The organism is Streptomyces sp. (assembly GCF_036524955.1).
GTDB lineage: Bacteria > Actinomycetota > Actinomycetes > Streptomycetales > Streptomycetaceae > Actinacidiphila.
Genome location: NZ_DATDBG010000178.1, coordinates 1 through 57,671, shown reverse-complemented (window position 1 = coordinate 57,671; position 57,671 = coordinate 1). Strand labels below are relative to the sequence as shown.

The window sequence follows — 57,671 nt, the reverse complement described above, 5'->3', positions numbered from 1 at the left end:
TTGGCGATGACGGCGTTGCCCGCGAGCGCCTGGACGAGCATGGCGTGCACCAGGACGCTCATCGGGTAGTTCCAGCTCGCGATGTTGGAGACCGGGCCGTCCAGCGGCGACCGACCCTCCAGCATCGGCCCGACGCCGTCCACGTACCAGCGCACACCGTCGATCGCGCGGTCCACGTCGGCACAGGCCAGCCGCCACGGTTTGCCGATCTCCCAGACCAGCAGCAGGGCCAGCAGGTCGCGGTGCTCGGTCAGGGCGTCCAGGGTCGCGGACACCCTGGCTCTGCGGTCGGGAAGCGAGACGTGCCGCCAGCGACGGTGCTGGTCGAGCGCGGCACGCACCGCGTTCTGGGCGGTGGTCGAGTCCACGCGCGGTGGCCCGGCGATGGGGCTGCCGTCCACCGGCGAGGTGGCCGGCAGCGCCCGGCCGTCGGCCTGCCAGCGGCCGTCCCAGAGGTTGAGGACTCGGTCGTCGCGGAAGGCCTCGGGCGCGGCGAGCATGGCACGCTGCCAGGCGTCGCTCCAGGCCGTTCCGGGCTTCAGGGTGAGGGGCATGTCTACTCCGCTCGTCGGGGGGCGGATCCGCGCGGCGCACCACCACGCGCAGAAATGAAGCCACGTGCCACACCGTTGTGGGGCGGCCGATGCCCGGTGGGCACCGGCCCGTGCACACGCGCCGCGAACCGGCGGCGGAACAGGTGTTCGCCGTACGGTCCCCGTGGAGGCGACGATAGCGACTCGCCTTCGGGGCGGCCCGCGCTTCCGATCAACTGGGACCAGCGGCACACCCACTTGGGTGAGGGCCCACCCGGTGGGACGCGCCCCCTGCCCCGGCCGACCCCCCGCGGCCCTCGGTCTCAGGCGTCCAGGGTGTTGGTCGCGAGCAGTCCCATCAGTACGACGCCGACCACGATCCGGTAGATGACGAAGGAGTTGAAGGAGTGCTTGGCGACGAACTTCAGCAGCCAGGCGATGGAGGCGTACGCGACGAGGAACGACACCAGTGTGCCGACCGCGAGCGCGGGCACGCCGACGCCGCCGCTGGTGGCGTCCTTGAGTTCGTACAGTCCGGCGCCGGTGAGCGCGGGCAGGCCGAGGAAGAAGGACAGGCGGGTGGCGGCCACCCGGTCCAGATCGCGGATGAGCCCGGTGGAGATCGTGGCCCCGGAGCGGGAGAAGCCGGGGAAGAGCAGGGCGAGGATCTGCGAGGCGCCGACCACCATGGCGTCACTCAGGGTGACCTCGTCCTCACCGCGCTTGAAGCGCGCCATCTGCTCGGCGGCCCACATCACGCCGCTGCCGCCGATCAGCGAGAGGGCGACGACCCACAGCGAACCGAGCGGCCCGTCGATGAGCGGCTTGGCGGCCAGGCCGACCAGCACGATGGGGATGGTCGCGTAGATCACCCACCAGGTGAACTTGTAGTCGCGGTTGCGGCGCTCCCGCGGGTTGGCCAGTCCGCGCAGCCAGGCGCCGACGAACCGCGCGATGTCCTTGAAGAAGTACACGAACACCGCGGCGATGGCGCCGACCTGGATGACCGCGGTGAAGCCCACCACGGCGTCGTCGTCGACGGGGATGTCCATGAGCCCCTCGACCAGTTTCAGATGACCCGTGGAGGAGACCGGCAGGAATTCGGTGACTCCTTCCACGACGCCGAGAATGACGGCCTGGCCGACGCCGATGACGCTCAAAGTGGTCCCGTCCCCTGATCTTCCGGATGGTGTGCACGGCCAGACGGCGCTGTACCGACCGGGCAGGCCCGATGGCAGGCCCGGCCCGCTGCGACTACATTCGTGTAGACGTCCGGTGCGATTTTAGAGGATCGGGGCGAGGCGTCGTGCGGCGGGTCGACGGGCGCCGGCGCCCTGCCCGTACCGGCGGCCGTGCGGGTACCCCGTGACTGTACCGTCCGTGCCGGTGGTGCTCCGACCAGGCCCGCCGCGCCCGCCCGCGGCGGCGGGGACCCGGGTTCCCCGGCGAGGGGGTCCGGCGGCGCGGGGCCCCGGGCCGGACGGTCAAGCGCGGGGCTGCGGACCGTTCGGCAGCGGTGCCGGCGGGCACGGGCTCAGGACACGATGTCCTTCGTCCGGAACCCGCGGAACGCGAGCGCGGTCAGCACCAGCGCGTACGACAGCGAGACCGAGGTGCCCTGGAGCATCCCGGTCCACTCCATGGTCGGCTGGAGCGCGTCGGCCCAGGAGAACTGCCAGTGCGCGGGCAGCACGTCCCGCCAGGAACCGAGCGCGGTCACCGCGTCCAGCACGTTGCCGACGATGGTCAGGCCCACCGCGCCGCCGACCGCGCCCAGCGGCGCGTCGGTGACGGTGGAGAGCCAGAACGCGAGCGCCGCGGTGACCAGCGAGTTGACGAAGATGTAGACCACGACGACGGCCAGCCGCGGCAGCGCGCTGCCGGACGCCAGCGTGCTGCCGGTGGGCAGTTCGAGGTCGCCCCAGCCGTACGCGACCGTGCCCGCGGCCAGCGCGACGGCCGGCAGCAGCACGATGGCGACCGCGCTGAAGCCGAGCGCCACGGTGAGCTTCACCGCGAGCAGCCGGGCCCTGGGCACCGGCGCCGCCAGCAGATAGCGCAGGCTCGACCAGCCCGCCTCCGAGGCGACGGTGTCGCCGCAGAACAGCGCGACCGGCACCACCAGGACGAAGCCGGCCGAGACGAACAGGCAGGTCGCGCAGAAGTTGGCGCCGGAGGCGGTGGCGGTGTCGATGAGGGTCGGGCCGTTGCGGCCCCCGCCGTCCGGGGTGCCGCCGATCGCGAACGCGGCGATCAGGATGAAGGGGAGTACGGCGAGCAGCGCGGCCACCACCATCGTGCGGCGCCGGCGCAACTGGCGGCGGGCCTCGACGCGCAGCCGCAGCGTACGGCCGGGGCGGTAGCCGGGCGCGGTGGCACGCGGGGGTGCGGACGCGCCGGGTGCGGCGGGGGTGCCGGGTGCGGCGGGGCCGGTGCTCATGCCGAGCCTCCGATCAGGGTCAGGAAGGCGTCCTCCAGGCGGCGGTGCGGCCCGACCTGGGCCACGGCCACGTCCAGGCGGACGAGTTCGGCCACGAGCTGCGGTGCGGTCATCCCGTCGAGCACGGCGAGCAGCCCGTCCTCCTCGCGTACCGCCGTCGCCACGCCCGGCAGCGCGGCGACCTTGTCCACCACGGTCTGCGGCACCTCCCCGTCCACGCCGACCAGCACGGTGTCGGCGGAGCCGATGATCTCGGCCACCGGGCCCGCGGTGACCAGCCGTCCGCGGTCCATCACCACCAGATGCGTGCAGGTCTGCTCGACCTCGGCCAGCAGGTGGCTGGAGACGATCACGGTCCGGCCGGTGGCGGCGTACCGGATCAGCACCTCGCGCATCTCGCGGATCTGCGGCGGGTCGAGGCCGTTGGTCGGCTCGTCCAGGATCAGCAGGTCGGGCAGGCCGAGCATGGCCTGCGCGATCGCCAGGCGCTGCCGCATGCCCTGGGAGTACGTGCGCACGGCGCGTTCCAGCGCGTCGCCGAGACCGGCGATCTCCAGCGCCTCGGCCAGGTGCGCGTCCTGCTCGGGGCGGCCGGTGGCCTGCCAGTACAGGTCGAGGTTGGCCCGTCCGCTCAGGTGCGGCAGGAAGCCGGCGCCCTCCACGAACGCGCCGACCCGGGACAGTACGGGGGCGCCGGGCCGTACCGCCTCGCCGAAGACCCGGATCTCCCCCGCGTCGGGGCGGATCAGGCCCATCAGCATGCGCAGGGTGGTGGTCTTGCCCGCGCCGTTGGGTCCGAGCAGGCCGAGCACCTGGCCCGGTTCGACCTGGAAGGACAGGTCGCGGACGGCGTAGCGGTCGGCGGACTTCGCGTACCGCTTGCTCAGGCCGGTGATCCGCAGCGGAACGGCGGCCAGCGTCGGGTCCGCCGGCCGCGGCCGTACCCGGCGCCGGCCGGTGAGCAGCAGCGCCACGGCGACCAGCAGGGCGAGCGGCGGCAGCGCCCAGGTCCACCAGGTCAGCGGCGGCGCGTCGGTGCTCAGGGCAAGGCCCGTGGGCAGCGTCAGGCGCGGGTCGGCGAGCGAGACGGTGAGGGCGGCGGGCGCGGCCGGTGAGGCGTATCCGAGGTCGGTGGTGGACAGCACCAGGCGCAGACGGTGTCCGGCTCCGAAGCCGTGGTCCACGGCGGGCAACCGGAGCCGCACGGTGGTGCCCTGCTTCGATCCGGCGATCCGTACCGGCGTGGCGAGCGCGGCGGGCAGGACCTCCTTGCCGCCGGGCGCGACGTCGTAGAGCTTGGCGAAGAGCACGGCGTCGGGCGCGTCGGTGGCGACCTTCACGCTGACGGAGGGGGCGCCGGTGAGGGTGACGCTGTGTGCCAGTTCCGCGGACTCGAAGCGGGCGAACTGGCCGGGGAAGTCGACGGCCAGGCTCGCGCCGAGCGAGGAGAGCCGGCTGAGGCCGCCGGCGCCGGGCACGGCGGAGATGGCGGGCGGGGCGCCGCCGGGCGGGTTGGTGATGTGCTGCTCGGGGCCGGCGAGGGGGATGCGGTCGTTCGTCGCGCCGTTCTCCGTGCCGTGCTGCGTCCCGTCGAGGCCCGGGTAGCGGTCGCCGCTCGCGCCGCGCAGGACGACGCTGCCGTCCGTCGAGTTCAGGCCACCGGTCCGGGTGATCCGGAAGGCGGGGCCGGTGCTCGTGCCGGTGCGGCCCTTGAGATGGTGGTCGAACCAGGCGGTCACCCGGCGGTCGATCCGGCCGTCCTCGGTGTCGCCGCCGTCGTGCCCGCCGGCGATCCAGTCGACGGCCACGGGGGCGCCGTTGGCCCGGAGCGCCGTGGCCATCGCGTCGGACTGGGCGAGGGTGAACAGGGAGTCGGTCTGTCCCTGCACGATGAGGGCGGGCACCTTGATACGGGCCGCGACGGCGGACGGGCTGAGCGCGTCCAGCCGGTCGCGGGCGGCTGCGTCCGGCTTCCCGTCCTCGGCGACGCGCTGGTACAGCGCGCAGACGGCCGGCTCGAAGCGACCGCACGCGGGGTCGGCCGGGCCGCTGGGCCCGGTGGCGCCGGTGGGTGCGTTCGCGGGCCCGGCCGCGCGCGGGGCGCCGGGGAGCGGCGCGGCACCGCTGGAGAAGAAGACGCCGGCCCAGAGCTTCTTGTACACGTCGCCCGGGAAGAGGGCGTCGCTGAGGTTCCAGTACGTCATCCGGGGCGCGACGGCGTCGACGCGGTGGTCGTGACCGGCCGCCAGCAACGAGACGGCGCCGCCGTACGACACACCCGAGATGCCGACGCGCGGGTCGCCGGGCCCGTCGAGGCGTACGCCGGGCCGCGCGGCGAGCCAGTCGATCAGCCTGCTGACGTCGGCGACCTCGCCGTCCTTCGCGTTGAGCCCGATCCGGCCGCCGGAGCGGCCGAAGCCGCGGGCCGACCAGGTCAGTACGGCATAACCGTGCCGGGCCAGCGATTCGGCCTGCGGGCGGACGTCGTCCTTGCTGCCGCCGAAGCCGTGGCCGAGCAGGACGGCGGGGCGCCGGCCGTCCCGGTCACTGCCGGTGGTGAAGTACGAGGTGTCCAGTCGTACGCCGCCCGCTCCGGTCAGCACCGCGTCACTGCGATGCACCGCCGCGTCCCCGCCGGCCGCCGTCGCGGTGCCCACGGCCCCTCCTGCCGCCAGTACCGCGAGCGCCCCCGTGGTGGTGAGCCACCGCTTCCGGTTCCGGCGCGGCCATCGAAGATCCATCCCCCGATCCTAGGCGGGCCCGTCCCTCGCCCCGGCAGCCGACGGACATTTCTCCGGCTTTTCACAGAGTCCTGACGTGCGACGGCTCGTGACGTCGAGGGGCGGCGGGGCGGGTGAACGGGTGAGCTCGGGGCATGAGTCGGGCGCGTGCGGTGCCGGGGTGGCTCGCGGGGCCGGTACGAGGTCTGCGCCGTCCGTCCGGTGCGCGTCGGCGATCGGGGGATCGGGTTTCCGGTGAGGCGAAGCACCCACGCACCCGGGGCGGCAGGCGGCACCGGAAGGGCGGATCACCCGAGTTCGTCGCACGATTCCGGCCATGTCGGTCGGTACGGATAGGGTCCCCGGCATGGGCAAGGGGCTCTCACCGGCACAGCGCAGAGCGCTGACCGAATCCGACCGGGCCACCGGGCGCCTGTCCGCCCGCCCCCAGGTCTGCGCCGCCCTCACCACCGCCGGCCTCGCCACCCCCTACGGTCGCAGCGGCCACCACTACCTCACCGCTGAGGGCTTGCGTGTCCGGGCCGCCCTGGCAGCGGAAGCACAGAGCGTGGCGCATCCGGGAGGGGGGTTCGGGGTGGACGGCGGTACGGGGGCGGCGCCGGGCGGAGGGTTCGTCGCGGACGACGGTACGAGGGAGGTGGCGCCGTCGGGGGGCGGGCCGGGCCGTTCTGCGGAGGTCGCGGCGGCGTGGGAAGGGCTGCTCCGGATCCGGGCCCTGCTGATGGACGGCGCGACGGACCTACCCGCGCCGTGGGAACGGGAGCGCTGTGTCCACGCGATCGCGTTGGCCCTGGAGGCGAACGGCTGCCCACCGGCCCACGGTGACTCCCCCGCCTCACCGGGCTACACGGTGACGCCGTCCCCCTACCCGGACACGGCCCGTATCACCTGGTCCCCCGAATCCGCCGCCGCCCGAGCACTGCCGCGCGTCGCCCGCCTCCTCGCCCCTTACGGCTGGCAATCCACCCACCACCGCACCCGCGCGTCCTTCCCCTACCTCCTCACCACCCCCCACCGCTGAACTCCCCGCACCGCACTCCTTCGCCCCACCAGCGAGGACGCCTCCGCGCGCGCACCCCCGCCCTGACGGGTCACGGCCACCGCCGCCGGAGGAGCCAGCTTCCCCTCCACCATTCGCGCGGGGCATCTCGATGTGGCCTCCGAGGCGAAGATGACGGCCATGTGTCCGAGATATTGCGGAAATCCGTCACAGATTTGCGCACACTCATGGACTTACTGCGGCCCGCCTCGTAGTCTCTCCACGCCTGGCCGGGTGCTCGCCTCCCCACACCCCCGACCCGCAAGGACGTGTGCCTGTGTCGCACTCACCGCGCAGTCATGAGCAAGTTCCCAGGTCTCTCCGCCGGATGAGGCGGCGCGGAACCGCCGCGATTCTCTCGTTCGCCGTCGCCGCGACGGCTGCGCTGGCCGCCGTGACGCTGGCGAGCGCCCCCACCGCCAGCGCCGCGGGGGTCCCCGCGCCCTCGCCGATCGGGATCTCCGGACGCGGCGCCACCGTGCCGTTCAAGGAACTGGAGGCGGAGTACGCCACCACCAACGGCCGCCTGATCGGCCCCGACCGCTACTACGGCCACCTCCCCTCGGAGGCGTCCGGGCGGCAGGCCGTCACCCTCGACGCGGTCGGCCAGTACGTGGAGTTCACGCTGCCCGCGCCCGCCAACGCGATGTCGCTGCGCTACAGCGTCCCCGACACCTCCGACGGCCGGGGGCGGGACGCCTCGCTCGACCTCCAGGTCAACGGCTCCTCGGTGAAGACGCTGCCGGTGACCTCCAAGTTCGGCTGGTTCTACGGCGGTTATCCGTTCAACAACAACCCCGGCGACACCAACCCGCACCACTTCTACGACGAGGTGCGGACCAAGTTCGCGACCACCTACCCCGCGGGCACCAGGATCCGCGTCCAGGTGACCTCGACCGCGCAGTCCCCCACGTTCACCATCGACCTCGCCGACTTCGAGCAGGTGGCCGCGCCGATCGGCAAACCGGCCGGAGCGATCGACGTGGTCGCCGACTTCGGCGCCGATCCGACCGGCGGAGCCGACTCCACCGCGAGGTTCCAGGCCGCGGTGGACGCGGGCCAGGCGCAGGGCAGGACCGTATACATCCCGCAGGGCACATACACGCTCTACGACCACGTGGTCGTGGACGGCGTCACGCTGGCCGGTGCCGGCCCCTGGTACAGCGTGCTGGGCGGCCGTGACCCGGTGAACCGCAACCGCGCGGCCGGCATCTACGGCAAGTACGTGAACGGGGGCGGCTACACAGGCGGGATCCGTCCGCACGAGGCCGGCGGCCCGAGCCGGAACGTGACACTCAAGGACTTCGCGATCATCGGCGCCATCCAGGAGCGGATGGACGACGACCAGGTCAACGGCATCGGCGGTGCCCTGTCGAACTCCACCGTGGACAACGTGTGGCTCCAGCACGTCAAGGTCGGCGCCTGGATGGACGGTCCGATGGACCACTTCACCCTCAAGAACAGCCGCATCCTCGACACGACGGCCGACGGCGTGAACTTCCACACCGGCGTCACCGACTCGACCGTCACCAACACCTTCGTGCGCAACACCGGTGACGACGGCCTGGCGTCCTGGCCGGACCGCAAGCCCAACGTCAGGGACAGCTTCGACCACAACACCGTCGTCCTGCCGATCCTCGCGAACAACATCGTCAGTTACGGCGGCAGGGACTTCAACCTGTCGGACAACGTCATGTCCGACACCGTCAGCAACGGCGGCGGCCTGCACATCGCCAACCGGTACGACAACGTCAACTCCGGCTTCGGCACTGCGGCAGCGGGTACCTTCACCGCCGCCCGCAACACCCTGATCAGAACCGGGAACAGCGACTACAACTGGAACTTCGGCGTCGGCGCCATCTGGTTCAGCGGGCACAACGAACCGATGACCGGTGCCACCATCAACATCAGCGACACCGACGTCCTGGACAGCTCCTACGAGGCCGTCCAGACCATCGAGGGCGCGGTCAGCGGCATCAACCTCACCAACGTCAACATCGACGGCGCCGGCACCTACGCCATCCAGGCGCAGTCCAACGCGCAGATGAAGTTCACCGGCGTCACGGCGAAGAACATCGCCCAGGCCGCCACGCCGATCCACAACTGCATCGGCACCGGCCTCCAGATCACCGACGGCGGCGGCAACTCCGGCTGGAACACGGGCCAGACCTGCTCCGGCACCTGGCCGACACCGGTCTGGACGAACGGCGGTGTCCCGACCGGCGGCGGCGGAACGACCACGCCGCCCACCACCCCGACCACCACGCCCCCGACGACGCCTCCGTCGACCACGCCCCCGGCAGGCGCCAACCTGGCCCAGGGCCGCCCGGTCGCCGACTCCGGCCACGCCGACATCTACGTGGCGGGCAACGCGGTGGACGGCAACGCCGGCACGTACTGGGAAAGCACCAACAACGCCTTCCCGCAGAGCCTCACCGTCGATCTCGGCGCCGACAGGTCCGTCGGCAAGGTGACGCTCAAACTGCCGCCGGCGACCGACTGGGCCACCCGTACCGAGACCCTGTCCGTACTCGGCTCCACCGACAACTCCGCGTGGTCGACACTGAAGCCCTCCGGTGGCGTCACCTTCGACCCGGCCTCGGGCAACACCGCGACCCTGACCTTCACCGCGGCCACCACCCGTTATGTCCGGCTGAACATCACCGGCAACACCGGGTGGCCGGCCGGCCAGATCTCCGAGTTCGAGGTCTACGCGGCCGACACCACCGCCCCGCCGACGACGCCCCCGACGACGCCCCCGCCGACGACCCCGCCGACCACGCCCCCGGCAGACGCGAACCTGGCCCAGGGCCACCCGGTGACCGACTCCGGCCACGCCGACGTCTACGTGGCGGGCAACGCGGTGGACGGCAACGCCGGCACGTACTGGGAAAGCACCAACAACGCCTTCCCGCAGTCACTCACCGTGGACCTCGGGGCGGCCAGGACCGTCGGCCGGATCGTCCTCAGGCTGCCGCCGGCCTGGGAGACCAGGACCCAGACCCTGTCCCTGCTCGGCTCCACGGACAACAGCGCCTACACCACGCTGAAGTCCTCTGCCGGACACACGTTCGACCCGTCCTCCGGTAACACCGTCACCGTCACCGTCGCCCCGGCCTCCACCCGGTACGTGCGGCTGACCTTCACCGCCAACACCGGCTGGCCGGCCGGTCAGCTCTCCGAACTGGAGGTCTACTCCTCGTAAGCGGCCTCCCGGGTCCCCTGCCGAGCGCCTCCTGACCGCGGCTCGCCGCGACCGGGGTGACGATCTAGAGTCGATCACCATGGAATACCGTCACCTCGGCCGCAGCGGCCTGATCGTCAGCGAGATCGCGTACGGCAACTGGCTCACCCACGGCTCCCAGGTCGAGGAGGACTCGGCGACCGCGTGCGTCCGCGCGGCGCTGGACGCGGGCGTCACCACCTTCGACACAGCCGATGTCTACGCGCAGACCCGCGCCGAGTCGGTGCTCGGCCGGGCGCTGAAGGGTGAGCGCCGCGAGGGTCTGGAGATCTTCACCAAGGTGTTCTGGCCGACAGGCCCCGGTCGCAACGACCGGGGCCTGTCGCGCAAGCACGTCATGGAGTCCATCGACAACTCGCTGCGCCGGCTCCAGACGGACCACGTCGACCTCTACCAGGCGCACCGCTACGACCGGTTCACGCCGCTGGAGGAGACGATGGAGGCGTTCGCCGACATCGTGCACGCGGGCAAGGCGCACTACATCGGCGTCTCGGAGTGGACGGCCGACCAGATCCGCCGCGGGCACGCGCTCGCCCGCGAACTGCGCGTCCCGCTCGTCTCGAACCAGCCGCAGTACTCGGCACTGTGGCGGATCATCGAGGGCGAGGTCGTGCCCGCCTGCGAGGAGCTGGGCATCGGACAGGTGGTGTTCTCGCCGATCGCGCAGGGCGTGCTCACCGGCAAGTACCAGCCCGGGCAGCAGCCGCCGGAGGGTTCGCGGGCCACCGACGACAAGGGCGGCGCGGACATGATCGGCCGCTACCTGCGCGACGAGCTGCTGGTACGGGTGCAGGCGCTCCAGCCACTGGCCGCCGAGGCGGGCCTGACCATGGCGCAGCTCGCCGTCGCCTGGGTGCTGCAGAACCCGAACGTGTCGGCGGCCATCGTCGGCGCCTCCCGCCCGGCGCAGGTCGCCGAGAACGTCAAGGCGGCGGGCGTACGGCTGGACGCGGACCTGATGTCCCGGATCGAGGAGACGCTCGCCCCGGTCGCCGTCACCGACCCCAAGCGCGTCCACGACAGCGTACCGGCGCAGCGGCCGTAACCCACCCGGTGCGGCACGGCCCCGCGGCCCCGGCGTACTCTGTCTACAGTTTTGTAGACGTCTCGCTGTCGGCCGGGCGGGCCTCGCGCGCGCTCACCGGGAAAGGCGCATCTCACCCCATGACCGACCGCCGCTCTGCGAGCCGCCGTCCCAGCCCGCCGACCGGCCCGGCCTGGTTCCGGCTGCTGCTCCCGGTTGTGTCCGCCGCGGCCTTCGCGCTGCTGGCCTGGTTCGTCCTGGCCGGGCACGGCGTTCCGCACTCCCTCGACACCGGTCCGCACCGCTGGTCGGTCGCGCACCGGCCGCACGCTATGGCCACCACCGCCCGGATCGTCACCGACTCGGGCACCGGCCCCTTTCCGCCGTTGGCGGCGGCGCTCGGCGGCTGGCTGGCCGGAAGCACGGTCAGGCACCGGGTGGCGGGGGCGCTGCTCGCGGCGGCCGTGCTGCTCGCGGGACAGGCCGTCCGCATGGTGCTGATGCTGACCCTGCACCGGTCCCGGCCGCCCGCCGCGGACTGGGCGGCCTTCGCCTCGGGCCACGCCTTCCCGTCCGGGCACACCTCGTCCAGCGCGCTGGCCGCCGGCCTCCTCGCGTGGGGGCTGCTGCGCGCGCTGGGACCCGCCGCCGGGCGGGTCGCGGCGGCGTCGTGCGTGCTGATCGCGGTCGCCGTCGGCTGCACGCGCGTGTACCTGGGCGTGCACTGGCCCACCGACGTGCTCGGTGGCTGGCTCTTCGCCGCCTGCTGGCTGAGCGCCACGCTGCCGCTGCTGACGGCGTACGCGAACGCCGGGCCCCCCGCGCCCGGCCGGCCGACGTGCGTGGCCCCTTGAGCCGCTGCCTCAGACCGACACGCCGCGCGCCCGCAGGAACCGCAGCGGGTCGATGTCGTCCCCGTACTCGGACCCGGTCCGCATCTCGAAGTGCAGGTGCGGCCCGGTGGTGTTGCCGGTGGCGCCGGAACGGCCGATGCGCTGGCCCCCGTTGACCCGCTGGCCGGCCTTCACGGAGATCTGCGAGAGGTGCCCGTACTGGCTGTAGTGGCCGTCGGAGTGCCGGACGACGATCTGGTAGCCGTACGAACCGCCCCAGCCGGTCGTGACCACCGTGCCGTCCGCCACCGAGTGGACCGCGGTGCCGGTGGGGACCAGGAAGTCCACCCCCGTGTGGTATCCGCTGGCCCAACTGCTCCCCGACCGGTGGTACGGGGTGCCGATCGGTCCGTGGGCGACCGGGAGACCGTATCCGGACCCGGCGTGGGTGTGCGTGTGCGCGGGGGCGGCGGGCCTGGTGTGCCGGTCCAGCGTGTGGGTGCCGGCGGGCTGGGCGGCGGGCTTCTGCTTCGGCGCGCTGGTCTTGGGGGCGGTCCGGTGCACGGGGCGGGGGACGGCCTGGGGCGCGGGCTTCTGCTCGGGCCGCGTGGCGGGCTTCGCCGCCGGTTCGGCGGTGGGGGCGGCCTTCGGCGTGCTCAGCGCGAGCCGCTGCCCGGGGAAGATCAGATCGGGGTCGTCGCCGACGAGCGCGCGGTTGTCTGCGTACAGCTCCGGCCAGCCGCCCCGCACGTGCTGGTCGGCGGCGATAGCGGACAGGGTGTCGCCGGGGGCCACCGTGTACCGGTCGTGCGCGGGCGCGGGATGGCTGGGCGCGGAACGGGTCGGCGCGGGGTGGGCCGGTGCCGGCTGCGTGGGCTTCGCGGGCGCCTTCGGCGCGTGGTACGAGGCCGCGGGCCGTGTCTTGCCGGCGGGCACCGGCACGGTGTGCGAGGCGGACGCGGCCTCCCGGGTGAGCCCGGCCTTGGCCGAGCAGACCGGCCACGCGCCGGGGCCCTGGCTGCGCAGCACCTTCTCGGCCACCGCGATCTGCTGGTTCTTGCTCGCGAGGTCGGCCCGCGGGGCGAACACCGCACCGCCGAAGGACTTCCACGTGCTGGCCGCGAACTGCAGACCGCCGTAGTAGCCGTTGCCGGTGTTGATGTTCCACTTGCCCGAGGACTCGCAGCGGGCGACCTTGTCCCAGACGCCCTCGGCGGCGGCGTGGGCGGTGCTCAGACCGATCAGCGGGAGGGCGAGTCCGGCGCCGCCCGCGGTGACGGTCAGCGATGCCTGGGAGACCCGGCTGGGACGGTAACGGCGGTGGCGTCCGCGTAAGGGCATGGCACGAGTCCTCTCGGGACCGACGACCCCCGCCGGGGAGCCGATCGGGGGAAGGCCGGGGCTGCCGCCCGTTTGCCGGGCTGGCCAAAGATAGGCCCCGCGCGGACCTTGCCACAAGAGTGTCTGCACGGGTACGGACAGTGGCCGCCGCTCGGTGCGGGCTCACGGACGGCGGAACGGATGTCCTCGATCAGCCGGTCGGCCGGGTGCGGCTCCGCTCGGCGGGGTGCGGCTCGGCGCGGCCGACGGGCGGCGGAACGAACGCGCGTTCCGTACCGGGCGGTACGCCCTCGCCGCCGGGGCGGGGTCCGGGCACCCGCGGGCCGGACGGGCCGCCGCCCGGATGACGGCCGGATGACGGCCGGTCAGCGGCCGGACGGGTGCCGGGCGGACGGCACGTCAGGCCCCCGGGGTCCGCGGATGACGCGATGTCACGTGCGGTACGGCCATCCGCGTTCACCCGCACGGTGCGGCCTCATCCGGATGGGTCGCGCCGTCGTGCCGGGCGGGTCGGGCGTTTCTACGGTGATCGCATGACTGCCTTCCGTCGCCCGCTGCCCCGCTCGGTGCCCGCCCGTGGCGGTACGCGGACCCGCACCCGTACGCGTACGTACACCCGTACCGCCGCGCTGGCCGTCGTCTGCTGCCTGGCCGTGCCGCCTGCCACCGCCGGGGCCTCGTCCGGCGACGGCGGCGACGGTGACGGGCACCGCTCGTCCGGTTCGGCCGCCGCGTCGGCGGTCACCGCGGGTGGTGCGCTGCTGGCCAGGCCCGGTGTCCAGGTACGGCCGCAGGCCCGTACACCCGACCTGCCGTCCGGGCTGACCGCGCTGTCGTGGCTGGTGTCGGACGCCCGCACCGGACAGGTGCTGGCCGCGAAGAACGCGCACCTCAGACTGCCGCCGGCCTCCACCTTGAAGACGCTGTTCGCGGTCACCGTGCTCCCGCGCTTCCCGCGCGGGACCGTCCACAAGGTCACCGAGGCCGAACTGGCGGACGTCGGGGCGGGCAGCAGCTTGGTCGGCGTCGTTCCCGGTCAGTCGTACACCGTCGCCGACCTGTGGCGCGGGGTCTTCCTCAGTTCGGGCAACGACGCCGTGCACGTTTTGGCGCACATGAACGGGTCGGTGCCGCGCACCGTCGCCCAGATGCAGGCCAAGGCGGAGATGCTGGGCGCGTACGACACGCAGGTCGTCTCCCCGGACGGCTACGACCAGCCCGGGCAGGTGTCGTCCGCGTACGACCTGGCGGTCTTCGCCCGCGCGGGTCTGGCCGACCGCGACTTCGCGGAGTACGCCTCGACGGCGACCGCGCGGTTTCCCGGCGGCTGCGACCTGCGCGGCACGTGCGTGCGGTCGTACGACATCCAGAACACCAACCGGCTGATCACCGGGGCGGACGGCGTGACGCCGTATCCGGGGATCGTCGGCGTGAAGAACGGTTACACCACGAACGCGGGCCACACGCTGGTCGCCGCCGCTCGGCGCGGCGACCGTACGCTGATCGCCACGGTGATGAAACCGGAGTCCGGCGACCGGCAGGCCGCCTACCGCGAGGCGGCCGAACTCCTCGACTGGGGCTTCAGCGCGGCCGGCCGCACCACGTCGGTCGGCACCCTCAACGCCGTCCCGGCCGCCTTCCACGGCACACCGGGCGGCGCCGCAGTCCGTCCGACGCCGAGCCCGTCCACACCGGATCCGGCCACCGCCCGCGCGGCGAACGCGTCGGCCACCGCCTGGTACATCGGCGGCGCGCTGGCGCTGGCCGCGGCCGTCTCGGTGCTGCTGCTGCGCCGCCGGGGCGGCTCGGGGAAGAAAGGCTGACCGAGGTTCCCGCGGCAGGGGTGCCGGTACGGACGGGGGCGGCGGCCGGTACCGGGGGCGGTGCCGGGCCGGTACCGGCAAGGCGGTGACGTGGCCGTGCGGTCGGCAGTACGCCCCGGCTGCCCGGCAGTTGACGCTGACCGTGTGCTCCGCCCCGTCGGACAAGGAAGGCTTCCGCAGGAGCCGTCGTGTGCGGACGATGCCCGCCCTCGGCGAGGACAGTGCCGCGATCCGGGTGGACTTCGACCGGCTGCCGTCCCGGGCGCACCGGGTGGTGCTGGTGGCCGCCGTCGACCCGGCGGCCGGCCCGGACGCCGACCGTCCCGGTTCTCCGACGCGCGTATCCGGCACACCGATCCCACGGGCACCGAGGCGGACCGCCTCGACGCCTCCGGCGGACGCCCCGGCGAGACCGCACTCGTCGGCTCCTTCCGTCGGCGGGCCGGCGGGAACTGGGATTTCGTCCCCGGTGGGAAGGAGCACGCGGGACCGGGCGGCCTGGTGGAGCTGGTTCGGGAACAGGCTTCGGGGTGGAGTGACCGCGAGGCCACGCAACGTGTGCTAAAATGTAGTCAGGGACGCATGAGTCTGTGCCTTTCTACTGGCACCAGCTCCCTGTTTCGCATTTCTTTCGGAGTCTGCGCACTCTCAGGTTTCTCGCACCGGTCGCCGGTGGTTCCTCGCGGTACGCGGGGCGTGACACGTCCGCTCCCGCCGCGAGCCCGTGCGCCGTGCTTTCTCATCTCCGTCCGTGAAAGGACGACCCATTCATGACTGACATTCTCGAACGTCCGCCTGTCCGGCGGGAGTTGCCCGTGGACCGGGTGGCGGGCGTGCTCGACCTCTCCGACGGCCAGGGCGGCCGTCTGCGCAATTCCGGGTGGCTGCCGTCGCCCGACGACGTACACGTCTCACCGGCGCAGATCCGTGGAGCCGGGCTGCGCAAGGGGGACCTGGTGGCGGGGCTGACCGGAAAGCCGGGCCACCTCGGCGAGGTGCTGCTGGTCAACGGCGAGCCGCCCGGCCGGCCGCGGCCCCACTTCGGGGAGTTGACACCGCTGCACCCGCGGGAGCGGCTGCGGCTGGAGAGCGACGTGCTCAAGGGGTCCGGCGCGGCGGCCGGACGGATCATCGACCTGATGGCGCCGGTCGGCAAGGGCCAGCGCGGGCTCATCGTGGCGCCGCCCAAGGCCGGCAAGACGGTGCTGCTCCAGCACCTCGCCGCGGCGGTCGCCGCCAACCACCCGCGGGCCCACCTGATGGTGGTGCTGCTCGACGAGCGGCCGGAGGAGGTCACCGACATGCGCCGAAGCGTGCGCGGCGAGGTGATCGCCGCCACCTTCGACCGTCCGGCCAAACAGCACATCGCCCTTGCCGAACTGGCCGTCGAACGGGCCAAGCGGCTGGTGGAGCTCGGGCAGGACGTGGTGATCCTGCTCGATTCGCTGACCCGGCTGTGCCGGGCGCACAACGCGGCCGGCGCCGGGAGCGGCCGTACGCTGTCCGGCGGTGTGGACGCGGCGGCGCTGCTCGGCCCGAAACGGTTCTTCGGTGCGGCGCGGCTGGCCGAGGAAGGCGGTTCGCTGACCATTCTGGCCACCGCGCTGGTCGACACCGGCTCAAGGGCCGACGACTACTACTACGAGGAGCTGAAGGGCACCGGCAACATGGAGCTCCACCTCGACCGCGCCCTCGCCGAACGCCGCGTCTTCCCCGCCGTCGACGTCCTGAGCTCCGGCACCCGCCGCGAGGAACTGCTGCTGCCGCCCGCGGAGATGCCTGTGGTACGCGGGCTGCGGCGGGCCCTGCACGGGCGCGACGCCCAGTCCGGCCTCGAGGTGCTGCTCGACCGGATGCGCCAGACCCCGGACAACGCGGCGTTCCTGCGGCAGATTCAGGGCACGCTGCTGCCTGCGGACGCGTGAGCGGCCGGCGCGGGGCCGCCCGTCCGGGGCGGCCGGGGCGGAGGCAGGGGTGTGCCCGCCCGGCGCTGAAGGCCGGGCGGGCACGGTTGCCCGCCGGGTACCGGCGGACGGGCGGGCGTTTCTTGACCGGTGTCAGATGCCGACGCCGTGCGCGCGCAGGTAGGCGACGGGGTCGATGTCCGAGCCGTAGCTCGGCGTGGTGCGCACCTCGAAGTGCAGGTGCGGGCCGGTGACGTTGCCGGTGGCGCCGGACAGGCCCAGTTGCTGACCGGCGGTGACCGACTGCCCCGCGGAGACGGACACCTGCGAGAAGTGGGCGTACTGGCTGTACTTGCCGTCGGCGTGCCGGACGACGACCTCGTTGCCGTAGGCGCCGTCGTAACCGGCGGAGACCACCGTGCCGGCCGCGATGGCGTGCACCGGGGTGCCGGTGCCGACGACGAAGTCCACGCCGGTGTGGTAACCGCTGGACCAGTTGGCGCCGGCCGCGTGGTACGGGGTGCCGATGGGACCGTCGACCGGCTTGGTGTAGCCGGAGGTGGTGGAGGCGGACGCCTGCTGCACAGTGGCGGCCTTCTTGACGGGTGCGGCCGTCGTCGGCGCCGGGGCGGCGGGCTTCTTCGCCGGTGCGGCCGTCGGCGCGGGCGCGGCCTTCGTGGCCGGAGCCGCCGTCTTCGCCGGAGCCGGAGCCGCGGCGGGACCGGGCGCGGCGGCGCCGTTCAGCGTGAGGTACTGACCGGGGCGGATGACGTTCGGGTTGGCGCCGATGACCTGCTTGTTGTCGGCGTAGAGCCGGTGCCAGCCGCCGCTCACGCGGTGGGTGTCGGCGATCTTCGCCAGCGAGTCGCCGCGGACGACCTTGTACCGCTCGGCCTTGGCGGCGTGCGGGGCGGAGGCGGGGGCCGCCTCGGCGGTCTTCTGCGGGGCGACGGCGGGTGCGGCCTTGGCCGGTTCGGCGGCGGACGCGTGGCCCGCGGCGGCCAGCGGCAGCGCGAGGGCGGCGCCACCGGTGCCGGCCGCGAGGCAGATGCGGGTGAGACGGTTCAGGCGGGGCTTGCGGTGCTGTCCCTGTGCGGGCATGGGGGGATGTCCTCTCCTACGCCTGCGAGGTGAGCTGTCGGGTTCGGGCAGGAGATGCCCGGTCACGGTGGCGCGCCGGCGCGTCGGTTGCCGAGCGCTGCGCGCGTGGTGCCGCGACTTCACCCCGAGCCGTCCGGTGTTACGGGACGGCGGCTTACCTGGGTCCCCCGCTCCTGCCGGGTGGGTGCTTGAGTGATCCGTGTGCGGGATCCGGGCGGCGGCAGGATTCGGCGATCCGCCCGAGGGAGGGAGCGGGCTTCCGGCCCGCGGCACAGGAAGCTAGACGACTGCCCGATTCGCGGGCAACCAGCCGCATCCGCCCGCACTTCTCCCCACCGCCCTGCGCTCACTCATCGTCATGCGTCCCCAGCGCCGCGTATCAGCGCGCCTCACTGTCGGTGCACCGCGCCGCGCGATCGGGTGACAAATCACCCGGAACGCACACCACGGGTGCTCTTGGGACAGCAGTCCGTGTTCCCGGCGTGATGCCGCTCACCTCCCGGACACACAGTGAGGCATGCCACTCCGAAATGCCCGAATTAGCCCATTAATTGGCGATTCGCCTGACCTATGGTCAGTAGCTCCCCGGCGCACCGCCGATGCGCGCGTCCAGCGTGCGGCTGAGCCGGTACGCGACCGGCCGGAAGCCGACGGCCGGCCAGTGCCCCGCGGCCAGCGGCGAGGCGGAGTGCCACCGGGCCGAGATGTAGCGGTGCCCGTGGTCGTACGCCCAGGCGAGCGCGGTGGCCAGCAGCACCCGGCTGATCCCCTCACCGCGGGCGGCGGGCGCGACGTACGCCTCGACGAGCTCGACGCAGGACTCGGGGACCACCGGGTCGGGCGTGGCGGGCAGGAGCAGCACCATGCCGATCTCCTCGCCCCGGCGCGAGGCGATCCACGCGCCGCAGCGCGGGTCGTCGAGCATTCCGGCGTAGTGCAGGCGCAGTGCGGCGAGCGCACCCTCGGGCTGCGGCTGGAACATCGCGGTCTCGCGCCGGCGGCGCGCGGACTCGGCGGCCATCCGGCCGATCTGCGGCAGGTCGCCGGGGCCCGCGCGGCGGATGCCGAGCCCTTCGACGCCGCGCGGCTGCCGGCCTCGGGCCTTGACCGCCATCAGGCCATGGACCAGTTCCCGGCCGAAGCCGAGGTCGAACCACGGGGCGGTGGCGGTCTCGCCGGCCGGCACCTCGACGTAGTGGACCAACCGCCGGTCGGCGACCAGGCGTTCGGCGACGCGGGCGTACAGGGAGCGCAGCACCTCGCTCTCCCGGCCGGCGGGCAGCGCGTGGCCGCCGTGCGGGATCAGGGCCGAGCGCGGGTGGCTCTGCAGGCCGGCCGGGACGTCGGGGGCGAGATCGACCGGTACGGCGGCCAGGTGCCCGATCAGACCGCCGTCGCCGTCCAGGGCGCGGCAGGCTTCCAGGCCCGGGACGGCGTGCAGCCTGCCGAGCAGTTCCTCGCCGCGCACCGGGCCGTCGGCCAGCCAGGACCGCTGCGACGGGGGGCGGCGGGCGCGGGCGAACCAGCGGTCGTACCGCTGAGCGGCCAGGGGTATGTGCTCGGAGGTCAGCGGCGCGATGGCGACAGTCATGGTGCTCCGGGACGCTAGCGGGGGGCGCGGTCCCACGGCAAGGCGGGGCCGAAAGCCCTTGGACGGGGCGGGTGTTCAGCCGCTCCAGGCGGGGTGCCGGGGGTCGTCGGCCCGGACCACGAGATCGGCGATCTCCTCCGGCAGCGCCTCGCGCGCATAGCGCTCGAAGGCGGGCAGCGTCCACCGCTCGGCGGGCCCGGTACGACGCTCCAGCGCGGCGGGCGACAGCCGCAGGTGGACGGTCAGGTCCAGCGGCAGCCCCTGACCGAGCAGCAGCGGGCCGTCCAGCACCAGCACGCCGCCGGGCGGCAGGTCGACGTAGTCGGCGCGGGTGGAGCGGTCGGTGACCGGGTCGCGCAGGGAGGGCAGGGCGCGGCCGGTGCCGCCGGGGCCGAGCGGGTCGAGCACCTCTCGGCGCAGCGCGCGGGTGTCCAGCCAGAGCTGGTAGTACGCGTCCACGTCCTGGTGCCCGTACTCCAGGCGCAGGGACGCGGGCCGCCAGAAGTCGGTGGCCCGCACCCGCAGCACCGGGTGGCCGAGGGCGGGCAGCGCGGCGGCGACGGCGTCGGCGAGGTCTCCGGTACGGGCGGCGGGCGCGCCGTCCACCGCGATCCGCCACCACGGGCCCGGCGGCGCGGTGGTCGACAGGCGGTCGGCCAGCGCCTGGGCCAGCCGGGGCCAGGTGATCGGGGTCATCTGAGGCACCCGGTCATCCTGCCGGAACGGGCCCGCTCGCCTCGGCGAGGGCCGCCCTCGCCCGATCGGGCCAATCCGGTCCCCGCCGCCCGGGTCCGCCGCAGCGGCGCCGCCCGAACCCGCAGGCCCGGGCAGAGATCGCGGCCGACGCCCGACTCGGGACATGGACACTCTCACCCGAGTGGCGGAAATCCGTGACAAATCACCCGTTTGCCACCAGGCGTGATCTATTACTTTTTGTGAGCCTGGAAGAACTCATGGTGACCGTCCCCATCATCCAGGAGAAGAGCCCAATGATCCTGTCCATCTCCGGCGTCGTCCTTCTCGGCGTCATCGTGTTCCTGTTCTTCCGCAAGGACGGCCTGAAGGTGTCCCACGGGTTGGTGTGCACCCTCTTCGGCTTCTACCTCGCGGGCTCCGCCATCGCCCCGAGCATCAGGGCGGGCGGCGCCAGCCTGGCCAATCTGATCGGCGGGCTCAGGATCTAGCCGGCCGTCCGGTACGGCCACCACGGCCTCCTGCGGCCAGCGCCACGGGCCCGGCAGCGGTCGTCCCCGCTCCGGGCCCGTACCGATGCCTTCCGCCCCCGTCCTCCCCCGCGCGTCCCCCACACCCGAACCACCCCATGGAGCAGCCGTGGCCAGGCGTCCCCTTCCCAGCATTCTGAGCAGCCGACCGGCGCTCGTCCGCGGTCGTGATCTGGCGCGTACCGCGGCCGACGGCGCGACGGACGTGCTGCACCCGGTGATCACCATCGCCCGAGGCATGCGCAGGCAGGCGGCCTGGGCGGGCGGCTGGTGGGGCCGGACCCCGAAGGAACGGCGCGGCCCGGCGCTGGTGCTGGCCGCCGCGGGCGTCGTCGCGGTGGTGATGATGCCGTACGGACCGATCCTCGGCGCCATCGCGATCCTGGCGTCCGCAGGGTGGATGGGCCGGGACCGCGCCCCCGCGGCGCCCGCCGGGCCGACCGAGGCCGAGGTCGTACGGCTCCAGTCGCTCTACGAGGCGCTGGTGCCGTACCTGTCCGACCCCGGCGACTCGGCACCGCTCTACGCGCACGACGGCGAATGGCGGCGGGCGTTCGGCTCGTACGAGTTCCAGGACGGCCGGCTGGTGCGGCTGCGGCTGCGCTATCCGGCGTACTTCACCGACGGCGAGGTGGCCTCCCGGAGCCGGGTCGAGCACCTTCTGCACGCGAAGGCCGGCCGGGGGCGGGAATACCGTTTCGACTGGAACGAGGAGGAGAACCACCTCGCCCTGACCGCGCTGCCGCCACTGCCGACCGACATCGTCGCCCAGCGCTTCGTCATGCCGCCGACCGAGACGGTGCTGGGGTTCACCGACACCGACGCGGTGCCGCGCACCGTGCCGGTGACCGGCGGGGAGGAGACGCGGGACGCGCCTCCGGTGGTGTGGCGGACCGGCGCCCGCTCCACCGAGCCGCACCTGCTCGCGCTCGGCCAGCCCGGCACCGGCACGACGAGCCTGCTGCGGTCCATCGCGCTGCAGGCGCTCGCGCACGGCGACATCGTGGTGATCGACGGCGGCGGCAGCGGGGAGTACGCGTGCCTGGCGGGCCGGCCGGGCGTGCTCGCCGTCGAGGACGGGCTGCTCGGCGCCGCCGCCACCCTGGAATGGGCGGCGCACGAGACCGAGCGGCGGCTGATCGCGGTCAACCGGGCGCGGCAGGCGGGGAATCCGGTCGCCGAGGACGTGCGGCGCCCGCTGTGGATTCTGTTCGACCGGCCGACCGCGCTGACCCAACTCGCGGCCGCTGAGGGGCGGCCGGACCCGCAGATCCTGCTGGATGTGCCGCTGCGGCACGGGCGTACGGCCAACGTCGCGGTCGCCGTCGCGGACCAGCTCGACGCGACGGAGGCGCTGGCGCCGGTCGTCATCGCGCAGACCCGGGCGCGGGTGGTCCTCGGCACGCTGGCACCCGAGCATGTGGAGGCGGTACTGGGCGCTCCGCAGCTGACCACACCGGCCGCGGAGGTGCCGCCCGGGCGCGGCTATGCCCGTCTCGGCACCGGGCCGGTGCTGCGGCTCCAGGTTCCGGCGACCCCGGACCCCTACGACGAGGAGGCTCCGTCGGCGCAGCGGGAGGCCGTCCTCGCCCTCCTCCCGGGCCGCGGCCAGGACCCGGACCCGGAGTCCGTCCCGCACGAGGAGTCCCCGGGCGTGGACCTGACCAAGCCCGCGCCCGAGATCGTGCCCGCGGCCAACCCCGACCCCGGCCCGGACCCGATCCCCCTGCGCGGCGACGCGGTGGTCCGCACCGTGGCCGACCTCGAACTGGGCTGAGGCCGCCCGCCCGGGCCGGCCCGCTCCCGGTCGGAGCCGGTCCGGCTCCGCCGTCCCGTGTCCGGCGTGTCCGGCGGGACGGCCCGGAGCTCACGGAAGCGGCGTGCGGCCACCCGGTTCCGCCGCGGCGGGGAGTGATCGGCGCGGCCCGGCGGCGCCCGGACTCACCGCACCGCCGCAACCGTCGCCGCGCACCCGACCGGGTATCGCTACGCCACGAAGAGACCCGAGCCCTCGCCCTCGGCGCCGCCACCGGACCGTACGAGATCCGCCGCCTGGGCCAGGCGGGCCGCCGCCTCCGCCGCCGCCGGGCCGCTGACGGTGAAGGGGACGCGGATGAAGGACTCGAACGCGCCGTCCACACCGAAGCGCGGGCCGGAGGGCACCCGGACGCCCAGCCGTTCACCGGTCACGGCGAGGCGGGACCCGGAGAGGTCGGCCGTGCGAACCCACATGGTCATGCCACCGCGGGGCACCGTGAACTCCCAGTCGGGGGTGTGGGAACGCAGCCCCGCCGCAAGGTCGTCGCGGCACTCGCGGGCCCGGCGGCGGCGCGCCGTCAGGGCCTGCTCCCAGCCGCCGCCCCGCAGCAGCCAGGCCACGGCGAGCTGGTCGACCACGGGCGAACCGAGGTCGAGATAGGCGCGGGCCGAGACCAGCCGCCGTACCACGTCGGGGGTGGTGCGCACCCAGCCGATCCGCAGCCCCGCCCACACCGCCTTGCTCGCCGAGCCGACCGTCATCACCGTGCCACCGCGGTCGAACGCGGCCATCGGCCGTACCCCCGGCTCCTCCCCGTCCAGGGTGAGCTCGGCCATCGTCTCGTCGGCGACCACGACCGTCCCGGCGGCGCGCGCCGCCTCGACCAGGTCCCGCCGCTGGTCGTCGCCGACCAGCGTGCCGGTCGGATTGTGGTAGTCGGGCATCACGTACGCCATCCGGGGCGCCGCGTCCCGCAGCACGCGCCGCCACGCGTCCATGTCCCAGCCGCCCAGGTCCTCCCGGAGCGCGACCGGGACCAGCCGGGAACCGGTCTCGCGGAACAGCTCCAGCACGTTGGCGTAGCTGGGCGATTCGACGGCGACCCGCTCCCCGAGGCCGACCAGCCGCCGCGCCGCCGCGCCGATCGCGCCCATCGCGCCGGTGGTGACCATGATCTGCTCGGGCATGGTCGGCACGCCGCGTGCGGTGTAGCGGTCGGCGATGGCCTCGCGCAGCACGGGCAGGCCCGCGGGGAAGTCGCCGTGCGTGGCCGCGTACGCGGGCAGTTCGGCGAGCGCCCCCTCCATGGCGCGGGTGAGCCACGGTTCGGGGGCGGGCAGCGCCGCGTTGCCGAGGTCGATGACGGAGCCGGCCGCGTCCGGCGGCAGCGGCTGCAGGCTGCGCGAGGGCAGTGCGTGGCCCTCGGGGATCGCGGTCCAGCTGCCCGCGCCGCGCCGGGACCGCGCGAACCCCTCCGCGCGCAGCGCCTCGTACGCCGCCGCGACCGTCGTCCTGCTCACGCCGAGCGCGAGCGCGAGTTCGCGTTCCGCCGGGAGCCGCGCGGCGACCTGGACCCTCCCTTCGAGCACCAGCAGCCGTATCCCGTCGGCGAGTCCCCGGTACGCGGGAAGCTTCCGCCCGTTGCCGGCCTGCGGTCGCGGTTCGAGGAGCCGGGCCAGATGCGCCGCACTCACCGACGCGGTCCACTGGGACATGGAACTCAGTCCACCTTTCGCAGATTGGCCGTGGAACCGAAGCCCTTACAGGCCACAGAGTGACATGCCCACTCACTCGACCGCCAGGGGGGGTTCCGTTGTTCCCGCTCCGTCCACTGCCGCACCGGCCGGTGTTCCGGCCGCCGCGCCCGGTGCCGTACCGCCGCCTCGTCCGCCTGTACGCCGGTCTGGCGCTGTACGGCGCGAGCGACGCGCTGGTGATCCGCGCCGCGCTCGGCCTCGATCCGTGGGACGTGCTCCACCAGGGTCTGGCCCGGCACAGCGGTGTCAGCATCGGCGTCGTCTCCATTGTCGTCGGCGCGGCGGTACTGCTGCTGTGGTGGCCGATCCGGCAGCGGCCGGGGCTGGGCACGGTCTCCAACGTCGTGCTCGTCGGCGCCACGATCGACGCGACGCTGGCCCTGGTCCCCCACCACCAGGCGCTCGCCTACCGCGTACCGCTGCTGGTGACCGGCGTGCTGCTGAACGGCCTTGCGACCGGCCTCTACATCACCGCCCGCTTCGGCCCGGGGCCGCGCGACGGCCTGATGACCGGGCTGCACCGCAGGACCGGCCGCTCACTGCGGCTGATCCGCACCGGGATCGAACTGTCGGTGCTGGCGGCGGGCTACGCGCTGGGCGGCGGGGTCGGGCCCGGCACCGTGCTGTACGCGCTGGCGATCGGACCGCTCGCGCAGTTCTTCCTGCGGGTCCTGGCACTGCCGGACGACCCCGTCGGGCCGGCGCGCGGGCGGGTCGTGGCCGGTTCCGGGGTGTTGCGCCGGGAAGCGCGGGAACCGAACCCGGAGCAGTGTGGTCGGTCCTCCTGCTCACTCCCTCCGCGGCCGGCCTCGTCCCTCGGCCGCCCACTCCAGGAGCTCGGGCGTCAGCCCTGCGGCGTCCCCGGTCGGACTTCCTGCTCACTCCCTCCGCGGCCAGCCTCGTCCCTCGGCCGCCCACTCCAGGAGCTCGGGCGTCAGCCCTCCCAGGACACGATTTAGCCGGAGGCGGTGTGGACCGGTAGTGTACGCGGTTGGCCCCGCAGCCTGACCGTTACTGCGCGCAAAAGATCTGACAACACCGGGTGACATCTCCGTCCAGATGTGACAAAGCGGGCACCGGTGGGTAGAAACAGGGGCGACACGACGGGCGACGCATGTCCCTAAACGGGAATCTTCACCGCCGACCGGACGTTGACCGGATGACGACGACAGCGACACCTGTCCTGTGGGCGACCAAGCCCGGGAGGCACGATTCATGAGTGAGCGAGCTCTCCGCGGCACGCGACTCGGGGCCACCAGCTACGAGACCGACCGCGGCATCGATCTGGCCCCGCGCCAGACCGTGGAGTACGCATGCCGGAACGGCCATCGCTTTGAGATGCCGTTCTCGGTTGAGGCCGAGATTCCGCCGGAGTGGGAGTGCCGCGCCTGCGGCCAGACCGCCCTGCTGGTGGACGGAGAGGGCCCCGAGGAGAAGACCACCAAGCCCGCGCGTACGCACTGGGACATGCTGATGGAGCGGCGCACGCTGGAAGAGCTCGAGGAGGTGCTGGCCGAGCGGCTGGCCGTCCTGCGCTCCGGGGCGATGAACATCGCGGTGCACCCGCGCGACAACCGAAAGAGCGCCTGACCCCAGGCCCCCGGCCCGCGACGACGGGGGCCGCTGACACTTCCCGCCCGGTGAGGGAGCGCGATCCGCTCCCGCACCGGGCGTTTCGTCTGCGCGGCGGCCCGGGTGCACGGCGGTTCACGTGACGCCGACCGTGTTCGCGTACACCGGCCGTGTTCGGGCAGGCCGTGGTCCACGCACCCCGTGCCGCGACGGCGCTACCGCTCGTCGCGGTCTATGACCTCGCCCTGGACGACCTTGCCGTCGGGGCGGTGTATGCGGGACCGGGATTCGGCCTCGCGGGCCTGCTGGAAGAGGTCGTTGAGGGAGCCCGGGTCCGGGCTGGGGTGCCTGGCGAGGGCGCGGGCCGCGGCCCGCTCGGCGACGACCCCGATGAGGTTGCGGGTCGGCGGGAAGAGCAGCAGCAGGGCGAGCCCGTCGGAGACGAAGCCCGGGATGATCAGGAGCAGGCCGCCGAGCATGGCCAGACCGGTGCGACCGCCGCCCGCGGGAGGGGTCGTCGGCGCGCCGGGCTGCTGGACGGAGGCCGCGAGGTTGCGCCACGCGCTGCGCCCGGCCCGCTTCACCGCCGCCGCGCCCAGCACGAACCCGGCGAGCAGGAGCAGCAGCACGGTGAACCCGCTGGTCGCCCCGGCCACGACCGTCATCAGCCAGATCTCCAGCACCGCCCAGGCCGCGATCACCAGCGGCACCGCGGTACGGGCGCGCGAGCGTCGGCGTGGCTGCGGGACCGGGCGGGGGCGAACGGGGGGCGGTGAACTCGTCGTCATACCGTCAAGTGTGCCAAAAAACAGGTAAAGACCGGGTCGGTGCCCGCAGAACCCTGTGGACGACCGCGGACCCCGTACCCCCTGCTCAGTCCCTGCCGACCAGCTTGCCCACCCGCGCGCCCACGCCCCACGCGGTGACCCGCCACAGCGCCTCCACGACGATGTTGCGGCTCATCTTGCTGTCGCCGCGCTCCCGCTCCACGAAGGTGATCGGCACCTCCACCACGTGGAACCCGGCCTTGGTGGCGCGCCAGGCGAGGTCGACCTGGAAGCAGTACCCGGCCGAGGCGACCTCGGTCATGCCCAGGCCCTGCAGGGTCTCCTTGCGGAAGGCCCGGTAGCCGCCGGTGACGTCGCGGATCGGCACGTCGAGCAGCAGCCGGGAGTACGTGCTGCCGCCGCGGGACAGGATCTCGCGGGACTTGGGCCAGTTGACCACCCTGCCGCCGGGAATCCAGCGGGAGCCGAGCACCAGGTCGGCGTTCTTGAGCGCGGTGAGCAGCCGGGGCAGCTCCTCCGGCTGGTGGGACCCGTCCGCGTCCATCTCGACCAGCACGCCGAAGCCCTGGTCGATGCCCCACCGGAAGCCGGCCAGGTAGGCGGCGCCGAGCCCTTCCTTGCCGTGGCGGTGCAGTACGTGCACGTACTCGTCGGTCTGCGACAGTTCGTCGGCGAGCTTGCCGGTGCCGTCCGGGCTGTTGTCGTCGGCGATCAGGAGGTGCGCGTCGGGCACCGAGTCCCGTACCCGCTGGACGATCGGCTTGATGTTCTCGGCCTCGTTGTAGGTCGGGATGATGACCAGAACCTTGCCGAGCGGTCCGAAGGTCCGCTGTTCACCGTCGTTCACTGGTGCCTTTGCCCTTTCCCCGTGCGTACGCGGTCGCGCCTGCCGAGCGCGATGGCCACCGCGCAGGACAGGAGCCCCACGATAGCGAGGGTCCACTCCGGAACCGCACCGACGCGGTCGGCCACGGTGATCTTGTCGCGCAGTGGCAGGTCGGCGCTGAGCACCCGTTCGGTGAACTCCTTGGTGCGCTGCTCGATCTTCCCATCCGGGGCGACGATCGCGCTGATTCCGCTGGTCGCGGCGGTGACCACGGCCCGGCCGTGTTCGATCGCGCGCAGCCGGGACATGGCGAGCTGCTGCTCGGGCTGGCCGGTGCGGCCGTACGTGGCGTTGTTGGTCTGTACGACGATGGCCCGCGCGCCCGCCTTCACCGTGTCCCGCACGATGCCGTCGTACGCGACCTCGAAGCAGATCACGTCGCCGAGCCGGGCCGGGCCGATCTGCAGCACGCCGGTGCCCTTGCCGGGGTAGAAGTCGCGCGGGATCTCTTCCAGGCGGTGAATGACCCTGGTGAGCTCCCTGCGGAACGGCACGTACTCGCCGAACGGCACCGGGTGCTGCTTGGTGTAGTGCGCGCCAGGGCCGCTCGCCGGGTCCCAGACGATCCCCTCGTTCTGTACGTGGTCCGCGTCGGGCCCGTCCACCAGGGCGCCGACCAGGACCGGCACGCCGACCGCCGCCACGGCCCGGGAGATCCGCTGGTACGCGGCCGGGTTCGAGAACGGATCGAGGTCGGAGGAGTTCTCCGGCCAGAGCACCAGGTCGGGCCTGGGCACCCGGCCCGCCCGGATGTCCGCGGCGAGCTTCAGGGTGGCCTCGACGTGGTTGTCGAGGATCATCATCGGGCGGCCGAGGAAGTGCATGCCGGGCTGCTGGACGTTGCCCTGCACGACGGCGATCCGTACGTGGTCGTCCGCGCCGGTGGGCACCGGCACCAGCAGCCCGGCGCCGAGTACGGCGGTGGACAGCGCCAGGGCGCCGGCGCCGGGCAGCGCGGCACGCGGGGTGCGGGGTTCGGCACGCGGTGCCCTGACGAGCCGTACGGCCGCGAGGGCCGCCGCGGCGAGCAGGGTGCCGCTGAGCGCCACGGCGAAGGTGACCAGGGGCGCGCCGCCGAGCGCGGCGAGCGGGGTGTACGGCGAGCCGGTGTTGGCGAACGCCAGCCGCCCCCACGGGAATCCGCCGAACGGCAGCCGGTCGCGGGCGAGTTCCTCGGCGACCCACAGGCAGGCCGCCCACAGCGGCCACCCCCGCAGCCTCTGTCCGAGCACCAGCAGGGCGCCCAGACCCGCCAGGAAGGCCGCCTCGATGGCCGACAGGCCCACCACCGCGTCCCAGCCGACCACCCGCAGCCAGGCCAGCAGCCAGACGAAGAACGGCAGCCCGAAGGCGAACCCCAGCCAGGCGCCCTGCCGTACGGTACGGCCACGCGTCAGCAGCGACAGCGCGGCGACCGCGACGACCGCCAGCGGCCACACGTCGAAGGGCGGGAACGCGAGCGTCAGGGCGAGCCCGCACAGGGCCGCCACCGCAGTCCTGGGTGCCGCCTTCCGCACGGTCGCGGCGAACCTCGCTCGCCGCGAGGCTCGCACGGGCCGCTCGGGTCCGGCGGGTCCGTTCACCTCGGGGTCCGGCGCGGTCACGGCTGCCGGCCCGGGTGCGGTCGCCGCGGCCTCGCCGGGCTCGGCAGGGGGCGCCTCGGGGGCGGTGTCGGGGCGCAGGCGCACGGTCGCGGCCTTCCTGCAGGTGGAGAGGTGACGAAGGCGACGGTACCTCGTGACGGCCGCGGGCCGGGCCACGGGTACGCAAACCGGCCTGCCCGGGGGCGGGAACAAGCCCCGGAAACCGGCCGCCCCGGGGACGCCGTCCGGCCGGGGCCCAGCCCGGACCCCGCCCGGACGGGCCGCGGGAACGAGCCCGGAAGCCCTTCGGGCCGACCTGGGGAACCGCTGGCTGCGGGCCGGTGCCAAGGCCGTTGTCTACTGGGCGTCCGGGCCCTTCCCGGGTCACACCTGCCGACCGGGCGTCCCTCGCCCTCCGTTCCCTCACGGGCGGAGAAGCCCCCTGCCGAGCCGCGTTCCGCGTTCGGGCGCTGGACCTGGCTGCCAGTGGCGGCGTGCACGTGCGGCGCGACACCCCATGGCCCAGCGCGGCCGACGCAGCCGCGGAGAGCCCCCGGTCCGACGTCCTGTGGTGGACGTTGCCGAACCTACTCGTCCTCGACCAGCAACTGTCAACACCCCTTTGACCTGCGGGGTTTCACCAAATCAGCAGGTCAGTGCGGCGTGCTCGGGCCGACCGGGACAGGCTCACGGGGTACCGTTCGGCGGCATCCGCCATCCGCCCCTCACCCGATCGGCCGTGCGAACACCGTGCGACCGGCGACGACCGTGCGCAGCGCGGTGGGAAGGTCGCCGCCCGGGGTCAGGTCGGGCAGGCCGGGTGTGCCGGAGCGGGGGTCGGTGGACCACCTCGCGACGCGTTCGTCGGGGGTCTGTACGACCAGGTCGCCGACGCTCCAGACCGCGTAGTCGGCGGGCGCTCCGGGGACCAGGATCCCGGCGTCGTCCCGGCCGATCGCCCGCCAGCCGCCGCGGGTGTGGGCGTTGAAGGCGGCCCGGGCGGAGATCCGGTGCTCCGGGGTGCGGTGGAAGGCCGCGGCCCGCACGGCGCCCCACGGGTCGAGCGGGGTGACCGGGCTGTCCGAGCCGAGCACCAACGGCACCCCGGCGCGGGTCATGGCGGCGAACGGGTTGAGCGTACGGGCCCGGTCGGCGCCGAGGCGGCGCGCGTACATGCCGTCCTCGCCGCCCCACGCGGCGTCGAACGCGGGCTGTACGGAGGCGACCAGGCCGAACTCGGCGAAGGCGGCGATGGTCTCCTCGGTCATCATCTCGGCGTGTTCCACTCGGTGCCGCAGCGCCCGTACCCGGTCCAGGCCGACCGCGTCGGCTGCGGCCCTCACACCGGCCACGACCGCCGCGACCGCCGCGTCGCCGATGGCGTGGAAGCCCGCCTGGACGCCGGCCGAGGTGCACAGGGTGAGGTGGCGGGCGATGGTCTCGGCGTCGAGGTAACTGGTCCCGGTGGTCGGGGAGTCGGCGTAGGGCGTGTGCAGGCAGGCGGTGTGCGAGCCGAGGGAGCCGTCGACGAACAGGTCGCCGCCCGCGCCGATCGCGCCGAGGTCGCGGAGCCGGTCCAGATCGGCGCAGGTGTCGGCGGGCTGCGCCCAGTAGCCGAAGACCCGCGGGCCGGGGTCGTCCAGGGCGAGCAGCGCGGTCAGGTCGTCCTCGGAGGAGATCTCCGGGCCCCCGCACTCGTGGACGGCGCCGATGCCGTGGGAGGCGGCGTGCCGGAGCGCGGCCCGCTGGGCGGCGGCCCGCTGGGCGGGGGTGACGGCGTCGTACGCGGCGCGGCGTACCGCGTGGTGGGCGTCGCGGGTGAGCGGCCCCGACGGGTGGTGTCCGGGCTGGTCCGCGATGCCGGGGACGAGGTCGAGCAGGGCGGTGCTGACGGCGGCGGAGTGCACGTCGGTCCGGGTCAGGTAGAGGGGCCGGCCGCCGGTCGCACGGTCCAGTTCGGTACGGGACGGCGGGCGCCGCTCCGGCCAGCCGGTCTCGTCCCAGCCGTGGCCGAGCAGCACCCGGTCACCGGGGCGGGCGGCGGCGTGCGCGGCGGTACGGGCCAGCGCCTCGGCGAGCGATCCGACGCCGGTGAGGTCCAGGCCGGTGAGGGCGAGCCCGGTGGCGGTGGTGTGCACATGCGCGTCGGTGAAGGCCGGGGTGACCAGGGCGCCGTCGAGGTGGACGACGGTGTCGACACCGTCGGCGAAGGAGTCGGCGGCGCCCTCGGAACCGACCCAGGCGACGGTGCCGCCGTCCACGACCATCGCGGTCGCGAAGGGATCGGCGGGGCTGTGGACGAAGCCGCCACGGAGCAGGACGGTGCCGGCCGGTGCCTGGTCGGTCGGGTCGAGGGGCCGCGCCCCGGAGGTGTGCTGCATGGGGAACAGTCTCTCCCGCGCGGGGGGCGGTCGAACGCAACGGGGCGGCGCCCCGTGGGCACCGTCAGACGCGCGGCGGCCTGGCCTCGTACGCCGTGGAGAGCACCACCGTGGTGCGGGTCGAGACGCCGGCCAGGCTGCGGATGCGGCCCAGCAGGTGTTCCAGCTCGCTGGGGGTGGCCACCCGGACCTTGAGGATGTAGTTCTCGTCGCCGGCCACGCTGTGGCACGCCTCGATCTCGGGGACCTCGGCGAGCCGGTCGGCGATGTCGTCGGGGGCGCTGGGATCGAACGGTTTGACGGAGATGAACGCGGTGAGGGAGAGGCCCACCGACTCGGGGTCGATGATCGCCGCGTAGCCGCGGATCACCCCGCGCTGCTCCAGGCGGCGCACCCGCTGGTGCACCGCCGACGTGGACAGTCCGGTGGCCTTGCCCAGGTCGGTGTAGCTCATGCGCCCGTCGGCGACGAGAAGTTCCACGATGTGCCGGTCCAGCTCCTCCACAGCGGTGACCTTACCGGCACCCGGGAGGTTTCCGTCAGGCCGCAGCCCGCGGACGCGGCTCAGCCGTGCCGCGGCCGCTGGAGGAAGGCGTTGGCGAAGGTGCCGGCCGGGTCGGCGTCGGCGGTCAGGGCGAGGAGTCGGCCATCCGGGGACAGGTGGCGCGCACCCGCTCGGGCGCGGCGCCGAAGAGCCGGCCCCGGTGCGGGCGCGGCGCGAACGGGGCAGCGGCTTCGACGCGGGGTCAGCACCGGCAGCACGGCGGCCGGGTCCTTGATCCAGGTGACATGCGGTGCCACGGTGTCGCGGCCGTACGCCGGGCCGATCCACCGCCGGTCGGCGACGACGGTGCGGACCTCGCAGACGTGCGGTACCGGGGCGGTGGTCCCGCGCAGGCGCGGCGAGCGCGTGCAGGGCGGCTACGGCGTGCAGGACCCGCCTGGCCTCGCCCGATGGCACCTTAGGAGGCGTCGCCGCAAGCCGCCGCACGGAACTCATGGGGGTGCGTGGGCGCACATCGGGGGCGCATGCACGGGGCAATGGCGCGTGTGTGACGAAGGCCACACCGAACACGTCCGCGTGCTTCCGGTGGCGGGATTACACGCGTAGCGCGGCGGGAAGTGCTCGCTATGGCCGCGAGCGTGAAGCCGGGCCGGCCCGACGGAGGGCACCCACCCAAGGGGGAGTCGCATCATGCGAAACCATGTGCGCAACAGCCGGAGCGAGCGGACCCAGCCCGCGTTCGAGGAGGGGCACGAACGCGAGTTCCTGCTCTCCGCGCCACTGGACGAGTCCGACGACACGGACGAGGCGTTCGACGACGACTTCGGTGACGTCGTACGGCTGTACTGCCCGGACTGCGGGCAGCCGATCGCGGTCTTCGCGGACGAGGACCGTCTCCCGGAACACGCCCTGTGCCCCACCCCGTGGAACCCGTTCGGTCTGACCGTCTGCTCCGGTTCCGGCCGCCCGCTGGCGGACGCCCGGCCGCTGCCCGGCGAGGAGCCGGGCCAGGAGCCGGGCCAGGAGCAGGAACTGGCGGTGCTGCTGACGCTGCCCGCCGGACTCGACTGGCGCACCCAGCCCTTCTCGCACGTGGGCGGCCCCGGCTCACGGCCGATGCGGACGCCCGCGCCGCCGGTACCCGCACGGCGGCTGGCGGCCTGAGCCCGCCCGCGCCGTACCGGCCGGGCCCTCGGTGACGGAAGCCGCGCCCACGGGTGGCGCGGCACCGGCACGGGGGAACGGTGGACCGGGGGCATGGCCTTCCGCGCGGCCAGGGCCCTGCACGCGACCGGGACCGTCCGCGCGACCGGGAGCTCAGTCCCGCGACTCCGGCCCCGCGAGGTGGCGGGCGACCACCACCCGCTGGATCTGGTTGGTGCCCTCCACGATCTGCAGCACCTTCGCCTCGCGCATGTACCGCTCCACCGGGAAGTCCGCGGTGTAGCCGTAGCCGCCGAGCAACTGCACCGCGTCGGTGGTCACCCGCATCGCGGTGTCGGAGCAGAACAGCTTGGCCATGGCGGCCTGCGGGGAGAACGGCCGTCCCGCGTCCCGCAGCCGCGCCGCCGACAGGTACAGGGCGCGGCCCGCCTCGATCCCGGTCGCCATGTCGGCGAGCATGAAGCGCAGGCCCTGGAAGTCGGCGACCGGCCGGTTGAACTGCCGCCGCTCCAGCACGTATCCGAGGGCCGCGTCCAGTGCGGCCTGGGCGACGCCGATCGCGCAGGCCGCGACGCCCAGCCGTCCGGAGTCCAGCGCGGACAGCGCGATGGCGAAGCCCTGGCCCTCCTCGCCGATCCGGCAGCTGTCCGGCACGGTCACGCCGTCGAGGTGCACCTGCGCGGTCGGGGAGCCCTTCATGCCCATCTTCCGCTCGGGCGCGGCGGCCGACAGCCCGGGCGCGTCGCCCGGCACGAGGAACGCGGAGACGCCGTGCGCCCCCTCGCCGCCGCTGCGGGCCAGCACCGTGTAGAAGTCGGCGATGCCGCCATGGGTGGTCCACGCCTTCGTGCCGGTCAGGGTCCACGTGTCGCCGTCCCGTACCGCCCTGGTCCGCAGGGCGGCCGCGTCCGAGCCCGAGGTCGGCTCGGACAGGCAGTACGCGCCCAGCAGGCCCCCGCCCAGCATGTCGGGGAGGCGGTCGGCGCGCTGCACCTTGGTTCCGAACCGGGCCACGGCGTGGCAGGCCAGCGTGTGGACGCTCACCCCGAGCCCCACGGTGAGGCGGGCCGCCGCCAGCTCTTCCAGGACCTGGAGGTACACCTCGTACGGCTGGTCTCCGCCGCCGTACTCCTCGGGGTACGGAAGGCCCAGCAGCCCGGCCTGCCCGAGGGTCGTGAAGATCTCCCGCGGGAAGTGCCCGGCGTCCTCCTCGCCGGACGCCGCGGGCGCGATCTCGCGCCGGACCAGTTCCCGGGTGAGCGCGAGCAGGTCCCGCGCCTCCTCGCTGGGCACCTGCCGGTCCACCGGCCGGGGGCCGTACGGACCCTGTGGGGCTTGCTGCACCATCGCAGCTCACTCCTCCCTGTTCGGGGGCTGGGGCGTCCGCCGGGGGTGGGGCGGAACCCTCCGTGGGCATGCCCGGACCTGCGTTCCCTCTCGCGACGGGTCGCGCCACGACAGCGATCGCCACGTCCGGCGGATGGAGTATGCCCGTTCCGGGGCCACCCGTCACCAGCGCTCGCCCGGCCCGCGGCAGGCCTCTTCCGGCCACCGCCGGGCCGCCACCGGTTCCCCTTCATGTTCCGGCCTCACCCCGTGCGCCGCCTCCCGTGCCACGCAGCCCCCGGCAGGCCGGCCTCGTCGCCCCCCGTGGTCTTCGTCAGCGGGCTTCGGCTAAGACCAGCCGGCGCAGCAGCTCCGGCGGTCCGGGCCGCGCGTAGTACCAGCCCTGGCCGGTGTCGCACCCCAGGGCCCGCAGGTGTTCGGCCTGGGTCCGGGTCTCCACGCCCTCGACGGTGACGGACATGCCCAGGCCGTGGGCGAGCGAGACGATTCCCTCGACGATCTTGGCGTCGACCGGGTCCGCGGTGCGCTGCCGCATCCCGTGGGTGAAGGAGCGGTCCAGTTTCAGGACGCTGACCGGCAGCCAGCGCAGCGAGGAGAGGTTGGAGTAGCCGGTACCGAAGTCGTCGAGGGCGATCTCGACGCCGAGGTCGGCGATCCGCCGCAGCGGTTTGAGCGCGTCCTCGTCTGCGCCGATCAGCGCGCTCTCCGTGACCTCCAGGCAGAGCGAGGCCGGTGGCAGGCCGCTCTCGTCCAGCGCGCGGGCGACCTCGGCGACCAGGTTGGGGTGGTGGAGCTGCATCGGTGAGAGGTTGACGTTGACGTGCGGCGCGCGGCCGGCGTCGTCGCCCTGCCAGCCCCGGGCCTGCCGGGCGGCCTCCTCCAGCACCCAGCGGCCGAGCGGCACGATCTGGCCGGTGCTCTCGGCCAACGGGATGAACTTGTCGGGACCGAGCACGCCGTGGACCGGGTGCAGCCAGCGCACCAGGGCCTCCGCGCCGCGCACGGCGCCGTCCTCCAGGCCGATGAGCGGCTGGTACTCGATGAAGAACTCGCCGCGTTCCAGTGCGCCGGGCAGCCGGTTGGTCAGGCCGTGCCGGGTGATCGCGCGGGCGTCGGCGTCCGGGTCGGCGACCTCGTAACGGTTGCCGCCCTGCTCCTTGGCCCGGTACATGGTGATGTCGGCGCTGCGCAGTACGTCGGCGGCGGCGCGGCCGCCGACCGGGCCGTGCACGATGCCGATGCTGCCGGTGACGGGCAGTTCGCGGCCGTCGAGGATGACGGGGGTGGACAGCGCGTCCAGGATGCGGGCGGCCAGGTCGGTGACCTCGCGCAGGCCCGGTGGATCGACGTAGAGGGCGACGAACTCGTCGCCGCCGATCCGGGCGACGAGCTGCTGCGGCGAGGTGAGGCAGTTGCGCAGGCGTTCGGCGACGGCGATCAGCAGCCGGTCCCCCACCGCGTGACCGAGGCTGTCGTTGATGGTCTTGAAACCGTCCAGGTCGAGGTAGCACACACCGATCCGATCGGCGGAGCCGGGTGCCAGTGCCTGGTCGAGGCTTTCGAAGAACATCGCCCGGTTGGGCAGTCCGGTGAGCGCGTCGTGGGTGGCCTGGTGCCGCAGCCTGCGCAGCAGTCCGCGGCGCTCGGTGATGTCCTCCAGGAGCGCGAGCTGGTACTGCGGCTCTCCGGCGGAGTCCCGCAGCAGCGACACCCGGAGGTTGGCCCATAGGGCGGAGCCGTCGGCGCGCGAATAGGCCTTCTCGATGTGGTAGCCGTCGCGTTCGCCGCGGACGAGTTCGGCGTTGAGGGTGCGGATGCCGGGCGCGTTGTCGGGGTGCACCCACTCGCTGACGTTGCGCCGCATGATGTGGGCCTCGCTGCCGAACATCCGGGCCAGCGCGTCGTTGATCTCCAGCACCTGCCCGCTCATGTCGGCGATGCCGATGCCGATGGCGGCGCCCTCGAAGACCGCGCGGAACCTGGCCTCGCTGGCGGCCAGCGCCCGTTCGGCGTCGGCCTGGGCGGCGAGCGCGGCGCGGGATATGGACTCCTGCTCGGTCAGGGTGCGTTCGCGCAGTGCCTGGGAGAAGCCGACGGCCACCGCGTGCTGGAGCCGTGCGCAGCGGGCGCGGCCCTCGTCCACCGGCAGGTCGGGCCCGCAGTACAGCAGGAGGTAGGCGTCGACGACGCCGAGGATGCTGGGCAGCGCGTCGGGGTCGGTGCAGTGGGCGTCGACCAGCGACGTACCGACCTGCACGGCGGCCCGCGGGTCGAACGGCCGGGCCCGAAGCGCGTCGCTGAGGATGCGGGCCAGCGGCAGCAGGTGGTCCTCGAACTCGGTACGGGTCATCGACGTGGCGGTCACCGGGTAGATCGCCCGGCTCCAGATGGCGGCGAACCGCCGGAGACTGTCCTCGGGAGAAACCACCTCCTGGACCCCGGCCGCCGCCGGCTCGGTCGTCACGCCTTCAGCCCCACGCCGGCCAGGCCGTGGAGTACGGCGGGATCGTCGTCGTCACCGGGCGGGCTGTCGGGCCGCCAGTACGGGAGGGGTACGAGGCCGGGTTCGACGAGTTCGAAGCCGGCGAAGAAAGGTTCCAGCTCCTCGCGGCTGCGCATGATCAGCGGGGTGGTGGTGCGCTGGTAGGCCTCCTGCACCCCGCGCTGCCCCTCCGGCGTGGGGCCGAGGGTGGCGTGGGTGATGACCATGACGCTGCCCGGTGCCAGCGCGTCCCGCAGGGTGGCGATGATCTCGGCCGGGCGGTCGTCGTCGGACAGGAAGTGCACGACGGCGACGAGCATCAGCGCGACCGGCCGGTCGAAGTCCAGCAGCCGCTTGGTCTCGGACCTGCCCAGGATGGAGTGCGGGTCGCGCAGGTCGGCCGCGGCGATCGTCGCGTCCTCGTTGCCCTCCAGTACGGCCCGGCTGTGGGCGACGGCGACCGGGTCGTTGTCGACGTAGACGACCCGGGCGCCGGGGCTGGCGGCCTGGGCGACCTCGTGGACGTTGCCGAAGGTGGGGATTCCGGAGCCGATGTCCAGGAACTGGGTGATGCCGCGCTCCACCGCGAAGTGCACGGCGCGCCGCATGACCGCGCGGTTGGCCTGACCGATCTTGGGGATGCCCGGCAGTGCCTTCAGCGCCACCCTGGCCGCTTCCCGGTCCACCTCGAAGTTGTGCGATCCGCCGAGGAAGTAGTCGTATATCCGCGAGACGCTGGGCACGGTGAGATCGATGCCCCGCGGGGCCCAGGATGGACGGTCGGTCACGATACGTGTCTCCAGCTCATGGGGCTCAACGGACGCCTCTGGGACGGGGGTTCGCGGATCGAGGGGGCCACGGAGGCTCACCCACGAGGCTACTGATCACCTGTTCGGAGTGAAACACCGATCCGGAGACGGTAGGTCCGTTTTCGGTCAACAACCACCGGCATGTGCATATGCGAAAACGCGCACGTGCGGGGTTGCGCACACGCCGTGGGGCGGCCCCGCCGGCTCTCCCGCCGCGGGGCCCGCCCGCGAGAATCAAGGCCCGTTCACGGCTGCCCCGTCCGGCCGTTCCGGGGAGAACGGGCCGCCTCACCGGTGGGCGAGGGCGGCCCGTTTCCTGGTCGGTCTTCCTGGTCGCTCCCTCCGCGGGTGGTGGCCTCTCCCTCCTTGCCCGCCGTCAGGCAGGAGGGGCCCATCGGCCGCCCACTCCAGGAGCTCGGGCGTCAGCCCACGCCTCCTCGGTCGGTCTTCCTGCTCACTCCCTCCGCGGGCCGCCTCGTTCCTCGGCCGCCCACTCCAGGAGCTCGGGCGTCAGCCCTCCGAAATCCGGGCCTAGAGCACGCCCACGGACTCGAGCGCGCGCCGCTGACCAGGGCTCGGGTGCGCGGGGAAGTAGATGTAGCAGATGCCGCCGGTGCCGCTGCGGAGCTGGCCCGCGGCGTTGTAGCGCTTCGTTCGGAGCCAGATGGTCTCGAACTGCGAGCGCTTGTAGACGTTGCGGACCGCGTCGTCGCCGGAGCTGGCCGGGTCGTTGGCGACCACGTCGCCCTCCGGTGTGAAGCCCACGACGCACAGCAGGTGGCCGGAGGTCCCGTATCCCGCGCCGTCCAGCTCGGAGGCCAGGAAGGACTGAGACGTTATCAGCGGAATGCCGGCCTTGATCAGCCGCTCCACGTCGTCCAGCGAGCGCAGCCGGGTGACGACACCCTGCAGATCCTTGAAGGTGGCCGCGTACGCCGTGTTGAAGGGCCAGTTGCCGCACCCCTCGTACTGGTAGTCGTACGTGTGGCGGGCGGCGTGGTCGACCTGCGGGTCGGCGAAGGCGGGGTCCACCCATGCCAGGTCCTCGGTGGTCGGGCCGCGGCCCCAGTACTCGATGACCATCGTCGACGAGGTCGGGCTGCACCAGGCCTCGCCGCCGTTGTCGTACTCCGGGTACTGGCCCTTGTGGATGTTCTGCGAGTAGCGCGGCACCGGTAGTTCGATGCCGGCGGCCACCCCCGGCACGGAGGCGGGTACGGTGAAGCGGTCCGGGATGGCGGAGGCCATCGCGCCCAGCCGCCACACCGTGGGGGTGAGCGTGGTGCCGGGCTTGCGGAAGAGCGTCAGGCGGAGCCGGTACGAGGCGAGCAGCGGGCCGACGCCGGTGTCGTCGACGGAGAAGGTGTCGGTCCAGATGGTGCTCTTGCCGTCGGTCTGGTCGTCCACCGAGGTGCGCCGGATGTCCTCCGGGCCGTCTCCGGCGGTCCAGCGGCCCATGACGTAGTCGGGGGTGGCGGTGCCGTCGGTGTAGGTGCCGAGCAGCTCGACCTGGAGCCAGGTGCCCGCGGGCGTGTGTGCGTTCCAGGAGGCGACCAGCTCGCTCGCGGGGTACGGCACGGTGCGGACCGGTGAGGTCCAGGACGCCGACTCCCAGGTCGCGGTGGTGCCGGTGTGCGGGTCGGTGTAGTCGAACGTGCCGGTGGCGTGCGTGATCCGCAGGCCGGGGCGGCGCCCGGCGACCGGGCGGGTGCCGGAGTGGACACCGGACATCCAGCCGGTGAACGACGTCCAGCCGTGGTAGTCGACGGGCGCGTCGTCGGTTGTCGCGGCGTCACCTGCGGCCTGCGGCGCGGCGCCGGGAACGGCGGCCGTACCGGAGACGGCCGCCGGGGCGGCGGAGGCGGACTGCGCGGTCGCGGTGGCCGCCGCTGCCGCGAGCGCGGCGGCGAGTACGGCACGCCGGGGCGCGTTACTGGTCATGGCGGTGTTCCCCTCGGTTCCCCTCGAGTGACACGGGAAGACCCGCCCGCGCCCGGGCAGGCAGGGCGGGTGCGCACAACTATCGCTGTTCACCCGCGGTTCTCACCAGGGTTTCCGGGCCCGCGCCGCGACCAACATTGGTCTCCACCACTGGCGGCTCAACCGGGCAGAACCACCAGGTCACGCCCCGTCAGGTTGAGCCGCTCGCCGCCGGTTTCGGTACAGACCGCGATGTCCTCGATCCGCGCCCCGAAGGTACCGGGCAGATAGATCCCCGGCTCGACGGAGAACGCCATGCCCGGCTCCAGCGCCCGCTTGCTGCCCGCCACGATGTACGGCTCCTCGTGCGTCTCCAGGCCGATGCCGTGTCCGGTGCGGTGGATGAAGTGCTGGCCGTAGCCGGCCTCGGTGATGATGTCCCGGCCGACCGCGTCCAGTTCCTCGGCGGTGATACCGGGGCGTACCGCCCGGGTCTGCGCGGTCTGGGCGTGCAGCAGCACCTCGTACAGCTCCCGGAAGGCGGCTGGCGGCTCGCCGACCGCGTAGGTGCGGGTGGAGTCGGAGCAGTAGCCGTCGGCGGTGGTGCCGCCGATGTCGACGACCACCGGGTCGCCGGTCCTGATCACCCGGTCGGACACCTCGTGGTGCGGGCTGGCGCCGTTGGGACCCGAGGCGACGATGACGAAGTCCACACAGGCGTGGCCCGCGTCGAGGATCGCGTCGGCGATGTCCTTGGCGACCTCGCGTTCGGTACGGCCGGGCCGCAGCCATTCGCCGATCCGGCGGTGCACCCGGTCGATCGCGGCGCCCGCGCGGCGCAGCGCGGCCACCTCGGCCGGGCTCTTGCGCATCCGCAGCACCGACAGCACGTCCCCGGCGAGCCCGGCCTGCGCGCCGGGCAGCGCGGCCTGGAACGCGAGCAGCTTCTCGGCCCACATGTGGTTGTCCACGGCGAACAGCCGGGTGCCCACCGGCAGTCGGCGGGCGATCAGCGCGTACGGGTCGTCGGTCTCGTCGAAACCGGTGATCCCGATCCCGAGCGCGCCGGCCGGCGACGCCGCGGCGGCGGGCTTCTCCAGCGCCGGTACCACCAGGAACGGCTCCCCGCCGGCCGGCACCACCAGGCACGTCAACCGCTCCAGCGGCAGGGCCTGGTACCCGGTGAGGTACCGCAGATCCGCCCCCGGCGTCACCAGCAGCGCGTCGAGCCCCGCGTCCTCCGTGGCCCTCCGGGCCGCCTCCAGACGCTCGGCCGGATACAGGGAAGAGACCTCGGTGACGTTCACGTCTCCACGGTAGCGCCCGTCCGAGTCCGCGGGGCCGGCCGTTGCCGCCGCCGCGGGGCCGCCCGGCGCGCGTGTCCCGCCCCGGGCACGTACCCTCGGCGGTCATGGACCGTCTCACGCTACCCCGGCTGGTCGGGTCGCTGCCGCTGCTGCCGCCGTCCTGCGGACCGGTGCGGCTGGTGGCCGTGGACGGGCACGCGGGGTCGGGGAAGACGACGCTGGCCACGCGGCTGGCAAGGGAACTCGGCGGGGCTCCGGTCGTGCACACGGACGATCTGGCCACGCACGAGGAGCCGTTCGCATGGACCGCGCGGCTGGCCGCCCAGGTACTCGGGCCGCTGTCCGGGGGCCGGACCGCCAGGCACGAGGTGTACGACTGGACGGCGCGCCGTTTCGCGGGTGAGCGCGAGATCCCGGCGGCGCCCGTCGTCCTGCTGGAAGGCGTCGGCACCGGACGGTCGGCCGTACGCCCGTACCTGACGCTGCTGCTGTGGCTGGAGGTGGATCCGGCCACCGCGCGGCGGCGCGGACTGCGGCGCGACGGCCCGGGGTTGGCGCATTTCTGGACCGGCTGGACCCGTGAGGAGGACGCGCATTTCGCCGCCGACCCGTCCCGGCCCTTCGCGGATCTGCTGATCCACCAGTCCCAGGACGGGTACCGGGCGGTTCCCGGCTTCGTCGCGGGGGCCGAGCACGGCGGATTCGGTCACCCCGAGTGACCGCCCGGCGGCGGCCCGCTGCGGGCGGCCACGCACTCCCCCGGTGTGGCGCGACTTGACTTGACCACCCGGCTATGCAGCAATTACGTTTTCAACAAGCGGCTGGAAATCGCCGCTCCTCGGACGCGAAGCCCCCGGTTGTTCCCCCGTGACCGGGGGCTTCGCCTTGTCCACGCGACCGGAATGCCCCGTTCGACACCTCGCACTCCTCACGGACCGTCACCGCCCGGCACCCGTGCGTCCGTACGGCACCCTACGGTGATCCAGCCATCGCGGGTACGATGCGAAAAAAGAGGGGCGGAGCGGCGGGGCCGGGGGATCCTGCTGCCTGCCTCAACTCCCGCCCGGCACAACCGGGTTGGGGCGAGGGCGTCGGCGCGCGGCGGGGGACGGAATGGTGGGGACTTGATGGACTTCGGCACCGACCGTCCGGGCTCCCCGGCAGACCTGGCCTGGCTGCGCGGCGTGGACGCGTACACCATGGGCGCGTACGTGCAGGCCGAGGAGGAGTTCCGGTCCGCGGTGCGGATGGACCCCGGCATGGCGGACGCCTGGCTGGGCCTGCACGCGCTGCGGGCCGACACCGCGACAGCGCTGCTCCAGATGTACCGGCACCGGGACCGCTTCGGCGAGCAGCGGTCCGCGCACCGCCGCACCCTCAACTCCTGGTACTGGCTCGGCTGGTGGGTGCAGCCGGTGCTGGAGACCAGCCGCGACCTGCTGCTCGCGCACGCCTCGCACTGGCTGGACGGCCGCCATGTCGCCGAGCTGGACCGGGCGCTGGCGGACTGCCCGCCGATCGACACCGACCCGCAGGTCCGCTTTCTGCACGCCTGCCGCGCCTACCTGGTCAAGGACTGGGAGCACCTGGTCCGGCACACCGAACCCCTGCTCGGCGACCCGGTCCTCGGCATCGAGGCGGGGCTGTTCGGCGGCATGGCCCGGGTCCGCCTGGAGATGTGCGGGCAGGCGGAACCGCTGCTGGCCGCCGCCCTGATGCGGTGCCGCAGCGAGCAGCCGCAGCGCAAGGAGCTGCGGTACTGGCTGGCCCGCGCGTACGAGGGGACCGGCCGGACCGCCGCCGCGGTGCCGCTCTACCGCGCGGTGCACCGGGTGGACCCGGCCTTCATGGACACCGCGGCCCGCCTCGCCGCGATCCACGAGACCGAGGACGGCCTCGGTCTGGACGAGAACGCGAGCCTGGCCGCCGTACCGCTGGCCGGTGCCGGACAGGCGGTCCCGGAAGGCGGCGCCGACCTGGAGCTGCTGCCGGAGCCGGGCCCCGGCGGCGGTCCGGTCGGCCCCGAACTGGACGAGTCGCTGCTGGCCACCGGGCCGCTGGACGACGACGTACGGGACCGGTCCGCCGCACCGATGGGCAGCGGCGGCGGACTCCCCGCCCAGCTCCCGCTCGGCGGCTCCGACCCGTTACTCCTTGCCGAGGCGCTCGCCGAGCTCGACCGCATGGTCGGCCTGGAACCGGTCAAACGGCAGGTCAAGGCGCTCTCCGCGCAGCTGCGGATGGCCCGGCTGCGGGCCGCGCAGGGCCTTCCGGTGCAGCCGCCCAAACGTCACTTCGTCTTCTCCGGCCCCTCCGGCACCGGCAAGACCACCGTGGCCCGGATACTCGGCCGGGTCTTCTACGCCCTCGGGCTGCTCGGCGGCGACCACCTGGTGGAGGCCCAGCGCTCCGACCTGGTGGGCGAGTTCCTGGGCCAGACCGCGGTGAAGGCCAATGAACTGATCGACTCCGCGCTCGGCGGCGTGCTCTTCGTGGACGAGGCGTACGCGCTGTCCAACTCCGGCTACAGCAAGGGCGACGCATACGGCGACGAGGCGTTGCAGGTGCTGCTCAAGCGCGCCGAGGACAACCGGGACCGGCTGGTGGTGATCCTGGCCGGGTATCCCGAGGGCATGGACCGGCTGCTCGCCGTCAATCCCGGTCTCGGCTCGCGCTTCACCACCCGGGTGGACTTCCCCAGCTACCGCCCGCCGGAGCTCACCCGGATCGGCCAGGTGCTCGCCGCGGAGAACGGCGACCACTGGGACGAGGAGGCGCTGGACGAGCTGCGGGCGATCAGCGGCCACGTGGTGGACCAGGGCTGGATCGACGAACTCGGCAACGGCCGCCTGCTGCGCACCCTCTACGAGAAGAGCTGCGCCTACCGGGACCTGCGGCTCTCGGAGTACCCGGCTCCCCCGAGCCGCGAGGAACTCTCCACCCTGCGGCTGCCCGACCTCATGCAGGCCTACGGCGAAGTCCTCTCGGGCCGCGGCCCGGGGGTGCCGCCCCCCGACCCGGGCGAATAGGGGCGCGGGGGCTGCGCGCCCGGCCCCCGCCGGCCGGCGCCCCGAGCGCGACCGGGACGGGCTCGGCGGGTCCCGGACCGGACTGCGACCCCGCCCACCGGGTCGCGCGGTTCCCCGCGTGCCCACGTCGGGGCGCGCCTCACCGCACGAGTTCGCCCGGCCCCTCCGCGGGGTCCACCGCGGACCGTTCGCCCGCCGGCAGCGGCACCTCCGCGTCCCGGTGGGCGGGGTCGCGCACCTCACCGACCAGCATCTCCAGGACGTCCTCCAGGGCGACCAGACCGAGCACGCGGCCGGAGGCGTCCGCGACCGCGGCCAGGTGCGAGGCGGCGCGGCGCATCGCGGTGAGGGCGTCGTCGAGCGGGAGGTCGGCCCGGAGCGTGATCATCGGGCGCCACAGCCGCTGCGGGATCGGGCGGTCGTCGTCCTCGACGTCCAGTACGTCCTTGACGTGCAGGTACCCGAGGTAGCCCGGCCCGCCGCCGGGCACGGCGACCGGGAAACGGGAGTACCCGGTACGTACCGTCAGTTCCTCGACCTCGCGCGGGGTCGCGGAGGGTTCCAGGGTGATCAGCTCGCCGGGGGTGAGCAGCACCTCGGTGACCGGGCGGGTGCCCAGTTCGAGCGCGTCCTCCAGGCGTTCCTGCTCGTCGGAGTCGAGCAGCCCGGCCCGCCGGGCGTCCTCCACCAGCACGGTCAGCTCGGCACTGGTGAACACCGCGTCCACCTCGTCCTTCGGCTCGACCCGGAAGGCCCGCAGGATCAGCCGCGCGCACGCGCCGAGCACCGCGATGACCGGGCGGAACACCCGGGCGAAGCCGACGAGTCCGGGGCTGAGCCACAGCGCGGTCCTCTCCGGCGCGGCCATCGCCAGGTTCTTCGGCACCATCTCGCCGATCACCAGGTGCAGGAAGACCACCACAGCCAGCGCCAGCACGTAGCCGATCGGGTGGATCAGCCCCTCCGGGATCCCGGCGGCGGAGAACACCGGTTCCAGCAGGTGCGCGACGGTCGGCTCGGCGACCGCGCCCAGCGTCAGCGAGCAGACGGTGATGCCGAACTGGGCCGCGGCCATCATCTGCGGCAGGTGTTCCAGGCCGTACAGCACGGTACGGGCCCGGCGGTGGCCTTCGGCGAGCGGTTCGATCTGGCTGCGGCGGACCGAGATCAGCGCGAACTCGGCGCCGACGAAGAAGCCGTTGCCGAGCACCAGCAGGACGGCGAAGAGGAGTTGGAGTGCGCTCATCGCTTGCTCGCCTCCCCCGCGGCCGGTCCGGTCCGCACGATCCGTACGCGTTCGGAGCGGTGGTGGCCGACCTCCACGACGCGCAGCCGCCAGTCCGGCAGCTCCACGACGTCGCCGACCTCCGGGATGCGCGCCAGCAGATCGGCGACCAGCCCGGCGACCGTCTCGTACGGCCCTTCCGGGGCGATCAGGCCGATCCCTGCCAGGGCGTCGACCCGGCAGCCGCCGTCCGCGTCCCAGGCCGGGCGACCGGACTCGGGCGGCGCCTGGGCGAGTTCGGGCTGGTCGGCGGCGTCGTGCTCGTCGCGGACCTCGCCGACCAGCTCCTCGACGATGTCCTCCAGTGTGACCACGCCGGCCGTGCCCCCGTACTCGTCCACGACGACCGCGATCGGCTGCTCGCTGCGCAGCAGTTCCAGGAGCTGCTGGCCGGGCAGGGTCTCGGGGACGAGCAGGGGGGCGACCGCGATCCGGCCCGCGGGGGTGCGGTCGCGCTGGTCGGCGGGGACGGCGAGGGCGTCCTTGAGGTGGACCATGCCGGTGATGTCGTCCAGGCGTTCCCGGTAGACGGGGAAGCGCGACAGTCCGGTGGCGCGGGTGAGGTTGAGGACGTCGGCGGCGGTGGCGGTGTCCTCCAGGGCACTGACCCGTACCCGGGGGGTCATCACGTTCTCCGCGGTGAGGTCCCCGAGCGACAGGGTGCGCACGAAGAGGTCGGCGGTGTCCTGTTCGAGCGCGCCGGCCAGCGCGGAGTGCCGGGCGAGGGAGACCAGCTCGGTGGGGGTGCGGGCGGAGGCCAGCTCGTCGGCCGGCTCGACGCCGAACATCCGCACCAGATTGTTGGCGGCCCGGTTGAGCAGTTCGATGACCGGGCGGAAGGCGCCGGAGAAGGCGCGCTGCGGTCCGGCGACCACCCGGGCGACGGCCAGCGGACGGGAGACGGCCCAGTTCTTGGGGACCAGCTCACCGATCACCATCTGCACACCGGAGGCGATCATCATGCCGAGGACGACGGCGGAACCGGGGGCGGCGCCCTTCGGTACGCCGAGCGCGTGCAGCGGCCCGGTGAGCAGGTCGGCGAGCGCGGGCTCGGCGAGCATGCCGACCACCAGCGAGGTGATGGTGATGCCGAGCTGGGTGCCGGAGAGCTGGAAGGAGAGTTTGCACAGCGCGGCCACGACGCTGCGGGCGCGCCGGTCACCGTCGGCCGCGGCGCGTTCGGCAGCCGGTCGCTCCACGGTCACCAGGCCGAATTCGGCGGCGACGAAGAAGCCGTTGGCGAGGATCAGGACGAAGGCCGCTGCGAGAAGCAGCAGTGAGGTGATCATGATGCCGCCGCTCCGGAGGGCAGGGAGGGAGGGGCGGCGCAGGTACTACCGGACGGTTCGTCCATCGGGGTGTGAGTGTCACTCCTCGGGTGGTCGGGGCCCCGCGGCGCACTGGATGGTACGTGCGGCGAGGATCGGTGCGGGGCGGGCGCGGTGGGTGGCGCTCGCATCCAGGGTAGTCATAGCTGCGGCGGCCGCGTAGGACGAGGTCGCGCCGGGGACCGTGGCGCGACAACGCACCGCGGACGGCCCCGCGTTCGCAGCGGAGGGTTCAGTGCGGGCCCGGGCCCGTCGCCGTACCGTCGGCCTCGCCGAGGGCCGCCACCAGGTCCCGCAGCCTCGCCGCGTCCCTGAGTGCCTGCTCCCTGGCGATGCCGGGCTGGATGCCCATCACCGCGAGCGTGGTTCCGTCGGCCAGGTCGAGGTGCACCCAGGCGTCACCGGACCGCAGGTTGACCCGCACCACCTCGGCCCAGGCGAGTCGGCGCCTGACCGTCAGGTTGACGACGGTCAGGCCGGCCGGCTCCGCGACCGCCTTGGGCCGGCTGAGCAGTACCAGCACCCCGCTGATCAGGGCCGCGGTGATCACCACGGTGGCCCGGTCGCCCGTGCTCCAGGGAGCGGCGCCGTCGTGCGGCATCAGCACCGCGATCACGGTGAGCGTGACGAAGAGCACGACCGCCATGGTGAGCAGCACCAGCCGGGTGACCACCGGCCGGAAGGTCACGGGCAGGCAGGCCGGCGCCGAGGGGTCGCGCAGGGCGGGCGGCGGCTCGTTCGCGGTCATCACAGGCGGGCGGCGTGGATGCCGGTGGTCAGGATCGCGCGGGCGCCGAGGTCGTACAGCTCGTCCATGATGCGCTGGGCGTCCCGGGTGGGGACCATGGCGCGGACCGCGACCCAGCCCTCGTGGTGCAGCGGGGAGACGGTGGGCGACTCCAGGCCGGGGGTGAGGGCGACGGCCCGCTCGACCTGCTCGACCCGGATGTCGTAGTCCATCATCACGTACGCCCGGGCGACCAGGACGCCCTGGAGACGGCGCAGGAACTGCTGCACCTTGGGGTCCTGCGGGTCGGCGCCGGTGCGCCGGACGACCACCGCCTCGGACTCCATGATCGGCTCACCGAAGGTCTCCAGGCCGGCGTTCCGCAGCGAGGTGCCGGTCTCCACGACGTCGGCGATGACCTGGGCGACACCGAGCTGGATGGCGGTCTCCACGGCGCCGTCGAGGTGCACCACGGAGGCATCCACGCCGTGCTCGGCCAGGTGCTTCTCGACCACGCCCTCGTACGAGGTGGCCACCGTCATCCCGCCGAGGTCGCCGACGGTCAGCGCGACACCGGGCCGGCCGGCGTACCGGAAGGTGGACCGGGCGAAGCCGAGCCGGAGGATCTCCTCGGCGTTCGCCCCGGAGTCCAGCAGCAGGTCCCGGCCGGTGATGCCGATGTCGAGGCGGCCGGAGCTGACGTAGATCGCGATGTCGCGGGGGCGCAGGTAGAAGAACTCCACGCCGTTGTCGGCGTCCACCAGGACGAGTTCCTTCGACTCCTTGCGCTGGCGGTAACCGGCCTCATGGAGCATGGCCGCCGCAGGTCCGGACAGTGAGCCCTTGTTCGGGACGGCGATGCGCAGCATGAGTACAGCTTCCTTGTCTCGGGGTGTCCGGCGTGTCGCGGGGGTGCCGCGGTTCTACGGGGAGGGTTCGGGGGGACGGATGCGAGCGGCGCGAACGCGCTCAGAGATGAGCGTAGACGTCGTCCAGGGAGATTCCCCGGGCGACCATCATCACCTGAACGTGGTACAGGAGCTGGGAGATCTCCTCGGCGGTGGCGTCGGCGCCCTCGTACTCGGCGGCCATCCACACCTCGGCGGCCTCCTCCACCACCTTCTTGCCGATCGCGTGCACGCCCTTGCCGACCAGCTCGGCGGTGCGGGACGTGCTGGGGTCGCCGGTGGCGGCCTTGTGCTGGAGCTCGATGAAGAGCGCCTCGAATGTCTTGTTGGCCATGGTGGTCCTAGCCTACGGGCAATGGCCGGCGGGTCAGCGCCAGGGCTCGGCGACCCAACGCAGCAGGCTCGCGGTGGCCACCGCCGCGGTGACCGCCTCGTGCCCCTTGTCCTCGTTCGAGCCGGGCAGACCGGCGCGGTCCAGCGCCTGCTCCTCGGTGTCGCAGGTCAGGATGCCGAAACCGACCGGGACGCCGCTGTCCACGGACACCTGCGTGAGTCCGGCGGTGACGCCCTGCGAGACGTACTCGAAGTGCGGGGTGCCACCGCGGATGATCACCCCGAGCGCGACGATCGCGTCGTAGCCGCGGCCGGCCAGGACCTTCGCGACGACCGGGAGTTCGAAGCTGCCCGGGACCCGCAGCAGGGTCGGCTCGTCGATGCCGTACTCGCGCAGGGCGCGGACGGCCCCGTCGACGAGGCCGTCCATCACCTGGGTGTGCCACTGCGCCGCGATCACGGCGACGCGCAGGTCGCCGCAGTTCTTCACGGTCAGCTCGGGGGCGCCCTTACCGCTCACTTCTCTCCTCGGTGCTTCGTCGGTGCTGGGTCGTGCTTCGGCTCGTGTGCGCCCGGACGGGTGCTACTGGTGGGCGCTGTCGAGCCACGGCAGGTCGTGGCCCATGCGGTCCCGCTTGGTGCGCAGGTAGCGCAGGTTGTGCTCGCCGGCGGCGACCGGCATCGGTTCGCGGCCCAGCACGTCGAGGCCGTGCCGGACCAGCGCGCCGGTCTTGGCCGGGTTGTTGGTCATCAGCCGCAGTGAGCGCACCCCGAGGTCGGCGAGGATGCGGGCGGCGGCGCCGTAGTCGCGGGCGTCGGCGGGCAGGCCGAGTTCCAGGTTGGCATCGAGGGTGTCCCGGCCGCGTTCCTGGAGCTCGTACGCGCGCAGCTTGGACATCAGGCCGATGCCGCGGCCCTCGTGACCGCGCAGGTAGATCACCACGCCGCGGCCCTCCTGCGCCACCTTGCGCAGCCCGGCCTGGAGTTGCGGGCCGCAGTCGCAACGCTGTGAGCCGAAGACGTCGCCGGTCAGGCACTCGGAGTGCACCCGGACCAGGACGTCCTGACCGTCGCCGAGGTCACCGGCGACCAGCGCGATGTGCTCGACGCCGTCGACGGTGCCGCGGTAGCCGTGGGCGCGGAAGTCGCCGTACGCGGTGGGCAGCGTGGTGCTGGCCTCGCGGCGGACGGTGGGCTCGGAGGAGCGGCGGTAGGCGATCAGATCCTCGATGGAGATGATCGACAGGCCGTGCTTGCGGGCGAAGGGCACGAGTTCGGGCAGCCGGGCCATGGCGCCGTCCTCGCGGGCGATCTCCACGATGGCCGCCGCGGGCCGCAGTCCGGCCAGCCGGGCCAGGTCCACTCCCGCCTCGGTGTGGCCGGCCCGCACCAGCACGCCGCCGGCCCTGGCCCGCAGCGGGAAGACGTGCCCGGGGCGTACGAAGTCCCCGGCCACCGCGGAGGGTTCGGCCAGCAGCCGGATGGTGGTGGCCCGGTCGGCGGCGGAGATCCCGGTGGTCACGCCGTGCTCGCCGCTCGCGTCCACCGAGACGGTGAAGGCGGTGCGCATCGACTCGGTGTTGGCCGCGACCATCTGCGGCAGGTCGAGGCGGTCGAGTTCGGTCTCCTCCATCGGCACGCAGATCAGCCCGCGGCACTCGGACATCATGAAGGCGACGATCTCCGGGGTGATCTTCTCGGCGGCGACGACCAGGTCGCCCTCGTTCTCCCGGTTCTCGTCGTCCACCACCACGATCGGGCGGCCGGCGGCGATGTCGGCGACGGCGCGCTCGACGGGGTCGAGTACGAGGTCGGCCTCGGCGTCGTACCAGTCGTCGTGCAGTGCGGTCACGGCACTCATGCCGTCACTCCCTCCGTAACGGTGCTGCTCTGCGACTGAGGCTGTGTCTCGGATGGCTCGGGCGTCTCGGCACCGGTCTTCCTGGTCTGCTGCCACCACGCGTACATCCCCGCGATCACCAGGACGAAGTAGATGCTGTAGACCAGACCGGAGAACGGCAGGCCGCTGTGGAAGTTGAGAGGCACGCCGACCAGGTCCACCGCGAGCCAGGCGAACCAGAACTCGACCCAGCCGCGGGCCTGGGCGACCATCGCGGCGAGCGTGCCGGTGAAGATGTACGCGTCCGGCCACGGGTTCCAGGACAGCGACGGGTAGGCCAGGAAGAGCGAGGCGACGGCGACCGTGCCGAGGCCGGTGGCGGCGACCAGCACCGCCCGTTCCCGCCAGGTGGCGAACCGGACGGCGACCCGGCCGGTGCGCGCCCGGCCGCGCCGCCACTGGTACCAGCCCCACACGGCGAGGGTGATCACCACGAACTGCTTGCCCACGCCGCCGCCCAGGTTCGCCGACCAGAACGCGGCGACCAGCACCACGCCGGAGAGCAACTGCACCGGCCAGGAGAGCATCGCGCGCCGCCAGCCGAGTGCCAGCGCGCCCAGACCCAGCAGGTTGCCGATCATGTCGGACCAGATGACGTGCTGGTCGAAGGCGGTGAACGCCTCGCTGTTCAGCCAGTGCAGCGCGCTCACTTGACGGCCTCCGGCTGTGTGTCGGCGGCGGTCGGCCCGGTCGCGGCGGCGGTCGGCTGCCCCGTGGTGGCCTCCGCTCCGGGCGTGGTCAGCATCCGCTCCACGTACTTGGCGATGACGTCCACTTCGAGGTTGACCGGGTCGCCGGGCTGCTTGCGGCCGAGCGTGGTCAGCGCGAGGGTGGTCGGGATGAGGCTGACGGTGAAGGCGTCGGCCGCGGCCTCGACCACGGTCAGGCTGATGCCGTCGACCGTGATGGAGCCCTTCTCCACGACGTAGCGGGAGAGTTCGGCGGGCAGCGAGATCCGTACGATCTCCCAGTGCTCGGCGGGGATGCGCTCCAGCAGCCTGCCGGTGCCGTCCACGTGGCCCTGGACGAGGTGCCCGCCGAGCCGACCGCCGAGCGCCATCGGGCGTTCGAGGTTGACCCGGGAGCCGGCCCGGAGCGCGCCGAGGCTGGAGCGCTTCAGCGTCTCGGCCATGACGTCGGCGGTGAACGCGCCGTCGCCGTAGTCCACGACGGTCAGGCAGACGCCGTTGACGGCGATCGAGTCACCGTGCTTGGCGCCCTCGGTCACGACGGGTCCGCGGACGGTGAAACGGGAGGCGTCGCCCAGATCCTCGACGGCGGTGATCTCACCCAGTTCTTCGACGATTCCGGTGAACACTTCAGCTCTCCTGTGGGGCAGTCGGAACGGCGGTGACGCGCAGGTCGGGCCCGAGGCGGGCGACGTCGGTCACGTCGAGCCGCAACACCTGCGCGATGGTGGTGATTCCGGCGTCCGCCAGGACGGCCGGGCCGGCGCCGAGCAGCGCGGGAGCGAGGTAGGCGGTGACGGTGTCGACGGCGCCGGCCTCGACGAACGCCCCGGCGAGCGTCGGCCCGCCCTCCAGCAGCACCGAGCGCACCCCGCGGCCGGCCAACTCGGCGAGCAGCGCGGGGACATCGAGCCCGGTGCCGTTCTTGTCGCACGGCAGCCGGGCGATGCCGACGCCCGGGAGGTGGGAGGTGTCGGCGTCCTCGGCGACGGCTATCAGGGTCGGGGCGGCGTCGTCCAGGACTCGGGCCGCGCCGGTGATACGGGCCCGGCTGTCGACCACAACCCGCAGCGGCTGGGTGACGCCGTCGATGCCGCGTACGGCCAGGTGCGGGTCGTCGGCGAGCAGGGTGCCGGACCCGACGACCACGGCGTCGGCCTCGGCGCGCAACCGGTGCACGTCGGCGCGGGACTCGGGCGAGCTGATCCAGCGGCTCGAACCGTCGGCGGCGGCGATCCGGCCGTCGAGCGTGGCGGCGTACTTCCAGCGCACGTAGGGGCGGCCGAGGCGTGCGAAGGTGAGCCAGGCGGCGTTGACCGCCGCGGCCTCCTGCGCGAGCAGCCCGCTCTCCACGTCGACGCCGGCCGCCCGCAGTGTGCCCGCGCCGCCGGACGCGACCGGGCCGGGGTCGTCGACGGCGTACACGACCCGGGCGATGCCGGCCTCGATCAGCGCCCTGGCGCACGGTCCGGTACGGCCGGTGTGGTTGCACGGTTCCAGGGTGACCAGGGCGGTGCCGCCGCGGGCCCGTTGCCCGGCCGCGAAGAGCGCGTTGACCTCGGCGTGCGGCCCGCCGGCCCGTTGGTGCCAGCCCTCGCCCGCGACGGCCCCGGACGCGTCGAGGATCACGCAGCCCACAACGGGGTTGGGGGCGGTGGCACCGAGCGCGCGGGCGGAGAGCGCGACAGCGCGACGCATCGCGTCGGTTTCCGTGGCGGTGGCCACCGGGTCCTCCTGCCTCTTCGGGCACGGACTCCGGGGCATTGGGACTGCGAGCGGGAACGCACACGCCTTGGCGTGTGTCAACCAGGACGCCGGATCGCTCACGGCCTGCGCGGACTGCTCGCCCGCGGGCCCGCCTGCGGCGGCGTACCTTCGTGAACGCCCGCCGCGCACTGCCTCCCATCCGGACTTTCACCGTCGGTCCAGGAATTTCACCTGGTCAACCGCCCGCTGGCTGCGGACGGGTCGCGGACTGTAACCGCCGGTTCGGAATTGCACCGACCCCGGAGTGCGCGATACGTCACTGGTACGGGAGTCAGTCTGCCACGTCACGCTGTCGGCGATCCACCGAGTTCCTGTGGTCTGGCTCACAGGGCTCCCCTCGCGTGCGGCTCCAATTGGCCTGCGCCCACCGGCCGCAGGCCGCGAGCGCCACGAACGCACAGGGCGCGTGCGCACGGCGCGGCAGCCGCCGGCGGGCCACGGGGACCACCACCGGACGACCCGCATCCGCACGAAGACCCGTGCCCGGCCTGCGATCCGCACGGGTGTGGGGCCTGCCGCCAGAGGCAGGGGGAGGGTGACAGAGACCCGGCGCCGGCAGGCGCCGGCAGATCGGGCTACCCCGCGGGAGCGAAGAGCGCTTCCTGGGCCGCGTCCATGGCCATGATGACGGCTCCGCGCAGGACGGGGCCGTCGGGGACAGCCGTGGGCTGAACGCGGGTGTGCAGCGGGGACAGCCGGGAGAGCCGCGCGGAGACGAGTGCGGCGAGCCGTTCGCCGCCGGCCGCCCCCACTTCCCCGGCCAGCACCACCCGCCCCGGATCGAGCACCGCGCACACCGCCGCCGCGCCCAGGGCGATCCGGGAGGCCAGTTCGCCGAGGAAGGCCGCGGCCCCCGCCGCCCCCTCCCCCGCGAGCGCCGCCCGCACCATCGCCGCCGCGCCGGCCGCGCCGTCCCCCTCGCCCGCGGCGGCGAGCCCGTAGGACCGCCCGAGCGCACACACCGCCCGGCTCCCCGTCAGCCCGTGGTACCCGGTCCCGCGGTCCGTCGCGGTCGGCGGTTCGCCGGACGGCGAGAGGGGAAGGAAACCGACCTCGCCGGCCCCGCCGGAGGCACCCCGCCGCAGCCGCCCGTCGAGCATGACGCCCGCCCCGACCCCGCCGCCGATCCAGAGCAGGACGAACGTGTCCGCCTCCCCGCCACCGCGCACCCGGTGCTCCGCCACCGCGGCCAGGTTGACCTCGTTCTCCAGCAGCACCGGTACGCCCAGCCGCCGCCGTACCTCGTCCACCAGGTCGCCGTGCCACGCCGGCAGCGCGCCGATGGGGCCGAGCCGGCCCGTCAGCGGGTCGATGAGCCCGGGGGCGCCGAACGCCACGGTGTGCAGTCCGGCCGCCCCGGCCGTCCGGGCGGCGCCCAGCAGCAGCGCGACCGCGTCCGCCACGATCCGCGCGGGGTCCGCGTGCTCGGCGACCGGCAGTTCGGCCCGGGCCACCGTCCGGCCGAGCAGGTCCGCGATCTCCACCGCGACGCTCTCGACCCGGACGTCGAACCCGGCCACGTACGCCCGGTGTGCGACGATCCCGTAGACCCGCGCGTTCGGGCCGCGCCGTGCCTCGCCGGTCTCCCCGACCACCTCGATCAGCCCGGAGTCCTGGAGCCGTTCGACCAGGTCGGCGACGCTCGGCCGGGACATGCCGGTCAGCTCCTTCAACTGCCCGGCGGTGAGCGGTCCTTCCTCCTGGAGCAGACGCAGGGCGAGCCGGTCGTTGATGGCGCGTGCGGTGCGCGGCGACGCGTTGCGCCCGGGACGCGCGGGCTGCGCGCGGGTGACGGTCATGCGGGCGATCCTTCCACGGCGTTGCTGCCCGGCCGGAGACTCCAGCCGGAACCCGGCCCGGTCCCCCGGCCGAGCCCAGTCGGAAACCCACTAACTTTCAGGCAGGCTTCCTGATAATTTACCGCACATGAGCATGACCAGTACCGGCGCCGCCGGGCGCGCCGCCCCCATCCCGCTCCGCCGCGCCCACCTGATCGTCGCGACGGCGTTCGCCGTGCACGGCGCGGTGAGCGGTACCTTCGCCGGCCGTATCCCCTGGATCAAGGACCACCTGGAGCTGAGTCCGGGCGCGCTGGGCCTCGCCCTGGTCTGCCCCGCGATCGGCTCGTCGCTGATGATGCCGCTGGCCGGACGGCTGATGCACCGGTTCGGTTCACGAACCGCGCTGCGGACGCTGCTCACCCTGTGGTGTGCCGTGCTCGCGCTGCCGCCGCTCGCCCCCGGCCTGCCCTGGCTCTGTCTGACGCTGTTCGCCGTCGGCGCCGCCGCCGGCATGGCGGACGTGGTGATGAACGCGCTCGGCGTGGCCGTCGAGGAGCACAAGGGCAGGTCGATCATGTCGGGGCTGCACGGCATGTGGAGTGTGGGCACCCTGATCGGCGCGGCGATCAGTGTCCCGGCCGCGCACGCCGGGCTCGACGGCCGTATCCACCTGGGCGCGATGTCGGCACTGCTGGCGGTGGTCGCGCTGGTCGTCTGCACGGGCGCCCCGGACGTCCGGCCCGCCGCGGACGAGTCCGCTCCGCCGCGGTTCGCCCTCCCGCCGCGCTCCGCGCTGGTGATCGGCGCGGTCGGGTTCTGCGGGGTGTTCGCGGAGGGCGCCAGCGCCGACTGGTGCGCGGTCTACCTGCGGGACGTCGCCAGCGCCTCCCCCGCGGTGGCCGCGCTCGCGTACACCGCTTTCGCGTGCACGATGGCGACCGCACGGCTGCTGGGCGACCTGGTGGTACGGCGGCTCGGCGCGGTGACCACGCTGCGCTGCGGCGGTGTGATCGCCACCGTCGGCGGGACGCTCGTCGTGGTGGCGCACACCCCGGCGCCGGCCATCGCCGGCTTCGCGATGCTGGGGGTGGGCGTCTCCGTGGTGGTCCCGCTCTGCTTCGGGGCGGCCGGGCGGCGCGGCCCGGTGCCGAGCCAGGCCATCGCGGGCGTCGCGACCGTCACGTACACCTCGGGCCTGGTCGCTCCGGCGGCCATCGGCGGTATCGCCGGGGCGAGTTCACTCACCGTGTCCTTCGGCCTGGTCACGGCGCTGACGCTGGGGGTGGTGCTGGGCGCGGGGGTGGTCCGGCCCAGCGGAGGCAAGGACGTCGCGGACCCCACCGTCCCGGCCGGGGTACCCGCCGCGACCGGCGGCACACCGGCCGAGTGACGGCGGCACCGCGAAGGGGACGGTTCCGGCTCCCGGCGGCGAACGGCCGCGCCCGGGCAGCGGAACGACAAGGGTCCGGCGGGCGCGCACGGGGGAATCGAGCCCGCCGGACCGTGCCTCCACGTTAGCGGTCCCTCACGCGCTGTCGAAGCCGGACCCGGCCAAAACATCTCGCGGGATTACGCCATGGCACAGGCGCGCCGCCTACTCGTGTCCGCAAAAGGGCAGTTGGGGCAGGCTGGTGTGCAGTCGGGGCACGCCGGGGTTCCGCCTCCGCAGGCGCCGTCACACGTTCCGGCGACCGTCGGCGCTGTGCGACGGGGTGGCGGCGGCGGTGCCTGGGAGGGTGGACGGATGACGACGGTGGGGCGGCCGGGCGCCGCTGATATGGGGTGCGTGGTCGCGAGGATGCGCGGGCTGGGGGGCGCGCTGCCGTACGGCGACGGGGTGGCGGTGTTCAACCGGGTGTACCTGTCGGTCACCGAGGAGGTGCGCCGGCGGCTGGCCGCCGGGGAGTTCGCCGACCCGTACACCGCCGGCGAGCTGGCCGTACGGTTCGCCGGACGCTATTTGGCCGCGGTGGAGGACGACGCGGCGGGGCTGCGTCCGCGTCCGGCTTCCTGCTCGTCCTCTCCGCGGACCGCCTCGTCCCTCGGCCCGCCACCGCGCGAGCCCGGGCGTCAGCCCTCCGGGCCACCGGCCTGCTGGCGTGCCCTGCTGCGGATGCGGCGGCACCGCGGCGTCCGCCCGCTCCAGTTCGCGCTGGCCGGGATCAACGCGCACATCGGCCACGACCTGGCGCTCGCGGTGGTGGATACCTGCCGGGCCACCGGCCGCCGGCCGACCGCGCTGGAGGGCGACTTCGACCGGATCGGCGATGTGCTGGCCGGCGTCGAGACGCGGGTCCGCGAGGAGCTGATGCCCGGCCCCGACCTGCTGGACAGCGCCGATCCGCTGACGCATCTGGTCGGCGCGTGGAGCCTGGAGCGGGCGCGGGACGCGGCGTGGGCCGCGGCCCGGCTGCTCTGGGCGCTGAGGAGGTCGCCGGACGCGTACGAGGAGTGCGCGGCGCGGCTGGACGCGGGGGTCGGGCTGGTGGGGCGGTTCCTGCTCACCCCACTGGACCGGTGACGTGCCGTCAGGTCGTACGGCCGGCTGTCGGGCCGGGTGGACGACCGGCCGGCACGTCGCACGGAGGACACAGTTCTCACTCCTCCGGCAGCGGCACCGGCGCGATCTCCGAAGGGGTGCTGGGCGCCGGCGGGTTGGGGAACGGCCTGGTCTGCGGGCCCACCAGGTCCACGTAGTGGTGGAACGCGGTGGACGACGGCGGGAAGCGCATCGCGCCCAACTCGGCCGTCAGGGCGCCGTCCGCAGCCGCGGCGGAGCAGCATGCCCGTGGGCGGACACGGTCCCGCGGGGCTCCGCAGCCGTGGG

Annotated in this window: 45 protein-coding genes, 2 pseudogenes and 2 riboswitches (1 of these 49 running past the window's edge); of the genes and pseudogenes, 15 read left to right on the top strand and 32 right to left on the bottom strand. The window is 73.7% G+C overall.

The window, feature by feature from the left end:
• From VIW71_RS14630 to VIW71_RS14615, 4 genes are all read right to left on the bottom strand, one after another.
• On the bottom strand, positions 1-554 hold the 5' end (the start) of the coding sequence (locus VIW71_RS14630; protein WP_331622665.1) for an aldehyde dehydrogenase family protein. It extends 985 nt beyond the left edge of the window; only the first 554 of its 1,539 coding nucleotides appear in the window; it begins with the start codon at positions 552-554; its stop codon lies beyond the left edge, outside the window.
• A 302-nt stretch (positions 555-856) separates the two neighbouring features.
• Entirely contained in the window at positions 857-1,693 is an 837-nt protein-coding gene (locus VIW71_RS14625) for an undecaprenyl-diphosphate phosphatase (protein WP_331622663.1), read from the bottom strand.
• A 374-nt stretch (positions 1,694-2,067) separates the two neighbouring features.
• Positions 2,068-2,973, bottom strand: coding sequence for an ABC transporter permease (locus tag VIW71_RS14620; RefSeq protein WP_331622662.1), 906 nt, complete (start codon positions 2,971-2,973; stop codon positions 2,068-2,070).
• The gene (locus VIW71_RS14615; protein WP_331622661.1) at positions 2,970-5,714 is read right to left on the bottom strand and encodes an alpha/beta fold hydrolase; all 2,745 of its coding nucleotides are present in this window, start codon (positions 5,712-5,714) and stop codon (positions 2,970-2,972) included. The genes VIW71_RS14620 and VIW71_RS14615 overlap by 4 nt, the downstream gene beginning before the upstream one ends.
• Before the next feature lie 316 nt (positions 5,715-6,030).
• Here VIW71_RS14615 and VIW71_RS14610 point away from each other — a divergent pair, with 316 nt between their 5' ends.
• From VIW71_RS14610 to VIW71_RS14595, 4 genes are all read left to right on the top strand, one after another.
• Positions 6,031-6,735, top strand: coding sequence for a hypothetical protein (locus tag VIW71_RS14610; protein ID WP_331622659.1), 705 nt, complete (start codon positions 6,031-6,033; stop codon positions 6,733-6,735).
• 346 nt (positions 6,736-7,081) lie between these two features.
• Positions 7,082-9,958: a discoidin domain-containing protein gene (locus VIW71_RS14605; RefSeq protein ID WP_331622658.1), complete on the top strand. Its 2,877-nt coding sequence runs from the start codon at positions 7,082-7,084 to the stop codon at positions 9,956-9,958.
• 79 nt (positions 9,959-10,037) lie between these two features.
• Complete coding sequence (locus tag VIW71_RS14600) at positions 10,038-11,042, top strand: aldo/keto reductase family protein (RefSeq protein WP_331622657.1); 1,005 nt, start codon at positions 10,038-10,040, stop codon at positions 11,040-11,042.
• Between the two features lie 119 nt (positions 11,043-11,161).
• Complete coding sequence (locus tag VIW71_RS14595; protein ID WP_331622656.1) at positions 11,162-11,875, top strand: phosphatase PAP2 family protein; 714 nt, start codon at positions 11,162-11,164, stop codon at positions 11,873-11,875.
• A 9-nt stretch (positions 11,876-11,884) separates the two neighbouring features.
• Here VIW71_RS14595 and VIW71_RS14590 read toward each other — a convergent pair whose 3' ends face one another.
• Positions 11,885-13,195 carry a transglycosylase family protein gene (locus VIW71_RS14590; protein ID WP_331622655.1) on the bottom strand — a complete coding sequence of 437 codons (1,311 nt, stop codon included), beginning with the start codon at positions 13,193-13,195 and terminating at the stop codon, positions 11,885-11,887.
• A 533-nt stretch (positions 13,196-13,728) separates the two neighbouring features.
• Between VIW71_RS14590 and VIW71_RS14585 the strand changes: the two genes are divergently transcribed.
• Together VIW71_RS14585 and rho are read left to right on the top strand one after the other, a co-directional pair.
• Entirely contained in the window at positions 13,729-15,018 is a 1,290-nt protein-coding gene (locus VIW71_RS14585; RefSeq protein WP_331622653.1) for a D-alanyl-D-alanine carboxypeptidase family protein, read from the top strand.
• 770 nt (positions 15,019-15,788) lie between these two features.
• On the top strand, positions 15,789-16,943 hold the full coding sequence (rho, locus tag VIW71_RS14575) for a transcription termination factor Rho (RefSeq protein ID WP_331622651.1): 1,155 nt from the start codon (positions 15,789-15,791) through the stop codon (positions 16,941-16,943).
• A 132-nt stretch (positions 16,944-17,075) separates the two neighbouring features.
• On the opposite strand, the gene VIW71_RS14570 is transcribed toward rho, so the two are convergent.
• The 3 genes from VIW71_RS14570 to VIW71_RS14560 form a co-directional block, all read right to left on the bottom strand.
• Positions 17,076-18,023 carry a M23 family metallopeptidase gene (locus VIW71_RS14570; RefSeq protein WP_331622649.1) on the bottom strand — a complete coding sequence of 316 codons (948 nt, stop codon included), beginning with the start codon at positions 18,021-18,023 and terminating at the stop codon, positions 17,076-17,078.
• Positions 18,024-18,029: 6 nt separating this feature from the next.
• Positions 18,030-18,220: riboswitch (cyclic di-AMP (ydaO/yuaA leader) on the bottom strand.
• Between the two features lie 377 nt (positions 18,221-18,597).
• Entirely contained in the window at positions 18,598-19,614 is a 1,017-nt protein-coding gene (locus VIW71_RS14565; protein ID WP_331622647.1) for a GNAT family N-acetyltransferase, read from the bottom strand.
• Between the two features lie 75 nt (positions 19,615-19,689).
• Positions 19,690-20,310 (bottom strand): uridine kinase, encoded by a 621-nt coding sequence (locus VIW71_RS14560; protein ID WP_331622679.1) that lies wholly within the window; start codon positions 20,308-20,310, stop codon positions 19,690-19,692.
• A 293-nt stretch (positions 20,311-20,603) separates the two neighbouring features.
• Here VIW71_RS14560 and VIW71_RS14555 point away from each other — a divergent pair, with 293 nt between their 5' ends.
• Together VIW71_RS14555 and VIW71_RS14550 are read left to right on the top strand one after the other, a co-directional pair.
• Positions 20,604-20,798, top strand: a complete 195-nt coding sequence (locus VIW71_RS14555; RefSeq protein ID WP_331622678.1) for a hypothetical protein — start codon at positions 20,604-20,606, stop codon at positions 20,796-20,798.
• A gap of 148 nt (positions 20,799-20,946) precedes the next feature.
• A complete protein-coding gene (locus VIW71_RS14550) occupies positions 20,947-22,614 on the top strand; it encodes a hypothetical protein (protein ID WP_331622646.1) in 1,668 nt (555 codons plus the stop codon).
• A 209-nt stretch (positions 22,615-22,823) separates the two neighbouring features.
• On the opposite strand, the gene VIW71_RS14545 is transcribed toward VIW71_RS14550, so the two are convergent.
• Positions 22,824-24,311: a PLP-dependent aminotransferase family protein gene (locus tag VIW71_RS14545; protein ID WP_331622645.1), complete on the bottom strand. Its 1,488-nt coding sequence runs from the start codon at positions 24,309-24,311 to the stop codon at positions 22,824-22,826.
• Between the two features lie 131 nt (positions 24,312-24,442).
• Between VIW71_RS14545 and VIW71_RS14540 the strand changes: the two are divergent.
• A pseudogene (locus VIW71_RS14540) lies at positions 24,443-25,054 on the top strand (YczE/YyaS/YitT family protein); the annotation flags it as partial.
• A 514-nt stretch (positions 25,055-25,568) separates the two neighbouring features.
• Positions 25,569-25,943, top strand: a complete 375-nt coding sequence (locus tag VIW71_RS14535) for an RNA polymerase-binding protein RbpA (RefSeq protein ID WP_093713023.1) — start codon at positions 25,569-25,571, stop codon at positions 25,941-25,943.
• A 197-nt stretch (positions 25,944-26,140) separates the two neighbouring features.
• Here the strand turns inward: VIW71_RS14535 and fxsA are convergent, their stop codons facing one another.
• From fxsA to VIW71_RS14505, 6 genes are all read right to left on the bottom strand, one after another.
• The gene (gene fxsA / locus VIW71_RS14530; protein ID WP_331622644.1) at positions 26,141-26,713 is read right to left on the bottom strand and encodes an FxsA family membrane protein; all 573 of its coding nucleotides are present in this window, start codon (positions 26,711-26,713) and stop codon (positions 26,141-26,143) included.
• An 85-nt stretch (positions 26,714-26,798) separates the two neighbouring features.
• A complete protein-coding gene (locus VIW71_RS14525) occupies positions 26,799-27,560 on the bottom strand; it encodes a polyprenol monophosphomannose synthase (RefSeq protein WP_331622643.1) in 762 nt (253 codons plus the stop codon).
• Positions 27,557-29,287 carry an apolipoprotein N-acyltransferase gene (lnt, locus tag VIW71_RS14520; protein WP_414720747.1) on the bottom strand — a complete coding sequence of 577 codons (1,731 nt, stop codon included), beginning with the start codon at positions 29,285-29,287 and terminating at the stop codon, positions 27,557-27,559. Before lnt ends, VIW71_RS14525 begins: the two co-directional genes overlap by 4 nt.
• A 620-nt stretch (positions 29,288-29,907) precedes the next feature.
• Positions 29,908-31,563 carry an amidohydrolase gene (locus VIW71_RS14515; RefSeq protein ID WP_331622642.1) on the bottom strand — a complete coding sequence of 552 codons (1,656 nt, stop codon included), beginning with the start codon at positions 31,561-31,563 and terminating at the stop codon, positions 29,908-29,910.
• Between the two features lie 64 nt (positions 31,564-31,627).
• Entirely contained in the window at positions 31,628-32,068 is a 441-nt protein-coding gene (locus tag VIW71_RS14510; RefSeq protein WP_331622641.1) for an Lrp/AsnC family transcriptional regulator, read from the bottom strand.
• A 59-nt stretch (positions 32,069-32,127) separates the two neighbouring features.
• Positions 32,128-32,364 (bottom strand): hypothetical protein, encoded by a 237-nt coding sequence (locus VIW71_RS14505; RefSeq protein ID WP_331622640.1) that lies wholly within the window; start codon positions 32,362-32,364, stop codon positions 32,128-32,130.
• Between the two features lie 394 nt (positions 32,365-32,758).
• Between VIW71_RS14505 and VIW71_RS14500 the strand changes: the two genes are divergently transcribed.
• Entirely contained in the window at positions 32,759-33,232 is a 474-nt protein-coding gene (locus tag VIW71_RS14500) for a hypothetical protein (protein WP_331622639.1), read from the top strand.
• A 153-nt stretch (positions 33,233-33,385) separates the two neighbouring features.
• Here VIW71_RS14500 and VIW71_RS14495 read toward each other — a convergent pair whose 3' ends face one another.
• The 5 genes from VIW71_RS14495 to VIW71_RS14475 all read right to left on the bottom strand — a co-directional run bounded on the left by VIW71_RS14495 (position 33,386) and on the right by VIW71_RS14475 (position 41,097).
• A complete protein-coding gene (locus VIW71_RS14495; RefSeq protein ID WP_331622638.1) occupies positions 33,386-34,579 on the bottom strand; it encodes an acyl-CoA dehydrogenase family protein in 1,194 nt (397 codons plus the stop codon).
• 313 nt (positions 34,580-34,892) lie between these two features.
• A complete protein-coding gene (locus VIW71_RS14490) occupies positions 34,893-37,043 on the bottom strand; it encodes a putative bifunctional diguanylate cyclase/phosphodiesterase (RefSeq protein ID WP_331622637.1) in 2,151 nt (716 codons plus the stop codon).
• Positions 37,040-37,849, bottom strand: coding sequence for an SAM-dependent methyltransferase (locus tag VIW71_RS14485; protein WP_331622636.1), 810 nt, complete (start codon positions 37,847-37,849; stop codon positions 37,040-37,042). The genes VIW71_RS14490 and VIW71_RS14485 overlap by 4 nt, the downstream gene beginning before the upstream one ends.
• A 552-nt stretch (positions 37,850-38,401) precedes the next feature.
• Entirely contained in the window at positions 38,402-39,811 is a 1,410-nt protein-coding gene (locus VIW71_RS14480) for a peptidase C39 family protein (protein WP_331622635.1), read from the bottom strand.
• Between the two features lie 158 nt (positions 39,812-39,969).
• Positions 39,970-41,097 carry a M24 family metallopeptidase gene (locus VIW71_RS14475; RefSeq protein ID WP_331622634.1) on the bottom strand — a complete coding sequence of 376 codons (1,128 nt, stop codon included), beginning with the start codon at positions 41,095-41,097 and terminating at the stop codon, positions 39,970-39,972.
• Positions 41,098-41,201: 104 nt separating this feature from the next.
• Here VIW71_RS14475 and VIW71_RS14470 point away from each other — a divergent pair, with 104 nt between their 5' ends.
• Together VIW71_RS14470 and VIW71_RS14465 are read left to right on the top strand one after the other, a co-directional pair.
• A complete protein-coding gene (locus VIW71_RS14470) occupies positions 41,202-41,816 on the top strand; it encodes a uridine kinase family protein (RefSeq protein ID WP_331622633.1) in 615 nt (204 codons plus the stop codon).
• Between the two features lie 408 nt (positions 41,817-42,224).
• Entirely contained in the window at positions 42,225-44,126 is a 1,902-nt protein-coding gene (locus tag VIW71_RS14465) for an AAA family ATPase (protein ID WP_331622632.1), read from the top strand.
• A 139-nt stretch (positions 44,127-44,265) separates the two neighbouring features.
• Here VIW71_RS14465 and VIW71_RS14460 read toward each other — a convergent pair whose 3' ends face one another.
• The 11 genes from VIW71_RS14460 to VIW71_RS14410 form a co-directional block, all read right to left on the bottom strand.
• Positions 44,266-45,372, bottom strand: coding sequence for a hemolysin family protein (locus VIW71_RS14460; protein ID WP_331622630.1), 1,107 nt, complete (start codon positions 45,370-45,372; stop codon positions 44,266-44,268).
• Positions 45,369-46,700, bottom strand: a complete 1,332-nt coding sequence (locus tag VIW71_RS14455) for a hemolysin family protein (RefSeq protein WP_331622629.1) — start codon at positions 46,698-46,700, stop codon at positions 45,369-45,371. The genes VIW71_RS14460 and VIW71_RS14455 overlap by 4 nt, the downstream gene beginning before the upstream one ends.
• 271 nt (positions 46,701-46,971) lie before the next feature.
• On the bottom strand, positions 46,972-47,487 hold the full coding sequence (locus VIW71_RS14450; protein WP_331622628.1) for a PH domain-containing protein: 516 nt from the start codon (positions 47,485-47,487) through the stop codon (positions 46,972-46,974).
• On the bottom strand, positions 47,487-48,335 hold the full coding sequence (gene hisG, locus VIW71_RS14445; RefSeq protein WP_331622627.1) for an ATP phosphoribosyltransferase: 849 nt from the start codon (positions 48,333-48,335) through the stop codon (positions 47,487-47,489). Before hisG ends, VIW71_RS14450 begins: the two co-directional genes overlap by 1 nt.
• Positions 48,336-48,435: 100 nt before the next feature.
• Positions 48,436-48,708, bottom strand: a complete 273-nt coding sequence (locus VIW71_RS14440) for a phosphoribosyl-ATP diphosphatase (protein WP_331622626.1) — start codon at positions 48,706-48,708, stop codon at positions 48,436-48,438.
• A gap of 33 nt (positions 48,709-48,741) precedes the next feature.
• Positions 48,742-49,227 carry a 6,7-dimethyl-8-ribityllumazine synthase gene (ribH, locus tag VIW71_RS14435; RefSeq protein ID WP_331622624.1) on the bottom strand — a complete coding sequence of 162 codons (486 nt, stop codon included), beginning with the start codon at positions 49,225-49,227 and terminating at the stop codon, positions 48,742-48,744.
• 63 nt (positions 49,228-49,290) lie between these two features.
• Positions 49,291-50,568, bottom strand: coding sequence for a bifunctional 3,4-dihydroxy-2-butanone-4-phosphate synthase/GTP cyclohydrolase II (locus VIW71_RS14430; RefSeq protein ID WP_331622623.1), 1,278 nt, complete (start codon positions 50,566-50,568; stop codon positions 49,291-49,293).
• Entirely contained in the window at positions 50,565-51,257 is a 693-nt protein-coding gene (locus VIW71_RS14425; RefSeq protein ID WP_331622621.1) for a nicotinamide mononucleotide transporter family protein, read from the bottom strand. Before VIW71_RS14425 ends, VIW71_RS14430 begins: the two co-directional genes overlap by 4 nt.
• Positions 51,254-51,925 carry a riboflavin synthase gene (locus VIW71_RS14420; protein WP_331622619.1) on the bottom strand — a complete coding sequence of 224 codons (672 nt, stop codon included), beginning with the start codon at positions 51,923-51,925 and terminating at the stop codon, positions 51,254-51,256. The genes VIW71_RS14425 and VIW71_RS14420 overlap by 4 nt, the downstream gene beginning before the upstream one ends.
• A 1-nt stretch (position 51,926) precedes the next feature.
• Complete coding sequence (gene ribD, locus VIW71_RS14415; RefSeq protein ID WP_331622618.1) at positions 51,927-53,021, bottom strand: bifunctional diaminohydroxyphosphoribosylaminopyrimidine deaminase/5-amino-6-(5-phosphoribosylamino)uracil reductase RibD; 1,095 nt, start codon at positions 53,019-53,021, stop codon at positions 51,927-51,929.
• A gap of 163 nt (positions 53,022-53,184) precedes the next feature.
• Positions 53,185-53,315: riboswitch (FMN riboswitch) on the bottom strand.
• A gap of 323 nt (positions 53,316-53,638) precedes the next feature.
• Entirely contained in the window at positions 53,639-54,862 is a 1,224-nt protein-coding gene (locus tag VIW71_RS14410) for an ROK family transcriptional regulator (RefSeq protein WP_331622617.1), read from the bottom strand.
• A gap of 127 nt (positions 54,863-54,989) precedes the next feature.
• Here VIW71_RS14410 and VIW71_RS14405 point away from each other — a divergent pair, with 127 nt between their 5' ends.
• Both VIW71_RS14405 and VIW71_RS14400 read left to right on the top strand, forming a co-directional pair.
• Positions 54,990-56,234, top strand: a complete 1,245-nt coding sequence (locus tag VIW71_RS14405) for an MFS transporter (protein ID WP_331622616.1) — start codon at positions 54,990-54,992, stop codon at positions 56,232-56,234.
• A 354-nt stretch (positions 56,235-56,588) separates the two neighbouring features.
• A complete protein-coding gene (locus VIW71_RS14400; RefSeq protein WP_331622615.1) occupies positions 56,589-57,365 on the top strand; it encodes a DUF5995 family protein in 777 nt (258 codons plus the stop codon).
• 103 nt (positions 57,366-57,468) lie between these two features.
• Here VIW71_RS14400 and VIW71_RS14395 read toward each other — a convergent pair.
• A pseudogene (locus tag VIW71_RS14395) lies at positions 57,469-57,671 on the bottom strand (hypothetical protein); the annotation flags it as partial.

What these genes read in the sequence shown, in the direction of transcription:
- VIW71_RS14570 (WP_331622649.1), bottom strand. Translation starts at nt 18,023, where the DNA reads ATGCCCGCACAGGGACAGCACCGCAAGCCCCGCCTGAACCGTCTCACC.
- VIW71_RS14455 (WP_331622629.1), bottom strand. Translation starts at nt 46,700, where the DNA reads ATGATCACCTCACTGCTGCTTCTCGCAGCGGCCTTCGTCCTGATCCTC.
- VIW71_RS14590 (WP_331622655.1), bottom strand. Translation starts at nt 13,195, where the DNA reads ATGCCCTTACGCGGACGCCACCGCCGTTACCGTCCCAGCCGGGTCTCC.
- VIW71_RS14410 (WP_331622617.1), bottom strand. Translation starts at nt 54,862, where the DNA reads ATGACCGTCACCCGCGCGCAGCCCGCGCGTCCCGGGCGCAACGCGTCG.
- VIW71_RS14600 (WP_331622657.1), top strand. Translation starts at nt 10,038, where the DNA reads ATGGAATACCGTCACCTCGGCCGCAGCGGCCTGATCGTCAGCGAGATC.
- VIW71_RS14560 (WP_331622679.1), bottom strand. Translation starts at nt 20,310, where the DNA reads ATGACCCCGATCACCTGGCCCCGGCTGGCCCAGGCGCTGGCCGACCGC.
- VIW71_RS14405 (WP_331622616.1), top strand. Translation starts at nt 54,990, where the DNA reads ATGAGCATGACCAGTACCGGCGCCGCCGGGCGCGCCGCCCCCATCCCG.
- VIW71_RS14620 (WP_331622662.1), bottom strand. Translation starts at nt 2,973, where the DNA reads ATGAGCACCGGCCCCGCCGCACCCGGCACCCCCGCCGCACCCGGCGCG.
- VIW71_RS14480 (WP_331622635.1), bottom strand. Translation starts at nt 39,811, where the DNA reads ATGACCAGTAACGCGCCCCGGCGTGCCGTACTCGCCGCCGCGCTCGCG.
- VIW71_RS14440 (WP_331622626.1), bottom strand. Translation starts at nt 48,708, where the DNA reads ATGGCCAACAAGACATTCGAGGCGCTCTTCATCGAGCTCCAGCACAAG.
- fxsA (WP_331622644.1), bottom strand. Translation starts at nt 26,713, where the DNA reads ATGACGACGAGTTCACCGCCCCCCGTTCGCCCCCGCCCGGTCCCGCAG.
- VIW71_RS14615 (WP_331622661.1), bottom strand. Translation starts at nt 5,714, where the DNA reads ATGGATCTTCGATGGCCGCGCCGGAACCGGAAGCGGTGGCTCACCACC.
- VIW71_RS14555 (WP_331622678.1), top strand. Translation starts at nt 20,604, where the DNA reads ATGATCCTGTCCATCTCCGGCGTCGTCCTTCTCGGCGTCATCGTGTTC.
- VIW71_RS14500 (WP_331622639.1), top strand. Translation starts at nt 32,759, where the DNA reads ATGCGAAACCATGTGCGCAACAGCCGGAGCGAGCGGACCCAGCCCGCG.
- rho (WP_331622651.1), top strand. Translation starts at nt 15,789, where the DNA reads ATGACTGACATTCTCGAACGTCCGCCTGTCCGGCGGGAGTTGCCCGTG.
- VIW71_RS14535 (WP_093713023.1), top strand. Translation starts at nt 25,569, where the DNA reads ATGAGTGAGCGAGCTCTCCGCGGCACGCGACTCGGGGCCACCAGCTAC.
- VIW71_RS14470 (WP_331622633.1), top strand. Translation starts at nt 41,202, where the DNA reads ATGGACCGTCTCACGCTACCCCGGCTGGTCGGGTCGCTGCCGCTGCTG.
- VIW71_RS14595 (WP_331622656.1), top strand. Translation starts at nt 11,162, where the DNA reads ATGACCGACCGCCGCTCTGCGAGCCGCCGTCCCAGCCCGCCGACCGGC.
- VIW71_RS14430 (WP_331622623.1), bottom strand. Translation starts at nt 50,568, where the DNA reads ATGAGTGCCGTGACCGCACTGCACGACGACTGGTACGACGCCGAGGCC.
- VIW71_RS14545 (WP_331622645.1), bottom strand. Translation starts at nt 24,311, where the DNA reads ATGTCCCAGTGGACCGCGTCGGTGAGTGCGGCGCATCTGGCCCGGCTC.
- VIW71_RS14565 (WP_331622647.1), bottom strand. Translation starts at nt 19,614, where the DNA reads ATGACTGTCGCCATCGCGCCGCTGACCTCCGAGCACATACCCCTGGCC.
- VIW71_RS14515 (WP_331622642.1), bottom strand. Translation starts at nt 31,563, where the DNA reads ATGCAGCACACCTCCGGGGCGCGGCCCCTCGACCCGACCGACCAGGCA.
- VIW71_RS14450 (WP_331622628.1), bottom strand. Translation starts at nt 47,487, where the DNA reads ATGACCGCGAACGAGCCGCCGCCCGCCCTGCGCGACCCCTCGGCGCCG.
- VIW71_RS14460 (WP_331622630.1), bottom strand. Translation starts at nt 45,372, where the DNA reads ATGAGCGCACTCCAACTCCTCTTCGCCGTCCTGCTGGTGCTCGGCAAC.
- VIW71_RS14495 (WP_331622638.1), bottom strand. Translation starts at nt 34,579, where the DNA reads ATGGTGCAGCAAGCCCCACAGGGTCCGTACGGCCCCCGGCCGGTGGAC.
- VIW71_RS14585 (WP_331622653.1), top strand. Translation starts at nt 13,729, where the DNA reads ATGACTGCCTTCCGTCGCCCGCTGCCCCGCTCGGTGCCCGCCCGTGGC.
- VIW71_RS14465 (WP_331622632.1), top strand. Translation starts at nt 42,225, where the DNA reads ATGGACTTCGGCACCGACCGTCCGGGCTCCCCGGCAGACCTGGCCTGG.
- VIW71_RS14400 (WP_331622615.1), top strand. Translation starts at nt 56,589, where the DNA reads ATGACGACGGTGGGGCGGCCGGGCGCCGCTGATATGGGGTGCGTGGTC.
- hisG (WP_331622627.1), bottom strand. Translation starts at nt 48,335, where the DNA reads ATGCTGCGCATCGCCGTCCCGAACAAGGGCTCACTGTCCGGACCTGCG.
- VIW71_RS14605 (WP_331622658.1), top strand. Translation starts at nt 7,082, where the DNA reads ATGAGGCGGCGCGGAACCGCCGCGATTCTCTCGTTCGCCGTCGCCGCG.
- VIW71_RS14610 (WP_331622659.1), top strand. Translation starts at nt 6,031, where the DNA reads ATGTCGGTCGGTACGGATAGGGTCCCCGGCATGGGCAAGGGGCTCTCA.